Below are 57,671 nucleotides of genomic sequence, written 5' to 3'. Positions count from 1 at the left end.
TCTGTTTGGATTGGCACGTGTCAGCCGTCCGGTTCAGGTACGTATTCAGATGATGGTGTATCCTGCCTATGTACCGGTCGATCATATGCCGGAAGCTTATCGCAGCTGGCAGGGAGAAGTGGAGACACGCCGCTGGATTAATGAAGATCCTTTCCTGATTACCGGGGTACGCGAGTATCGTAACGGTGATCCAATGAACCAGGTACACTGGCGGGCGACAGCACGCACCGGACAGCTGCAGGTATTCCAGCATGGTTACAGCGCTGATCCCGAAGTCATGATTCTGCTCAATATTGAACTGAGTGAGCAGATGTGGAGCATTGTCACCGAACCTACAGTAGCCGAGTATGCGATTAGCTGCGCGGCAACAGCTGCAGCCGATTTGATCGGCAGGGGCATGAAGGCTGGATTTGGACACAATGCGATTATACCTTCCGAAAATGAAGCCGATGCCCGGATATGGCCGGCTTATGGCAGTGAGCAGCTGACTGCTATCCTGCAATCCATGGCAGAGCTGCAGCTGAGAGTACGGCAGCCTTTCCCGCAATTTTTGCGTTCTTTGCTGGTGGATGAAGAGAGACAGCAACTGGATATTCTAATCATCACTCCGCATTATTCGGAAGCGATGCGAATAGAAGTAGAGAAGCTGGAGCAGGCAGGCTCCAGAGTCAGTATCCTGCCTGTTCCGGTGTGGAGGAATTAAAGCATGCAGTCAGTTAATCTGCGATCATACAGGGAGGTAGCACAATGACTGTACAGTCGCGTATTTCAGTACCTGTTCGCCAGTCTATCTTAAAGAATATGGTGCAGATGCTTATTATTCTGGCAGCCATTTATCCGCTGATCATTCTATTGGATGCGTACTGGCTTGGAACCCGTTATGCTGCGGGTTGGCTGCTCATTATGCTGTCCATGGGTGGTTTGGGAACGATACTGCGTACTGCCGGGACAGCCAGAGAATCAGGCTGGAAATGGATAACGGGCCTTGTGTTCTATGTTGTCCTGGCTGGACTTGCGCTTGGGTGGCTTTATATCCAGACCAGCGGTATAGCACTGCTGGTTATGGCTCTGGTACTGGGTATGGCTGGTATGATCTATGGCATTGCCCTGGCGACAGGACAGTGGGAGAAGGTATTTCCTCTGAAATGGCAGCTAATCTTGCTGGGTATTACCTGGATTGCCTATCTGGCTGCAGGGCGCAACGAAGGAATGGATGAGATCCGTGGATCGATTTATGCTGCTGGCGCCATCAGCATTTTTGCGATTTTATTTCGATTGGGTTCCCAGCAGATTGACAGTATTGCATTTGAAGAAGGATTCTCGCTGGCAGCGCTGCGTGCTGTAGTTCGTCGCAGTCGCAGCTGGATCTGGCTTATTGTCGTATTGATCGCCATTATTGGCGGCAGCAGCCAGCTGTCTACTGCACTTCGCTGGCTCTGGCACCGATTGATGCAAATGCTGACGCCGCATGAACCGCCACGAATGTCTGAACCTGCCAACGTAGTGAATCCGCCCATGCTGCCGCCTATGGATCTGCCGAAGACGGATACCGATGGGATGAATCCGTTCATTCTGGAGAAAATCGCCCAGATTGCCATGCTGCTGGCAATCACTGCATTTGCCGGCTTGATCGGCTGGATGGTATATCGTCTTATCCGTAAGTATGCTCCACGCCTATATCGCTGGCTCACCAGCCTGTGGGGAGGTCCCCTATCGGAGGACTCGACTGAACCCAAGGGATATACCGATCATATGGAGAAAATGGAAAAATCACATCCAACTCGTTTGCGCTGGAACCGGCATGGTGAATCCATACCTCCCGATGCGCCGGGACGAGTGCGTTATCACTATCGCCAGCTGGTACGCCGCGCCCGGAAAAAAGGTATTGCAATCACTGCTGCCGATACGCCTGCAGATATTGCCTATAAGCTGTCGAATTCACCAAATTATGAACAGTCGGATCGGCAGCCTGAACGATCAGACCATATCGATCAGACAGGAAGAGTTGGTATACAGCGTCTGATTGGGTGGTATAACGATGTTCGCTATGGCAATCATTCAGTCAGCGAGGAAGACCTGGAACAGTGGGAGCAGCAGCAAAAAAAATCAAAATAGTTGATTTATTCAATTGATGCGTTAAAGCATGTGAGAATTTTTCTTTACTTTTCAATTCCGCGTACAGTATCATGGAGAGAATGAAACGGCTGAAAGGAGATTAACAATGAAACTCAACCACTGCAAAATTGTTGACTGCACGATTCGCGATGGAGGTCTGGTGAATAACTGGGATTTCAGCGTGGAATTTGTACAGGATTTGTATAATAACCTGAATAAAGCAGGCATCGACTATATGGAGATCGGCTACAAAAACTCTCCAAAACTGCTCAAAGGTGCTGAATCCGCAGGTCCATGGCGCTTCCTTGATGATGAATTCCTGCGTACCGTTATTCCTCACAAAGGTCACACCAAGCTGTCTGCACTCGTGGATATCGGCCGCGTGGATGAAGATGATATTCTGCCGCGTGATGAGAGTATGCTGGATCTGATCCGTGTAGCTTGTTATATCAAGGATGTTGACAAGGCACTGCAGCTTGTTCAGACCTTCCACGATCGCGGTTATGAGACAACGATCAATATTATGGCTCTGTCGAATGTGATGGAAAATGAACTAATCGAAGCGTTCGAGCTGATCAAAGAAAGCGTAGTCGATGTAGTCTACATCGTCGATAGCTATGGCAGCCTGGATTACAAGGATTTCATTTACCTGGTAGACAAGTTCAAGACACATCTGCCAAACAAACGTCTGGGTGTACATACCCATAACAATATGCAGCTGGCATTCTCCAATACGCTGATTGCTGCGGATAATGGTGTGGAATTGCTGGATGCTTCCGTATACGGAATGGGCCGTGCGGCAGGTAACTGCCCGACTGAACTGCTCGTTACTCATCTGAAAAACACCAAGTACACGCTTCGTCCGGTACTTGAAGTGATTGACAAGCATATGATTCCGCTGCGTGAAAAAGAAGAGTGGGGTTACCTGATCCCTTACATGATCACCGGAACACTGGATGAGCATCCACGCTCTGCAATGGCACTGCGCGCTTCCGAAGACAAAGATAACTCCGTAGATTTCTACGATAAATTGACTACACCGGAAGTGAGTTTCGAGAAGTCTCCCAAAGGTTGATTCCAGCTTTGAATAACAACTGGGTCCCGGTGGGAAATTGGATTTTATATCCTCTTTATCCGGTCCAATCGGTCTTTCCCAAATAGGGAAAGGCCGATTTTTTATGCAATTGGAGATAAAGGGCAGCGTAAATCCAAAGCAAAATGATGAGGCGATTTAACGGAAAGAAGTCTTTGTAAGAAAAGAAGTAGGATCAGGTCTGCCCTGTGTAAACGATGCTTGCCAAATAAATGAGGATATGGTACACTAGATCCTGTCGTTAAGAAAACCCTTTTCTTGATGACTGACTTCGGGATGTAGCTCAGCTTGGTAGAGCACCTGGTTTGGGACCAGGGGGTCGCATGTTCAAATCGTGTCATCCCGATACTGATATTATGCGGGTGTAGTTCAATGGTAGAACTTCAGCCTTCCAAGCTGATAGCGTGGGTTCGATTCCCATCACCCGCTTTAATGCAAAGGCCCTTGCTCTGCAGGGGCTTTTTTTTATATTATCCCTCCTGATTCATTACTCCTCACTGACTAAATAATTTTGAGAATGGCATTATTTAGCATACCTATGCCAACACCCATCCCGTATACTGATTGTAGATCTCCAGAATGTAATCTTTTTAGAAATTCAAAGAAAAAAAGGTGGACCATGATCCAGAAGCTGTTTTTTGATAATGTTGTGGATGCGGCAAGACATATCACAGATATGCTTAGCAGCATGTTGAATGTAAGCACGATATTTGTAGCCAGTAATGACGGTACAACTAATCATATATTAAAAGCATTTAACCGGGACGAGATTCTGGTTGAGGAGGGACTTCAGCTTCCACTGAAGGATACCTACTGCAGTATTGTATCCCGTAAAGTCGTTTATATCCCCCATACATTGACTCATCCGTATACTTGCGAGATGCCGGTAACAGCAAGTACAGGAGACCATTCATTTATTGGATTTCCGGTGCTGCTGCAGAGTGGAGAATCATTCGGGACAGTATGTGCACTGCATACGCCAGGATATATATTTTCCAAATCCGAAGTCAAAACGATGCACTCGATGGCGATATTTCTGTCCTATGTTGTAGAGCTGGAGAGCCGATTGGAGCAGCAGATAGAGATCCATGACGATCTGCTTCAGGACCATCAGCAGGTTACCGTGCAGCTGGATGATCTCCAGCAGCAAAAGGAAGAAGTCGATCTGCAGCTGCAGTACAAATCGGATACGATGGCGATTCTGAGCCATGAGATCCGTAATCCGCTCAATGGTATCATGAGTATGGTGGATATGCTGGAACCGACTTCACTGAACCCCGAGCAGCGTTCTCATCTGGATATTATCAGTAAAAGCAGTCATACCTTGATGGAACTGCTCGATAATGTACTGGATTTCAGCAAAATGGAAGCAGGGAAAATGCAGGTGGATATGGAGCTGTTTGATTTGCCTGCGCTGGTAGAGGAATCAACTTACCTGTTTGCAGCCAAAGCTATGGAACGCAATATCGAGATTGTTATGGAAATTGAAGAAAACATCCCGATTCTGTATGGAGATACCCGCAAGATCCGTCAGATTTTGATTAACCTGATCAGTAATGCAATCAAATTTACTCATGAAGGCGATGTACATGTTCAGGCACAGCTGCTGCCGGAAGAAAGCCCGGATAAAGTATCCGTGAAGTTCTCGGTTACAGATACAGGGATTGGTATCGATGATCAGCAGCTCGATCAACTATTTGAAAGATATACACGGGTGCATAAGAATGAAGGGCAGTATCAAGGTACTGGACTGGGTCTTCTAATTTGCAGACAGCTCGTAGAATTAATGGACGGTCAGATTGTTGTCTCCAGTATCAAAGGCCAGGGGTCCACATTTGCGTTTATTTTGACACTGCCTCGTCATGAATTCTCTGTTCCTACTTTTCGCCAGCCGATTCTGCAGGGCAGACGTATGCTTGTGGTGGATGATAACATCAAGTCTCTCCAGTGGATTGGTCGTCTCGCGGGAGACTGGGATATACAGCTTACGCCAACAGATAGTTTGGAAGATATGCTGCAGTGGCTGGATGAAGGTCAGAGATTTGATATGATTGTGCTGGATCATGAGTTAATCATTACAGAGAAATCAGCGGCAATACGTCAGCAGCTGGAGCAGCTTCAGCAAGCATACGGCATTCCGGTCATTTTGCTCACGTCTATTGGGATGACTATGAATACTTCCCTTCGTGCATGGTCCAAGAGTGTAGTCTCAAAGCCTGTACGCCGATCGTATCTGATGAATGCCTTGATTTTTGCATTAACCGATACCAAAAGCAGCACGGCCTTCTCATCTTGATGAAGCTAGACGTTGTTTAACAGGATATTGGAAGAGACGGCGATAATTCGTCGACGATTCAACCCATATAAAAAAGCCAGTCTATGCAGCATAGACTGGCTTTTTTATATGGATTGTAGAAATTAGTGCTGACGAGCAGGTGATGTCATAAGTTGCTGGAGAGGGATCGTCCCTGTCAAGGCAATATCCAGAATGAGTGGCCACGGCCCGTGACCTGATGCTGTATTAATATGTCCCATATTTGGAAGCAGCAGTACAGTAACTTCCAGCTGCTGATATACAAGGGCTTGTTCCGGCGAGCAGAACTCATCGCTGGAAGACATAATAATCACAGTGTCCTTGGCAGCAGCCGAGAGCTGTATATTTTGTGCCAATGGGAAAAAATTGCTGATTTCTTCCAGTCCGGTATCGGCAGACGGGGGACAGACCATTACAGTCTGGCGAACATGCCGGACCGGATGATCGGCTGCGTAATGAAGCCACAGGATACAACCAAGGCTATGCGTTAGTACGATCAATTCTTCATCCTGTGGAATACTGCTCATTAGTTCATCCAGTTCACGCAGCCATATCTCCCGGGAAGGCGCATCCTGATCGGAAAAGCGTGGATAATACACGCGGTGTCCGCGTTCAATCAGTTGCTGGCACAGCCAGGTCTGCCAGTGCTCCGAACCACTGCCACCCAGACCATGCAATAAAAGATAGCTTGTACTCAAATGATTCCACTCCTCTATATGTACTCTGTTATAGAAATAACCCTGTTAACAATATGGCTCATTATAATAAATTAGAGGGTGTCACGTCTAATTTAAACATTTAAGGTTGGCAGATGTACCTGAATTTGGTAAAATGACTTTGTCAGCTGCAACCCTTATGAGCTGAACAACTCCGCAGAAAAGAGAGGTAACCAATTGTCTAATGAAGTAACAATACGAATGTCCCTATTAACTGCAGACGACAAGTGCAGGCAGACAGCTATTGCGGCTGATGCAACGGGATTCGTATGTCTTTCTTCATATCACTATAACGACAATTGGGAAGTCTCTGCATGGAGGAATCCTATATCCGGTATTTATGATCCTGTGAGGGATCGGTGGGAAGCTGTTGTATCTATAAGCCCCCCATTCATATAAATGTACTACTCCTATCCATATTTTGTAGCGGACAGCCAGATATTTAATCAGTTCGGCAGTTTTATCCGCTTACTGCATCCTGTTTACCCTTTCCGGAAACAGATGGATACCAGAGTATAAGCTGGATTATTGTTATTATCCGATATGAATTCAAAGTACATCTTCTCCTGTATATCAACCGCGAGGCTTTTGCCATCGCGGTTTTTTTATTTGGTTCCGAATGAATATTCGGCATATGGAGAGGATGATGACAAATGACGACAATAGCACGTATACGCAATCTGGCCAAGGATTGGAAAGGCCATATGATTTTTGAACAGGTGAATCTGCAAATAGAGAGCGAAGAGAGACTGGCTCTGATCGGACTTAATGGGAGTGGCAAGACGACGCTGATCCGTATTCTGATGGGAGAGGAGTATCCGACGGAGGGAACGGTAGAGCGGATGCTGCCGCTGGAACACTGGGACTGGATGCGTCAGCAGGAGGATGAAGAAGATCTGCAACAGGAACGAACCGTGCTGGAGGTGGCTCGACAGGGCAAGCGTGAACTGTGGTCACTGCGTGCTGTGCTGGATCATTATGAGCAGCAGTTGAATGATCCCGATATTCTGCAATCGCCGGATCGGTATAACGAGATGCTGCAGCAGTATGGGATACGAATGGAGCAGTATGAACAGTTGGATGGATTCCAGTGGGAAGTGGACGTAGAAAAACAGCTGACCCAGATCGGTATTGGCGAAGAATTATGGGCTATGCCATACAGCAGTCTGAGTGGTGGTCAGAAAACCAGGGTACGTCTGGCAGCAGTTCTTACCCGGGATACCCGGCTGCTGATTCTGGATGAGCCGACCAACCATCTGGATATCGAGACGATGGAATGGCTGGAGCAGCGTCTGCGGGAATATACCGGTGCCCTGCTGTTCGTTTCCCATGACAGGGAATTTGTTGATCGTCTGGCTACTTCGGTCTGCGAGTTGACGTCTTCCGGTATGACTACCTATAAGGGAGGCTATCGTGAATATCGGCAGCATAAAGAGCAGGAGCTACGCACCCAGGAAGCTATGTACAAAAAGCAGGAGCAGCAGCGCAAAGCACTGGAGGAATCGATCCGGCGTTATCGTGACTGGTTCAACAAAGCTCATGATGCTGCCGGTGAACAGAATGAAGTCAAAATAACAGCCAGTTATTACAAAGCCAAAGCCAAGAAAAATATATCTCGTTATCATGCCAAGGAAAAAGCGCTGGAAAGGCTGGAAGCAGAGCGGGTAGACAAACCGCGTGCAGGTGACCAGCTGCACTTCGAACTGGAAGCGGGTGAATTCAAAGGTCGTACGCTGCTGGAGTTCAAAGGCGTTCATTTTGATTATGATTTAAATAGGAATGTGGCTGACTGCGAAATTCCTTCCAAGCCTATCGAACAGATGATGCTACCAAATGACAATCAGCATAGTCATTCGCCGCATAGTTCTGCTGGAGCCGAATTATTCGCAGGTATCAGCTTCCATCTGGAAAGGGGAGACCGGCTAGCGGTTACAGGAGCCAATGGTACGGGTAAAACAACGCTGCTGCGTCTGATGCTCGGCCAATTGGAACCGCGGCAAGGAGAGATCCATCGCCATCCTGCACTGCAGATCGGTTATTTTTCGCAGGAGCTGGAAAGCTTGCCGACAGAGCTTACCTTGCTGGATAGCCTGCTGCTCCTGCCCGGTATGACACGTACAGAAGCACAGACCATTCTAGGCTGTTTTCTGTTCCGGCGGGAAGATGTGCACAAGGTTATCGGTACACTCAGTATGGGTGAAAAGTGTCGCGCCGCTTTGATTCGTCTGTATTTTGGCGGAGCGAATCTGCTGGTATTGGATGAGCCGACCAATTATCTGGATATTGCTGCTCAGGAAGTGATTGAATCGGTACTGCAGAGTTATAGCGGGACGATCGTGCTGGTCTCCCATGACCGCATGCTCGTACGCAGGCTGGCTACTCGTCTGCTCATGCTGGATGGCAAAGGACAAGGTACTCTTTTCCATGGAAATATGGATGAATATGAGCAGTTTGTTCAGCGCAAACAGCAGGAGGAACGCTCTGGTGGCAAGCAGGCTGATGATGAACGTCTGCAGCTGGAGCTTCGACTGGCACAATTAATGGCTTCGGCAGAAAAGGACCCATCATTAACCGGATCTGCTGCCAGTAGACTTACTGCTGAACATTCGGATTCTCAAAGGGGTGCGAATACTGCAAATCAATCGCCCGGACAAGCTGAATATTGGTCTACAATAGATCCATCCCTGTCGCTGGTGCAGGAAATCAGGCAGCTGCGCCGTGAATTGGAACGCTTTAACCGTTGACGGGAGAGAGTGAAGTTTGTACAATAATGAGTATCTATTAGCATCTGTACATGTACATGCATGCAACCATAACAACTGCAACGATGGAGACAAGTAGACCGTACTTCCCTACAGGGAGAAAATGCCATGGATTGAGAGCATTTTCCGGGAACAAGGCTGTTGAAATTCACTCCGGAGCAGCTTCCTGAACAACTGGTGTAGAAACTAATTTCCTTTGTCCATGACAGAGAGAAGTTGAATCTACATGCAGGATACAGTAGGGATAGCCGGTCTAACGATCCGTTATTATCGTTTTGAGCGAGAAATTATAATCATGCCAGAGAGGCACAGATTCAGCTGAACGTTATTGATTTTGGCTGTATCCGATTTGCCGGCTGTATTATATTTCTAACAAGGGTGGTACCACGGTCTTTTCGTCCCTTACGGGAGAGAAGGCCTTTTTTTGTTGGTTACAGAGCATAGGATGGATATAACGAAAGGGGAAAATGGCAATGAGCGAAACGGTTCAAATGAAAGAGCATTTGCTGGCTTTGCAAAAGGAAGCGCTGGAGGTGCTGGAGCAGGTATCCACACCCAAAGAGCTGGACGAGCTGCGCGTTAAATATTCCGGTAAAAAAGGAGCACTGACCGAGGTTCTGCGCGGTATGGGTAAACTGAGTGCGGAAGAGCGTCCGGTCGTTGGTCAGATTGCCAACGAAGTTCGTGAGTCGATTGAAGAAGTAATCAACCGCAAACAAACAGAATTCGTCAGAGCAGAGACCAATCAGCGTCTGCAGGCGGAGAAAGTCGATGTTACCCTGCCTGGTCGTCCGATGACACAGGGAAGTATTCATCCGCTCAACAAAGTGATTGAAGAGCTGGAAGATATCTTTATCGGAATGGGTTATCGTGTAGCCGAAGGTCCTCAGGTTGAGACGGATTACTATAACTTTGAAGCATTGAATCTGCCGCAGAATCACCCGGCACGCGATATGCAGGATTCCTTTTACCTGACGGAAGATCTGCTCATGCGTACGCAGACTTCGCCGATTCAGATTCGCGCTATGGAAGCGGCCAAAGGACAGGCACCATTGAAGGTCATCTGCCCGGGTACGGTCTACCGCCGCGATGATGATGATGCTACTCACTCTTTCCAGTTCCATCAGATTGAAGGACTGGTCATTGATAAAGGCATCCGCATGAGTGATCTGAAAGGAACCCTGCTGCAGTTTGCCCGCGAAATGTTCGGTGAACAGACCGAGATTCGTCTGCGTCCAAGCTTTTTCCCTTTCACAGAGCCAAGCGTCGAGGTAGATGTAACCTTTACCAAGAAAAACGGCGAACGCATCTGGATCGAGATTCTCGGCTGCGGTATGGTGCACCCGAAAGTATTGGAAATGGGCGGATTTGATCCGGAAGTATACAGTGGATTTGCATTCGGTATGGGCGTAGAACGTATCGCTATTCTGAAATACGGTATCGATGATATCCGTCATTTCTACAGCAATGATATGCGTTTCCTGAGCCAGTTCTCCCATCTGTAATCTGGATGCTGCCAGAATAAAAGGACAGCCGAACAAGACTGTCTGCAACAAACCAATACAAATGAAATGAAGCATATAAACGTTAAAGGAGTGGACGGACTGTGAAAGTATCAACACAATGGCTGTCTCAGTATGTGTCTCTGGAAGGAGTACACGCAGAGGACCTCGCTGAGCAAATTACCCGTGCCGGGATCGAGATTGACAGTGTGGAACAGCGTAATCAGGGGATTACCGGCGTTGTCGTCGGTTATGTGAAAAGCAAGGAAAAGCATCCGGATGCGGATAAACTGAATGTATGTATCGTCGATGCCGGACAGGGTGAAGATCTGCAGATCGTTTGTGGCGCCAAAAACGTCGATGCCGGACAAAAAGTACCTGTAGCGCTAATCGGCGCAAAACTGCCGGGCGATTTTCATATCAAAAAAGCCAAGCTGCGCGGTGTACTCTCTCAGGGTATGATTTGTTCTGCCAAAGAGCTGGGTATCAATGACAAGCTGCTTGCCAAGGAACAGCAGGAAGGTATCCTTGTCCTGCCGGAACAAACCGAGATCGGTACGCCGGTCGTTGAACTGCTCGGACTGAATGATGAGGTACTGGACTTTGATCTGACACCGAACCGCTCCGATTGTCTGAGCATGATCGGTGCTGGTTATGAAGTGGCAGCGATCCTCGGACGTGAAGTGAAACTGCCGGAAGTGAATCTGGTTGAAGGCGGCGACGCGGCTAACAGCCATATCTCCGTAAGTATCGAAGCTCAGCAGGAGTGCAGTCATTTCTCTGCACGTTATATCAGCGGCATTCAGGTAGCACCTTCACCACTGTGGATGCAGAACCGTCTGATCGCTGCCGGTGTTCGTCCGATCAATAACGTGGTTGATATTACCAACTTTGTGATGTTGGAATACGGACAGCCGCTGCATGCTTATGATGCGGATACGCTGAACGGTGGCGCGATTGAAGTACGTATGGGCCGCGAAGGCGAAGTGCTCAAGACGCTGGATGATCAGGAGCGCAAGCTGGATGAGCGTATGCTGGTTATCGCAAGTGGTGGCAAGGCTGTAGGCCTGGCTGGCGTAATGGGTGGAGCCGATACCGAAGTAACACCGGGTACCGTAAATATTCTACTGGAATCTGCACGCTTTGATGGCGGAACCGTACGCAAAACGTCCCGTCGTCTGGGACTGCGTTCCGAAGCAAGCTTGCGTTTTGAAAAAGAAGTCGATCCTGCTGCAGTCGTGCCTGCACTGAATCGTGCGGCTGAACTGATCGCTCGTTATGCACACGGCATGATTCATGAAGGTGTTGTCGAGCAGATTGTACAGCAGCCGGAGGAAAAAGTGCTGATTCTGTCCCTGAGCAAGGTGAATCGTTATCTTGGTACTGAATTGTCCATGCTGGAAGTCAAAACGATCTTTGGTCGTCTGCATTTCGCTTGTGGCGATTATGCCCAGGATCAGCTGGAGATTCGCATTCCAACCCGCCGCGGTGATATCGAACGCGATGTGGATCTGATTGAAGAAGTAGCCCGTCTGTACGGTTATGATAATATCCCGACCACAGCGATTGAAGGGGCTACTACACCGGGCGCACTGACTCGTCCGCAGCGTCTGCGCCGTACGATTCGCCGTCTGCTGGTGCATGGTGGATATAACGAAGTAGTGAGTTATTCCTTTACCCATCCAGACAAAAACAAGCTATTCCCGCAGCTGCGCGGCAGCAACCATAATGTAGCGCTGGCTATGCCGATGAGTGAAGAGCGCAGTGTACTGCGTACTGGACTGGTCTCCAATATGCTGGAGATTGCTTCCTACAATCGCAACCGTAAGCAGGAGAATCTGGCATTGTTCGAAGTGGGCATGGCTTTCTTCACCGAAGAAGAGAAGCTGACTCGCCAGCCGCAGGAAGTGCCTCTGCTTGGACTTCTGCTCACTGGACGTCGTCAGCAGGCACAGTGGAATACAGCCAACGATCGCGTGGATTTCTTTGATATCAAGGGAGCACTGGATGGATTATTCGACTATCTGGGACTGCAGCAATCCGTATCTTATCGTGCCGATCAGCCGGAAGGCTATCATCCGGGACGTTCTGCATCGGTATATCTGCAATCCGGTACTCAGGAAGTACGTATCGGAACTATCGGTCAGATTCATCCGGATATCCAGCGTGAATCCGATCTGGAAGATACCTATGTCGCCGAGATCGAGCTGACTCCGCTATATGAACATGTGAACGAGCAGATCACGTATCATGAACTGCCGCGTTATCCTTCGGTACAGCGTGATATTGCTGTCGTCGTCAATGATGAAGTTCCGGCAGGAGATCTGCTGAAAGTGATTCGCGAGACGGCAGGAGAACTGCTGGAATCGGTACAGGTATTTGATATTTTCAAAGGCGAGCGTCTGGGCGAAGGCAAGAAGAGCGTAGCAATTGCACTTGTATATCGTCATCAGGAGCATACCCTGACCGATGAAGAGGTAACTGGTGTTCATCAGCAGGTTATTGCCCTGCTGTCGGAGCAATTCGGAGCAGAACTTCGCAAATAAGCGGATTATCCAGGTATTCATTTGTAAAATAAAGAATCCTACCTGTCATGAGGCAGCAGGAATATGGGAAAGCCACATCGAATTACAGTCGATGTGGCTTTTTTGTTCATACACCTCTAGAATATACACAGGAGCATTTTGCAAATGGATAGATACTGCTTGTACTCATGCGGCTGCAAAGCTAAAATGGATGTGCGCAGTAATCTGGTCTGCCGCATCATTCACGGCAGGAAGACGCACGCTGAGTATACGGCTGCAAAATGTTGACGAGAATGCTCCAGCATCGTCAGCCTTTTTGTGTTTAGACAAAATATCCTTATCCACTTATTCAATATCTTTTGATGATACAATTAACGCAAATACGTTAAAATAAATGATGAATGCAATGGACGATAATTGTCCGGCAAGCAAAGGAGGGCACGACTGTGACAACAAACGATCGAATCCGAGTCACCGTCAACATCTACGGGACTTCATATAAATTAGTTGGCAGCAGTGCCGACTACATGAAAAGTGTGGCTCAGTATGTGGATGAGCATATGCACAGTATATCGCAGGCCCATAGTCATCTGGATACGACCAAGCTGGCGATTCTGTCCGCTGTACATATGGCTGAGGAAGCGATTCAATCCAGCACCGAACGCGGGGAACTGGATAAGGCAATCGCAGAGCAGCAGCGTCTGACCAATGAGTTGGAGCGCCTGCAGGCTGTTCAGCAACAGCAGCAGGAAATGATCCAGAAGCTGCAGGCAGAAGCTGGCGAGCAGCAGAACCAGAAGCAGCAGCTAACTGCCCGTCTGACTACTGCCGAGAAGGAAGTATCACAAACCCGTGAACAACTGACCCAGGTGCAAAAGCAAAATCAGCAGCTGGGCGAACAGAACAAGCAGTATCAGCAATCGGCCCAGGAACTGCGTCAGCAGCTGGATAGTGTGCAGACGACAGCTGCAGCAGCGCAAGAGCAGTATCGCAGTCTGGAGCAAAGTACCAAAGAAAAGCTGGAACAACAGCAGCTGGATATCATGCAGTCCGCCGAGAACGAAGAGCAGCTGCGGCTGCGCAGCGGAGAACTGGAAGAGCAGTTATTTACCCTGCAGCAGGAGCATGATCAGGCACAACAGCGCAAAATGGAACTGGAGGAAGATAACGACTTTTTGCACGCCCAGCTGGAAGAAGTACGTTCCAAACACGGACAGCTTGAAAAAGGGATGGCTGAAGTTCGCGAAGAATCCGAAACCTGGCGAGAGCTATCCCAGCAGCAGGAAAATGAGCTCAATCGTGTTCAAAGCGAATATACAGATCTACAGCAGCAGCAGGAACAGACTGCTCATCAGCTGACCGAATTGACAGGACAGCTGGATACCGAACAGGAAGAGAAAGAACGCCTGAAGTTGGAAATAGAATCCGTACAGCAGCGCTATCAGGAACTGGAGCAGCGTGCAGAGCAGCTGCGTACCGAATTGTCCGGTCAATACGAAGATCAGCTAAGCGAACTCCGACTGCAGCTGACCGAAGCAGAGCAGCGCCGTCAGGAATTGGAAGATCAACTGGGAGCCTATATGCAGCAGCTGGAAGAAACCCGTACCCAGCTGACCAATACGCAAGAGGAAGCCGTTACCTGGGAACAGCTATCCAGCCAGCATGAACAGGACATGCAGCAATTGCAGCAGGAACTCTCTTCGATTCGTCAGCAGTATGCAGAGCTTCAAGATCAATTGAATGCCCGTGAGCAGCAGTTGGAGCAGCTAAATACAACAACAACCGAAGTCCGGGAAGAGGCTGCAGTATGGCAGCGTCTGTCCGAACAGCATGAAGATCAGCTGACCCAGCTGAAGCTGGAACTGGAATTGTCGCAACAGCAGAGGGATGAAGAGATTGGTCAGTTGGAAGATCAATTGTCCAAGCTAACCCTGCAGCGTGATGACCTTGCCGGTCAGATTGAACTTTTGGAGCTGCAGGTAGAGGAACTGACGACGTCTGCCACACAGTCGCGCGAAGAAGCCGATACTTGGCAGCAAAGTTCAGTAGAGCTGGAAGTGGAAGTTGACCGGCTGAACTCGCAGCGAGATGTTCTTGCCGGACAAATTGAGCTTCTGAAGCAGCAGGTAGAGGAGTTGACGACGTCTGCTACCCAATCTCGTGAAGAAGCAGATACTTGGCAGCAGAGTTCAGTAGAGCTAGAAGTGGAAGTTAACCGCCTGAACTTGAAGCGAGATGATTTTGCCGGACAGATTGAGGTTCTAAAGCAGCAGGTAGAGGAATTGACGACGTCTGCTGCGCAGTCGCGTGAAGAAGCCGATACTTGGCAGCAGAGTTCAGTGGATCTGGAAGTGGAAGTTAACCGTCTGAACTCGCAGCGAGATGATCTTGCCGGACAGATCGAGCTTCTGAAGCAGCAGGTAGAGGAATTGACGACGTATGCTAAACAGTCGCGTGAAGAAGCAGATACCTGGCAGCAGAACTCGGCCGAGCTGGAAAAAGAAATACAACGTCTGAACGAGCTGGAACAACAGCTGCAGCAGCAGTTTGCAGCGTCCGGGGAGCAGGTTCGCCTACTGGAAAATCAATTATCCGGATTACAGTCCGAGTCTGCCGTTTATCAGGAAGAAATGAATACATGGCGCGAGCTATCCACCCAGCAGGAGGAGGAAGTCCGCCATTATCAGCGTGAATTGTCCATGCAGCAGCAGCGGCATACGACGCTGTCCGGTCAATTGGCCGAACAGGAGAGTCAATTGCAGCAAGCACGTCAGGAAGCAGCAGATCAACTGAACGTTGCCCGTCAAGAAGCTGCCGATCAGTTGGCAGTTGTCCGGGAAGAGAGTGAGCAGTATAAGCAGGAACTGGATACCTGGCGTGAGCTGTCCAGACAGCAGGAACAGGAGACGCTCGAAATGCAGTCTCAGCTGGAGCAGCATCACCGGGAGTCGGAACAACGCATTGCTGCGTTGAACGGACAAATAGCCGAACTCCAGCAGCAGCAGCGTCAGCAGGCCGTGTTGCTGGATGAGACGCTTCAGGATGTGGACAGCTGGAACCAGCGTTACGTTCGTCTGGAGGAAGATTACCGGGCAGCGGTATTGAACGAACAAGGCTATATGGAAGAGATTGGACGTCTGGAGCAGCAGAGTCAGCAGCTGCGGACTGAACTGCAGGACTGGCAATCCCGTATGGAACAGATCCTGGAGCAGCAGCGTCAGCAGGAACAACAGCTGCAAGAGCTGGCTAGCAGTGAGCAGAGATGGCGTACAGAGTATGAACAGCTGCAGAATTCCCGGGAAGAGAAGAGTCAGGAGACCCAGGAAATAATGGATCAGTACGAAATGATGAGCCATCAGCTGCGTCTGATTCATGTGGAACGTGATGCACAGTTCGAAGAGAAAGAGCGTATTCAGCGCGAGCTGGATGCTCTGCGTGAGCAGCATTTGCAGCTGCAGGTAGAGCATAATGAATGGCTGGAACTGATCGAGCAGGATCAGAACTAGAACCGTAACGAAGATCATCCTAAGCATAATAAAACCCCTTGCCTGATTACCGAGCACAATGATTATTGTGCCGGATCAGACAAGGGGTTTTGGCATGACTACAGGGTTAGGATACCGACGTGATGGCTGCGGGTCAGCAAACCTCTGCCTTTTATCAGGCTTCGTCGACGATCAGCTTGGCGACCATGGTGCTATGGCCGGAACCACACATGATCGAGCAGGCCATATCGAATGTGCCGGCTTCCTGTGGTGTTACTGTAATAGAGGAATCACGTGCATTCAGATTCACATTCAGTGCAGGAATCATCAGGCCATGGTTGCCTTGTACATTATCGAATACGATAGTAACAGGTTTTCCTTTTTTGACGTGATATTCCGGTTGATCAAATTGATAGTTGGTTGCTTTGACAACAAGCTGTTCTCCACCCTCGGCAGCGCCGGATGTCTGATCGGATGAAGCTACTCCTGTATCGGTAACACCGCTTTGCTGGTGATTCGCATGTTCGGATGTCTCGCTTTGACCGCCGCAGGCGGATGTTAGCAGCATCATGGCAATGGTCATACTGGCAACGATGTATTTTTTCATAAAATAATCCCTCCTCATCCTTTCTATCATACTGTATTCTTCCATGATTTGTCATGCGATGATTTTGTGAAAATTACGTCACAGTGTATAATAGAATGGAAGCGAATTTTTCGGCAGTTTCTTGTAGAAAAGCGCTTTAATGGAGCTGCCGGCGTCTGCGGCCGCGAGGCAGTCTGGGACGCTAATGTCCCATCCCTGCGAGGAAAGTAATATCCTTCTCTGCGGTACCCGAGAGAGAAGATGGACTTACCGATTATGTTTGTTATAGAGGAGTGTCACCACGTTGAATAATAAAATATTCCATACCATGCAGTATGGTCAAATTTTAGATATGCTGGCCGGTTATGCGGCTACATCGATCGGTAAGCAGACGGCATTGTCGCTACAGCCGGATACCGATCTGGAATACGTCAAAAAACTGCTTCAAGCTACAGATGAAGCGGCTACCGTTGACCGTTTAAAAGGAACACCGCCTTTTGGTGGAATCGTGGATATCCGTCCGGCAGTCAGCCGTGCCCGGATCGCCGGAACGCTGAATCCTTCTGAGCTGCTGGGCATCGCGAATACGATTATGGGCGGACGTCGTGCCGCACGTCATGTAGAAATGGTGCATGAAGAGAATCCGGTACCCTGGCTGGCGGATCTGATCGAACTGTTATCCGATCAGCGTCCACTGGAAAAAGCGATTCGTGCCTGTATCGATGATTCGGCTCATGTCATGGATTCGGCGAGCAGCGAGCTGGCAGCGGTACGTCGTGAACTGCGTACCGGTGAAGTTCGTATCCGTGAGAAGCTTGACGGTATGATCCGTTCCCAGACAGTAGCGAAGATGCTGCAGGATCAGCTAGTTACGATCCGCGGCGATCGCTTCGTGATTCCGGTAAAAGCAGAATACCGTTCTTACTTTGGCGGTATTGTGCATGATCAGTCCGGTTCTGGCGCGACTCTGTTTATTGAACCGGAGGCAATCGTAGCCATGAACAACAAGCTGCGTGAAGCCCGTTTGCGCGAAGAACGCGAGATTGAAGTTATCTTGCAGAAGCTCACTGCGCAGGTAGCGGATCAAGCCGAACTGCTGGGCTATGATGTAGAGACGCTGGCTCAGCTGGATTTTGTATTTGCCAAAGCCAGACTGGCTCATGCGATGAAGTCCAGTCGTCCGATCATGAATGACCGCGGCTTCCTCAAGCTCAAAAAAGCCCGTCATCCGCTGATCCCGCTCGACTATGTAGTACCGACTGATCTGGAGCTGGGCAATACGTATTCCAGCATCATTGTGACCGGTCCGAATACGGGCGGTAAAACCGTTACACTCAAAACGGTTGGACTGCTGAGCCTGATGGCGATGTCCGGATTGTTTATCCCTGCCGATGAAGGCAGTCAGCTCTGCGTCTTTGATGCGATCTATGCGGATATTGGAGATGAACAGAGTATTGAGCAGAATCTCAGTACGTTCTCCAGCCATATGACCAATATTATCTCTATCCTGAAGCAGATGACGCCGAAGAGCCTGGTCCTGTTCGATGAGCTGGGTGCAGGTACCGACCCTGCAGAAGGATCGGCGCTTGCGATAGCTATTCTGGAGCATATTCATGCCCAGGGCTGCCGTATGATTGCAACTACCCACTACAGCGAGCTCAAGGCGTATGCTTATGATCGCAAAGGGGTAATCAATGCGAGCATGGAGTTTGATGTGAATACACTGAGTCCTACCTATCGCCTGCTGATAGGCGTACCGGGACGCAGTAATGCATTTGCGATTGCCGAGCGTCTTGGATTGCCGGGAGTAATCCTGGAGCGTGCGCGCGGCGAAGTCGGAGAAGAAGATCAACGCGTCGAGCAGATGATTGCATCACTTGAGACGAATCGTCTCAGTGCAGAGGCAGATCGCAACGAAGCCGCCAAACTGCGTCAGCAGATGGAAGAGCTACGTACTCGTTATGAACGCGATCTTGCCCGTCTGGAAGAGCAGCGTGACAAGCGTCTCGACAAGGCGGAGGAAGAAGCACGCGATATCCTGGCCAAAGCACGTGCCGAAGCGGACGAAGTCATCAGCTCCCTGCGCAAAATGGCACAGGAAGAAGGCGCTTCGGTCAAGGAGCACCGCTTGATCGCCGCTCGCAGACAGCTTGATGAAGCAGCACCGGCACAGCGGATCAAGAAAAAAGCTGTAGCCAAGCCGGATAAAAAGAACAAGCCGATTGGTCCTGGTGACGAAGTTATGGTACACAGCTTCAATCAGCGTGGACATGTTGTGGAATTATCCGGTTCCAAGGAAGCAACAGTACAGATGGGGATTATGAAAATGAAGGTAGCACTCAGCGACCTGGAATTGATCGAGTCTGCCAAACCTGCTGCGCCGCAGCGCAAACAGGTAACGACTGTTCAGCGTTCCCGGGATGACAATACCCATTCCGAACTGGATCTGCGAGGTGCCAATGTAGAAGAAGCGCTGATCGATGTGGATCGTTTCCTCGATGAAGCGTTCCTTGCCAATCTGGGTCAGGTCTATATTATTCACGGAAAAGGAACAGGGGTGCTGCGCACCGGGATTCAGGATTTCCTGCGTCGTCACAAGCATGTTAAAAGCTTCCGCACCGGTAACTATGGCGAAGGTGGCACAGGTGTCACGGTAGCCGAATTGAAATGATCCCGTATGAAACCATTCTGCAGGATATACGTATTGACTACGATGATCTGTGGATGATTTCATAAGCGGAAGGAGTTACGAAGTGACGTGAAGGATTATATTGATCCCCTGCTGGCGCATCCGGTCGGAATGATGATAGGTTATTTTTCTGTCGCCGTGCTTCAGCTAATCGTATTTTTATGGTGCTTTGAATTAGTGACCCGATATAGATGCTGGGATGAGATCAAGCGCGGCAATATGTCCGTGGCGATGGCGACCGGCGGCAAGATATTCGGGATTTGCAATATTATGCGATTCTCTATTGAAGCGCACAGTTCGGTATACGGAAGCCTGGGATGGTCACTGATCGGCTTTATGCTGCTGCTGGTCGCGTACTTTTTATTCGAATTCCTGACACCGGTATTTAATATCGACCGGGAGATTGCCTCCGATAACCGGGCCATCGGATTTATTTCCATGGTTATATCGATTTCATTATCGTATGTGATCGGAGCGGCTATTTTGTAGAAGATACGGAAATGAATACAAGGAAAATTGCAGCATTTTCCCTGGAGAATGACTAATTGGATAAACGAAAGGAATAATACAATGGATACAACAGTATGCCCATGGTGTCACAGTGAGATCGTATGGGACCCGGAATTTGGACCGGAAGAGCATTGTCCCCATTGCGGTAATGAATTGAACGGATACCGCACGCTTAATATTGATCTGAATGAGGAAGAAGAAGAGCAGTACGAAGCAGAGACTCGCTCACCGGAAACGACACATGCTTCCGAAAATAAAAACAACTCAATCGCTTCACGGGCAACGACTCTGCTCGACGAAGCAGAACTGTTCCATCAGCCGAATCTATCTTCCCTGAAAACAATCGAGAAGTATGGTGACGAGAATTTCAAGATGGTCGATTATGAGGAGAATGTAGAGCAGCTGCTGGATACGCAGGAAGAAATTCCGCAGTGTCCACATTGTCAGGAATACATGCTGCTGGCAGGTACCCAGGAACACGGAGCAACCGGCTTCGTACCCAATCAGTCTGCCGGCAAAGAACTGGCTTTCCTGAAAGCTCCATTCAAGGTGAATGTCTATGTATGCCCTAGCTGCTTCCATGTACACCAGAGTCTGGGCGAAGAAGAGCGTCTGCGTATGATAGATCATCTGACCCGCCATCAGGATAATAAGTAATGCGAGGATTCGAGTAAGTACTGAAATATGAACGAGAGATACAACAAGACGCACACAGCGACCGATCACTTTTGATCATCTGCTGTGTGCGTCTTGTTGTTTGTATTCTTGTATTTATACCAATATATCGGGTGATACAGACGGTGAAGGTTTGGAGGTGCGAGTCAGGCTGAACAATTCCAGCTCCGGACGGTGAATACCGACAAGTTCGTCTGCGAGCAGCATGGCTGCAATCGTACTATAAACTGTGCCGTTGCCCCCATAACCCTCCACAAAGTAACAATTCGGGTACTCCGGATGAGGTCCCATATAAGGCAGTCCATCACGACTGGAGCCAAAAGAAGCTGCCCATGCTGAATCAATAGATAATGGTCCCATATTCGGAAAGAGCTCGCGTACTGATTCCAGCAGTTGATTGGCCTGATGTACAAGCCGTGTATCCCGGTCTTCGACTGTAGTGACCGGTTCATCCAGACCCCCTACAATAATCCGGTTATCCACAGTAGTACGCATATATAGATAAGGACGTGCCGTTTCCCACAGCATGCTCTTTTCGTGCCAGCCTGTCAGATTCTGAACAGGTGTAGTAGCAATAGCGTACGTATTCATCAGGAAAGCACCGCGCTCTTTTTTCTCCTCCTGTGTCTCGTATCCGGTAGAGAAAACGACGCGGCGAGCACGGATTGACAAATCACCGGCATGGCAGATCACACCATCTTCAGTGAATTCCTGATTGGTAATAGTCGTTTGTTCAAAGATGCGTGCACCGTGATTCACAGCATCCATCATCAGTGCATGCACCAATCGATAAGGATTCACTTCTGCATCTCCATGTGTATATAGACCAGCAGGTTTGCGGAAAGAGAAATGCTCTGCAATCCGGTCTTCCTCCCAGTATTCGGCATCAAACCCGTGCCATTTCAAATTGTGATACTCTTCACGCAGTCCTTCTACATCCTGCTCACTGCTGGCAAAATAAAGACTGCTGCGTGGAATCAGCTGGGCATCCATCGGAAGTGTAGGCGCCGTATGCAGCAAATACTCCATCGCCTGCCGGCAAAGATCGTAGAACAGTACGCCATTTTTTTCACCAAACGTATGAATGCAAGCCGTTAAAGTCTTGTCGTTGGTATATTGCAGCAAACCGGTGTTGGCTATAGAGCTGCCCTGACCAATGTATCGTTTGTCTACAACGACTGTTTGCAGTCCACGGCGGGCAAATTCGCGTGCACATAGGGCTCCGCCCATGCCGCCTCCAATGACGAGTACGTCACATTCCAAATTTTCCTGCAGCTGCTCATAGCGTGGCGGATTGGTGAGGGTATGACCCCACATGGTATTACCGGTGTGTAAATCCATTGTATTCGCTCCTTGGATAGTTAAAATAAATTGCAAACCGCCTGTTCTGTAACATCTGCACCATGTTCCTAAATGAAATAAACAGCTAGTTACTACAATTAAGTAACCGGATTATCACAATAATGAAGCAGCTGTATTTCTTTTTACAACGAATAGAGGCTTATATATGAGGCTGGTAGCAGGTCCGGGGGTTGCACAAGTATACGTTTCGTGTAATATTTAATATTAATCTTTAGCACTTGGAGGCTATACATTTATGAAGGAACTGAGCGAGCTTAAGCTGCAGGTACTTGATCTGTTAAAAGAAGATGCACGGCGTACGCCGCAGTTGATTTCTACGCTGCTGGGTGTAGAGGAAGCCGAGATTAAACAGGCTATTCAGGAACTCGAAGATGATCATGTGATCGTCAAGTATGCGACTGTCGTAAACTGGAGCAAGGTGGATGAAGAGACGGTTACTGCCCTGATCGAAGTACAGATTACTCCTGAACGCGGACGTGGATTTGAAGGGATTGCAGAACGCATTTATCTGTACCCACAGGTGAAATCCGTCTATCTGATGTCCGGCGCCTACGATCTGTTGGTCGAAGTGGAAGGCCATAATCTCAAAGAGGTAGCCAGCTTCGTATCCGAACGTCTGTCTCCTATTGAATCCGTATTATCAACAAAAACCCATTTCATTCTCAAAAAATACAAACAGGATGGTATTATTTTCGAAGAACACGAAGATGACCAGCGCCTGATTATTTCCCCGTAAAGGAAGAGGCCTACTATGATTGTCAACCGAGAACAGCCAGCCGGAGAGCCGAAGTCGATGGATTCGTATCTGTCGCCGCTTGTACGCGGTATACAGCCTTCCGGCATCCGCAAGTTTTTTGATCTGGTGAGTGCCAGCAAGGATATTATTACACTTGGTGTCGGAGAGCCGGATTTTACGACGCCATGGCATGTACGTGAAGCATGCGTTTATTCCCTGGAGCGAGGATATACCCGTTATACTTCCAATGCGGGTATGCCTGAACTGCGCGAAGCCATTGCAGGTTATCTGGAAAATGAATTCAAAACTTCTTACGATCCCAAGGACGAGATTCTGGTTACTGTTGGAGGGAGCGAAGCGATCGATCTGGCACTGCGTGCACTGATTGCGCCGGGAGACGAGATTTTGATTCCCGAACCATGTTACATCTCCTATTCACCGATTACAGCTATTGGTGGCGGTGTGCCGGTCGGTATCGAGACATTTGCCAGTGATAACTTCAAACTGACTGCCGAAGCGCTGGAGAAAAGTATCACACCGCGTTCCAAAATTCTGATTCTCTGCTATCCAAGTAATCCGACCGGCGCCATTATGACCTATGAGGATTGGCTACCTATTGCCAAAGTAGTAGAAAAGCATGATCTGATCGTTATTTCCGATGAAATCTATGCGGAATTGACGTATGGAACCAAGCATGTGAGCTTTGCCTCTATACCTGGGATGAAAGACCGCACGATTCTGGTGAGTGGATTCTCCAAAGCATTTGCGATGACAGGCTGGCGTATGGGTTATGCCTGTGGGCATCCGGATCTGATCTCGGCGATGCTCAAAATTCACCAGTATACCGTGATGTGCGCACCAGTCATGGGACAGGTAGCTGCACTGGAAGCCCTGACTAATGGTCTTGGTGAAAAGGACAAAATGGTCGAATCCTATAACCGTCGCAGACGTCTGATTGTCGAAGGATTCCGTCAGATCGGGCTGGATTGTCATGAACCCCAGGGAGCATTTTATGCTTTCCCGAGTATTCAATCTACCGGCCTTAGCTCCGAAGAATTTGCCCAGCAACTGTTGGTTGAAGGACGGGTAGCGGCTGTGCCGGGTACTGTGTTTGGGCTGGGTGGCGAAGGATTTATTCGCTGTTCCTATGCTACCTCGGTCGCGCAGCTTAGCGAAGCGCTGGAGCGGATTGGTTCGTTCGTTGCCAAGATTAAATAATTTCCATTAATGTAAATTGTCACAAAAAAATCTTATTATCTCCTGTAAACCAAATTTCTGCTTCCATTTCAGATAACCTATGCTATAATAGGTCTTCGGAAGCAGGAATTTTATTTCGAAGGAGGTAATTATTTGTATTGTACGGAATATCCGGGTCCAATTTACCGCGGGCTGATGCTCTCGGAAAATCAGGCAACCTGGCCACAGCAGCCGGAGTCAATCAGATCCAGACAATTACTTTCCCTGGAAAATGAGATTCGTGTGCTCCGCAGCCAGATGGAACAGTTATTTATGGAACAACAATCCTTTATCGCTGATGATGTACTGGAAGTCAGCATGATGCTGGATCTCAAAATCAACGAATATATGCGACTTACCAATAAGAAACCACCACTATAGAATCATGTAGAAAGCATAGAAACTGTATATACCTAATCATTGCTTATACATACGCAGTCATATTCGACTATATGCCGAAGATCCTGATTCAGGGTCTTCTTTTTTTACGCCGGAAAGCTATGGTATGATGAATTGTAGCTAAGTTGAAGGGGGAACACCCGTGAAGGTATGGACAAAAGGAATAGTACTGATCATCAGTCTGCTCATGGTCGGTCTGCTGGCTGGATGCGGCGGACAACCATCCAAAGATCCAAATCAGGTAAAAGTGTTCATTATGGGTAGTGAAGGGTTTCCGCAGGAAATGGCGGATCAGATTCAACAGAAACTGCAGCAGAAGCTGGGCAGCAGCCTGACCGTAACCGTCAGCACAACTCCGGTCTATTCACCGGAAAAGATGGTGCTGGAATACGTCGACCGTATGGATGATATTATTATTCTGCCGGAAAATGATATGAAGTCCTATGCGACCAGCGGGGGGCATCTGGTATTGGATCAGGATTTTGATGCCAAAACCTATGCCAAGGGAGTTACCAAAGGCGCTGTGAATGAAGAAGACACCGATCCTGCCAAGCAGAAAGAACATTTATTTGCCATCCCTGTAAATCAGATGGCAGTGTTCAAGGAAATCGGTTATACCAAAGGAGATCTGTATGCGACCGTACCGATTTTTGCCAATCATGACAAGGCAGTTCAGGTACTCAAAGCGATGATTGAATAAAGTAACAGGAGGGAACTCTTTGGGCATTTATACACGAACAGGTGATGAAGGACAGACCTCGGTAATTGGCGGCAGAGTGAGCAAGGACGATATTCGTGTCGAAGCCTATGGTACGATCGACGAGCTGAACAGCTTTGTCGGACAGGCAGCCGCATTGGCAGAAGGAGAGACTTTCGAAGATCTGCGCGAAGATCTGCTGCTGATTCAGCAGGAGCTGTTCGATTGCGGTTCGGATCTGGCCTTCGTCAAACTAAGCGAAAGCAAATATAAGGTTCAAGAAGAAATGGCTGTGCGCCTGGAAGAATGGATCGACCGGTATGAAGTGGAGAATCCGCAGCTGGAACGCTTTATTTTGCCGGGAGGGCATGCACTGGCTGCTGCGCTGCATGTATGCCGTACTGTCTGTCGCCGGGCTGAACGACGTACGGTTACTCTGGGTGCAGCGGAAGAAATCAATCCGTCTGTACGCAAGTATTTGAACCGGTTATCCGATTATTTCTTTGTCGTGGCCCGTACTGCCAATGTGCGTAATGGTGTCGCCGATATTGAATATGTACGCAGCCAAAAAGTATTTCGCCGCAGCTGAGAGGAATGTGTCACAGGAATGAAGAGTGAAGAGGAAGTACAGAAAATGTATTATGAGCCGATCGTCTATCGGATCGAGCCTCAGGATGAGGGAATGCTGCTAAAGACGATTCTGAACCGGCGTATGGGTATCTCCCGCAAATTAACGTCCCGGATCAAATTGACAGAACACGGCGTCAAGCTGAATGGTGAGCGGGTCTATGTAGATTACAAGGTTAGGGCAGGCGATATCGTGGAAGTGCGTATGGAGCGGGAATCCTCGGACGATATTCTGCCACAGCCGCTGGATTTTGATATTATTTATGAGGATGAGCATCTGCTGATTATTAATAAAAAAGCAGGCATTATCGTACATCCAACCCATGGTCATTATACGGATACACTTGCTAATGGAGTTGTCTATTATTGGCAGCAAAAGGGAGAGCAGTTCCGCTTCCGTCCGGTCCATCGCCTGGATCAGGACACATCCGGTGTACTTGCTGTCGCTAAAAATCCATATGTGCATCAGCATATCTCCGAGCAGATGATTCAGGATCAGGTGTTCAAATCGTATCTGGCGTATGTGCATCATCTGCCGCAGCCTGCATCCGGGCGAATTGAAGGAGCGATTGACCGTGATCCCGATCAACCGCATCTGCGGATTGTGACGCCGAATGGCTATTATGCGGCTACCCGCTACAAGGTAGTAGAAGAATTCACCGGTCAGGATGCAGCACTGGTATCCCTGCAGCTGGAGACAGGACGTACTCACCAGATCCGTGTGCATATGAAGCATATTGGTTGTCCGCTGATCGGCGACAAGATGTATGGATATGCAGATCCAGTATCATCGCAAATAAAGGAGCCCGATGCACCATCCGAGGCTATTCGCAGACTGGACGAGCTTGCAGGTCGGCAGGCGCTGCATGCCTACGAGCTTGGCTTTGTTCATCCGGCTACCGGAGAGTATATGACATTCCAGGCTCCACTGCCGGAAGATCTGGCTCTGCTGGACGCTTCTCTGCGCGGCGATCAGCAATAACCTATGTACATGAAGCGTCCAAGCCGATTGGAATATTCATGTTACGATCAAAGGAGAATCAACAAATATGAGTAAATTAACGGTTTATCAATACCCGCAGTGCAGTACTTGCCGTAATGCGATCAAATGGCTGCGTGAACAGGGGCATGAACTGCATCTGGTGCATATCGTGGAATCGCCACCGAGCGCCGAGCATCTGCGTGAACTGGTCGAGCACAGTGAGCTGGAATTGAAGAAATTTTTTAATACAAGTGGTGAAGTGTACAAATCCATGAATCTAAAAGAAAAATTGCCTTCCATGAGTCCGGAAGAACAGCTGCAGCTGCTGTCCGAAAATGGAAAGCTGATCAAAAGACCGATCGTCACCGATGGCGACCGGGTTACGGTTGGATTCAAAGCCGATATGTATGAATCCGCCTGGAAAGCCTGATTGCTCATAAATCGATTAGTGATCTCATGCCAATATCCGTCTAAACGGTACGGCATGAGATTTTTCATTTACAGATATTCCCTTCTGACCGATAAATAAAGTAACTGAATAATACCTGTTTATAGTTATAGTGCTTCATTTATATAAATCATCGGTTTGTTCAGTGAAATTATCATTTGGAGGCGGAATCATGAACACGATATGGACGAAAGCATCGGCCATCGTACTACTGACCACATCATTGGTATTGGGTGGTACATATGTGCCGGCACAGGCAGCTTCATCAAGTTGTACGGTTACACTGACTAATGTAAAGATGATATCCAATGAGCATGTTGGCAATGAATGGTATACCGAAGCCAAAGCAGGCGGCAAACATTTGAGCGAAGGACAGAGCGTGACTGTACAGACTGGTTCCAATGGCAAAGTCTCTTTGTATGCTTATGTTGAAGAACAAGACAAAATTCCGGATCAGGGCAGTGCCACCAAATCGGTAAAAGTATCTTCGATTTCTACTCGGGGAACTTCTGTCACCATGCAGGTGACGGTAACAGAGAATCGTGGACGTTATTCAGGTAACGAGGCAGTCTGGGAATTTACGTACAAGCTCAAAAAGTAAAAGCATAATATAAAATGGAATAAACCAAGTGCATACAGAAGCTCCCTTTCTATCTATACAAAGGGAGCTTCTGGCGTATAAAGCGATGCGGACCGTCCGTTATCAGACATATGAGCATAAATTGCAGCATCAGGATGCCGACGGGTATGAGAATGCAGAGATGACATGGGTAAATTGGTTGCTGTGAACAGTTGTACAGTCAGCTGCATATTCGGTATGATATAGTCAAACTGGTTTCATATGTATAGGAGAGAAGACACAATTGACAGAACTTAATGAACGTAAAATGATGTTAGTCGACGGAATGGCTCTGCTGTTCCGTGCGTATTATGCCACTGCCCAGACTGGCTATATTCGCCGTACCAAGTCTGGTATTCCAACCAATGCCGTATATGGATTTGTACGTTATCTATGGGATGCGGTACGTCTGTACGAACCGACTCATATTGCCTGCTGCTGGGATCTGGGTACCCAGACTTTCCGCCGCGAGGAATTTGCTGCCTACAAAGGCAACCGAACCGCTGCACCGGATGATCTGATCCCGCAATTTGACCTGATTCTGGAAGTGACCGAGAGTATGGGTATTCCGAATCTGAGTGCGCCGGGATATGAGGCGGATGACTGTATTGGTACGATTTCCCGTGAACTGGAGCAGAACATGGAAGTGCTCATCCTGACGGGTGATCATGATATGCTGCAGCTGGTCGATCATCGCACCAGTGTGATTATTATGAAAAAAGGCTATGGCAATTACAGAGTCTATACGCCGGAGTCCCTGCTGGAAGAAAAAGAGCTTACTCCCGAACAGATCATCGATATGAAAGCACTGATGGGGGACGCCAGCGATAACTATCCGGGTGTAAAGGGAATCGGAGAAAAGACTGCTACAAAACTCGTCAAAGAATACGGCTCGGTCGAAGGGATTCTGGAGAATCTGGAGCACTTGACTCCATCGGTTCGCAAAAAAATTGAAGCAGATCTCGATATGCTGCATTTGTCACGTCGATTGGCAACGATTCATCGCCATGTGCCTGTCGTCTGCACCTTGGATGAATGCCTGCTGCTGCTCAATGATGAGGCGATAACGAGCAAATTTGAAGAGCTGGAGATCAAGAGTCTCTGTTCGATGCTGGGAGTGGGCGTGTTTTAAATGAAAAAGACTATCCTTCTCCTGGGTTCTGTACGCAATACAGCGCTGTTGCTCTGTATAATGCTTCTAATCTCTATTTGGCCTGCATCTTCTTCCCAAGCGATTGCAGCAGGTTCATCAACATTCAAGGTCTCCACGCAAAAAGTAAATGCAGCAGGTCGTACATTTAACGTGCAGACGGTACGTATCCCCAAAGGTACGGCTACTGCTGTCGGACTCGCAGACCGTCAGGTAGGGCATACCGCTTCTCTTGCTGCCATAGCCCGTTCGTATGGAGCAGGTGCAGCAATCAATGGTGCTTTTTTTGAAGCTTATGGCGGCCCGCCTGATCCGTACGGAACCTTGATCTCTGGAGGGCGTCTGCAGCATTTGGGCCGTTATGGTACGACGATTGGATTCACCAAGGATGGCACCGCCAAAATGGACAGTCTGCGTATCTCGGTTACCGGTACGGTTACTCCTGCAAAAGGTCGGGGATCAAGCTGGTATGCAACCTGGTTTAACCGTACACCAGGAACAGCTGCCGGTACGTCGATCGTCTACACGCCGGATCGTGGAGCATCTACCGGGTTCAGCGGAGGAATAGCTGTAACAGTTGTGCAGGGAAAAGTTATCCGTAAAGCGAATAATAAAAATACATCAATTCCTAAAAATGGATATGTAATTGTGTATACCGGCAGTGAAAAGTCGACAGCAGACCGTTTCGAACCGGGAGCACAGGTCAAGATGAATATCGACTACCAGGATATGCATGGCAAGGATATTGCATGGCAGGATGTGGTAACTGCTGTTGGTGCAGGTCCGCGGCTGGTAGATCATGGACAAGTGGCACTGGATGCCGCTGCCGAAGGGTTTCAGGACCCCAAAATCCTGAATGCTTCGGGCGCACGCAGCGGAATTGCCATTATGCCAGATGGTTCGGTCCTGATCGCTACCGTGCCTGGAGCGACGATGAAGCAGTGGGCTGCCGTCATGCAGAAACTCGGTGCCCGGGATGCGATGAATCTGGATGGTGGAGCCTCTTCCGGTATGTATGCGAACGGCAAAACGATTACTTCTGCCGGTCGTCCGCTCAGTAATACGCTTGTATTTGGAGGCAATCGTTCTTAAGCGATATAGCGGTGCAGATGGATACGAAGAGATCTATCGCTGCATCAATGCATAATCACCAGGCATTGTTCTGCATATCATACAGTAGTGATGTCTATCATTTGGCAAAGTTCCGTATCCCATTACAATGATAAATCGGATATACGAACAGGATCTGCGCAGTTTCTGAATCTTAGGACCTTTTATCAATGTCGACATCTGTCCGACACAGAAAAGGCGTAAGATCAGAGACTGATGCAATCCGAATTACCGATAATCCACAAGCATATTGCAAAGGAGACGCATAAATTCATGAAAAAACTCGGAGCAATCGAAGCAGGCGGTACCAAATTTGTATGCGGTATTGGAACAGAGGACGGACAAATTCTCGAACGTGCCAGCTTCCCTACAGAGACACCGGAGATCACAATGAAAAACGTGGTTTCATTTTTTGAAGGAAAAGGCATTGAAGCACTGGGAGTAGGCTCATTCGGACCTATTGACCCGATTCCGGGCAGCCCAACGTACGGATACATAACAACAACGCCCAAGCCTCATTGGGGACAATTTGATATTATCGGACACTTAAAACAGCATTTTGCTGTTCCTATGAGCTTTGATACCGATGTGAATGGTGCTGCTCTCGGAGAGTATACCTGGGGAGCAGCTAAAGGCCTGGATAGCTGCCTGTATATTACGGTAGGAACCGGTATCGGTGCTGGCGCTGTAGTCGATGGCAAAATGCTGCACGGACTGTCCCATCCGGAAATGGGCCATATCCTGGTTCGTCGTCATCCCGATGATACATTTGCAGGATTCTGCCCATATCACGGAGATTGCCTTGAAGGTATGGCAGCAGGTCCTGCTCTGGAGAAACGCTGGCAGGTGAAAGGTTCCGAATTGACGCCGGATCATCCAGCCTGGGAGATGGAAGCCTACTATCTGGCACAGGCACTGATGAGCTATGTACTGATCCTGTCGCCACAGAAGATCATTATGGGCGGCGGCGTGATGAAGCAGGAGCAGCTGTTCCCGCTGATCCGCGAGAAACTGCAGCAGCAGCTGAATGGCTATGTGCAGCACCCGAGTCTACAGGAAAATCTGGATCAGTATATTGTTTCCCCGGGTCTTGGCGACAATGCCGGACTATGCGGCGCAATTGCACTGGCGAAGCTGGCTCTTGAGGGAGAGGCAGGTGCAGACGTTGTCTAATTCCAAACCTGGCAAGAAAAAGATCAATCCGGAAATCAAACGCCAGAAAAATCAGGAACGTCTCGAAAAAGAACGCATACGTCAGCGGAAAACGATGCGCAATCTGATCATCGGTACCGTAGCAGTGATTGCAGTAGTTGTACTGCTGATTGTATTTATCCCGAATAATAACAACACAGCAGGTACCAGTAGTTCGGCACCGGCAACATTCGATTATGCCCAGCTTCCGTTCAAAGGCAAAACGGATGCACCAGTCAAAATTGTGGAGTTCGGCGATTTTAAATGTCCGATCTGCAAGCAGTATAACGAACAGATTGTTCCGCAGATCGAAAAAGATTATATCAATACCGGTACAGCTGCACTATATTTCTCCAACTTCCCGTTTATTGGTGAGGATTCCAAAACAGCTGCGCTGGCGGTAGAGTCGGTCTATCATCAGAAAAATGAAGCGTTCTGGCCTTATCTGGATAGCATCTATGCCAATCAAAAAGATGAGAATACAGAGTGGGCGACGACCGACTATCTGGTTCAGCTGGCGGAAAAAGCCAATCTCGGTATAGATACTGCCAAACTGCGCGAGGATATCGAGAACAAAACCTATGCCAAGCAGGTAGAAGCCCAGTATGACAAAGGCGAAGCCTTACAGATTCCGGGCACGCCGTCTATCTTTATTAATGGGGTACAGTATACCGGCGATCTGGGTGACTACAAAGCTCTCAAACAGGCGATTGAGCAGGCGAAGACCGCTGCCGGATCGGAGGGATAACTCCGATGCAGACAGGTGGCTTCAAGTCCTTTCTGGCGAAGTATTATCTCTTTCTGGCCTGGATTGTAGCAATCGTCGCGACAGGAGGAAGTCTTTACCTGAGCGATGTACTGAAGTTTGATCCGTGCAAGTTATGCTGGTTCCAGCGAATTTTCATGTATCCACAGGTCATTCTGCTCGGTATTGCCGCTTATCGGAGTGATCGCCGTATTGTAGGCTATGTACTGCCGCTCAGTATTATAGGTGGCCTCATTTCCCTGTATCATTATGCAGAGGAACATATTCCTGCACTTGCACGTGTAACGCCGTGTACCACAGGAGTGCCCTGTAATCAGGCGTATTTCGAATTGCTTGGTTTTATCACGATTCCGTTTATGGCATTTGTGGCATTCGCACTGATTGCCCTGCTGCTATGGCGCGGAAGCCGTGCATATGATGAAGTGGCTGATGCTGAATTCGCCTATGACGAAGAATAACAACAGAATCTTATCGCTTCATAAGCACCTGACAACAATGGAAGTGCCAATGTATGGAGTGTGATCTTATTCTGATGCTTGTAAACAGCAAGGTCCCTTTCTATAATCTTAAGTAGAAAGGGACCTTTGTTATATCCGGAATTGTAGTTTATTGCATTTTTGGTCACCGTTTTATTCGGGTTATTCAAATTTATTTTGCTTTAATTTTTTTGTAAGAGCTTTCATGGTTGAAATATGGTTAATTATTTCAAGGGTATGTTTATGCAATTGAATTAGGTACGCACCTGTAGACAGCAATGGCAGTTATGACATTACTATTAGAAGCAGCATAATCTGAAGCAGCATTTCAAATCAGAAAGGAGCCAGCGGAATGAGAGAAGGAACAACGATCTATGAAATAGAACCGTGGACGATTCGAGAAACTTTATATAATCCGCAGTATAACCGCCGCAGTGAGACAGTCTTTACCGTAGCCAACGGCTATATCGGGATGAGAGGCCACTTTGAGGAAGGTATGGATGTACCGGAAGTGGATGCACTAAATGGTACATATCTGAATGGATTTTATGATTCGGCAGATATCACGTATGGTGAGGAGGCCTATGGTTATGCGCGCAAGCGGCAGACGATGCTGAATGTGACAGACAGCAAGATTATCGAGCTCTGGATCGAGGGAGAACGCTTCAATCTGCTTGCCGGACGGTTGATTGATTATGAACGTACTCTGGACATGCAGACCGGTATACTTACCCGCCAGATCACTTGGGAAAGTGGTACAGGTAAATGTATTTCGATCCGGATCGAACGCTTGGTGTCTTTTGCCAACAAGCATGTAGCAATGATTCGCTACACGGTGAAGCCGCTTAATTTCTCGGGAGAAATCACTCTCGTCTCTGCACTGAACGGCGAAGTGCACAATGAAATCTCCGAAGGCGATCCACGTGCCGGAGCCGCTTTTAAAGGGCAGGTACTGAATACGATTGGCAAGCATGAGGAAGGTACCCGTATAGCACTGGAGCAGCAAACCTCCGAGACGGAATTCCACCTCTGGTGCGCTGCCGATCATCGGGCGAACCGCAAATACAAGCTAAAAAGCGAACAGCAGGAACAGCGCCTGGAGAAACATTTTACCTTTAATCTCAAGCAGGATACCGAGGCTGTACTGGAAAAGGGGATTGTCTATTACACCTCCAAAGACTACGAGATTGAACATCTGCCTATTCTGGCAGAATCCACGCTCAAGGATGTCATGAAAGATGGATTCAAAGCGCTGGCTGATCTGCAAAAGCAGCGTCTGGATGAATTCTGGGAAACCGCCGATATTCAGGTCGAAGGCGACGAAAAACTGCAACAGGGACTGCGTTTCAATGCCTTTCATCTGTTCCAGTCTGTAGGCCGTGATGGACGTACCAATATCGGTGCCAAAGGGATTACCGGGGAAGGTTATGAAGGTCACTATTTCTGGGATACCGAGACGTATATTATGCCGTTCTTCCTGTACACACAGCCGGATCTGGCACATCAGCTTCTGGAATTCCGTTATCATACTTTGCCCAAGGCGAGAGAGCGTGCTGTCGAGATGGCAGGATCGGGTGCCCTCTATCCATGGCGTACAATCGGCGGGGAAGAAGTATCTGCTTACTATCCGGGCGGAACTGCGCAGTATCATATTAATGCCGATGTAGCCCATGCGGTTATTCAGTATACAGAAGCGCTGGACGATCAGGAATTCCTGCGAACCAAGGGACTTGAGATGCTGGTAGAGACCTGCCGGTTCTTCATGTCTGCAGGGGACTGGATTCCGGGTAAAGGCTTCTGTATCAACGGAGTAACCGGACCGGATGAATATACCGCAATGGTCAATAACAATACCTATACGAACATGATGGTTAAGGATCAGCTGGAATTCACTGCCCGTGAACTTAAAAGATGGTATGATACCGATCCCAACTCCTATGAAGCGATGATCTTTAGCCCGATGGGACTTACCAATGAAGAGATCGATGTATGGGAACGAGCAGCAGATTCTATGTATATTCATCGTCAGAGTGGTCTGATCGGACAAGATGATTCCTTCCTGGATAAAGGGATCTGGGATTTTGAAAATACACCGGCAGAGAAATATCCGCTGCTGCTGCATTTTCACCCGCTCGTTATTTACCGCCATCAGGTACTCAAACAGGCCGATCTGATTCTGGCGATGTATATGCTGGGACATCGGTTTACCAAAATGGAAAAGGTACGGAACTATGCGTATTACGAGCCGCTGACCACACATGACTCTTCCCTGTCTGCTGCGATCCATGCGATTATGGCTGCAGAGCTTGGAACAATGGACCCTGCTTATGATTTCTTTATCCAGTCGGCGCGTATGGATCTGGATGATTTCCATAACAATGTCAAAGACGGTATTCACGCCGCTTCCATGGCAGGCAGCTGGCTGACCATTGTTGGCGGATTTGCAGGTATGCGTCAATATGCAGGCAAGCTTCATTTTGAACCGAAGCTGCCACCAGGCTGGACACGCTACAGCTTCCGCGTACAGTTCCAGAAGCGTCTGCTGGAGATTACAATTGAGGACAATCTGACCACGTATCGACTGGTACGCGGTGAACCTATAATCGTCACCCATTATGGACATGAACGACTGGTCGCTCTGACCCAGCCGCTGATCATGAAGAATCGCGCGCTGCAGGCTGTTATTTTCGGTCTGGAGGGTGTACTGATGCCGCTGCCGGAGAAGCAGGATATTTACTTTGGCGGTACACCTGCGCAGCTGCCTCCATTAACTTATGTACCAGAAGAGCCTCCTACAGTGGAAATGGATGAGAATGGAGTACTTGGCAGCGCAGGCAGCCCATCATCAGAAGGCAATGGCAAGCCGGACCATTCGGTTACAGAACCGTCAGCTCCATCTACGGTAGATGGCGAAGCGGATAGCAGCACAGGTACCGAAGCCGCAGGTACTTCGGCTGATACTGAGAAAGCATCGTCTGATGGACAAAACAACACATCCAAATCCAAAGACAGCACATCACCTGCCCAGTCGGAACCGGCTCAAGATGCATCAGCTGTTCAGAGCAATGATGGGGAAGATACTATCATGGATAACCAGCCGTCACCGGAATGGGATCCTTCGGTACTGAGTAATCCTTTGTCTCATGAATATATTTATCGTGAATATCTAATGCCCGGCTCCATTGAACTGCTGCAGCAGCTCAAAGAGCAGGATGTAACGGTACTGCTCGCGACAGATCGGCCGGATGCCAAGGAAATTATGGAACGTCTTGGTATTATTGATTATTTTGCATCGATTATTCAGGCGCAGGATATTGAACATCCGAAGCCCGATCCGGAAGTGTTCGTGCTTGCGGCAGAATCGGTCAATGTACACCCTTATCATTGTATGGTTATCGAGGATTCCGCAGATTGCCTGCGTTCTGTGCGTGAAGTCGGCATGAAGACGATTGGTGTCAATATCCAGCACGTTGTGGATCATGCGCACTTTACCGTAGCCAGCCTGACTCACCTGAATGCAGAGACTATGAAAAGATGGATGGAGATTCCTTGATCACTGGTCTATGTTAGAGTGTTCATAGTGAAAACATGCTAATAAAGTCTAGCAGGCTATCTAACCCATCTGGAACAGAATGGTAGCCGCCGTGAACAGATAATTTGCTTGAATCAGATGAACCGTAACCTATTGCAAGACACAAAAAAAGCTGTCCCGATCCCTGTTTACAAGCAGGGCAGGACAGCTTTATTCATTTCAGATCCAGTCTTTTTTGCGGAAAGTGAAGAACATGGTCAGACCGAGAATAATCATAATACCAATTACCATCGGATAACCAAAATGCCACTTCAATTCCGGCATATATTCAAAGTTCATTCCGTAGATACCGGTAATTACGGTCAGCGGCATAAATATAGTCGTAATCGCGGTAAATACGCGCATAATTTCATTCGCACGATTGGCGATACTGGACTGGTAGGCTTCACGTAAGTTACCCATCAGATCGCGGAATGTGTCAAACATCTCGGAGACTTTGACCGCATTCTCGTACACGTCACTGAAGTATTTTTGAAGCTGGTCATCGATCAGACGCAGATCTTTTTTATTCAGTGTATTGATAACTTCGCGCTGAGGACCAAGTACACGCTTAAGCCAGAGAATCTCGCCGCGCAGACCGATAATTTCGTTCAGATGCGACTTTTTGGTATTCATCAGGATATTTTCTTCCAGACGTTCAATCTGGTCTTCGATTCGGTCACCGACCGTAAAATAGTTATCCACTACCAGATCGACCAGCAAATACATGAATTTGTCGGGACGACTTACTTCCTCTTCCCACAGAATCGGCTTGAGCGTCCGTAGTTCACTTATTTTCTGACGGGTCACTGTGATGATAAAATGACGTCCCAGGAAAATATTCAATGCACGCAGGAAAATCTCTTCATCGTCAAAACGAATGCTGTTAACAACGATAAAATAATGGCTCTCGTAGATTTCAATTTTTGGACGCTGCTCTTCATCGCCCATCATATCCTCAACAGCCAGATCATGCAGCATAAACAGCGGTTGAAGCAGGATCAGGTCATCAAGACCAGCGTCAATCCAGTAAAATCCCTCTTCAGGAGCCACCAGCGCTTCATTAATATCTTCAATGAGTGTAAAGTTACCAGCATTCACGTGCCGAATTTTCATATTCCTCTACTCCTTTTTTGGTTAAAGTGAGCAGGAAAATACACGGCAATCATACATACTTATTTAAAGCTTCGCTTTATATGAAAAAAGTACCTTTTCAAACATGGCGCGCTCCTCTGGTATCGTATTGTCGTTCATTTCCTGCAGTTGTGACTTCCTGTACTGCCAGCTGGGCCTCGGGTCGCCTTCCATCTTGAAATTCACCTCTTTGGATTCAATTACTTTTATGAAAAACATGAAAATACGTCAAATACTTGTTAAGTATACCGTGGGGACAGCAGGCTTTCAAGCTTTAAAAACAATCATGCCTGATAACTTATTTATCGGCCCAACTTACCCTTGACGATAGGTGCAGAATTAGTATAAATTATGATATAAGTAATTCAGCGCTTGTCGAAATAAGCGCAGCTGGCTTTTCATAAAAAGCAGTTTATATGCAGCAACCATCTTATACTTATACCAATAATTGAATAAAGCGAATCTTATCAAGAGCAGGTGGAGGGACTAGCCCTATGAAGCCCGGCAACCGGCGGTCATATACCGTACGGTGCTAATTCTAGCAGAGATACAGGTACATCCTACGATGAAGTATCTGGTATCTGCTGACAGATGAGAGAGGCGCTTATAGACGTGGACTCCACGGATATGACCTTTCTCAGTATGCAAGACAGAGAAAGGTCTTTTTTGCATATATAGCGCTGTATTCTCCATCTTGCATGCACATCCATATCCATCCAACTTTCATTGACCCCAAGGAGTGAATTCACATGCCGATCAAAATCCCGGATAGCCTGCCCGCCAAAGAAGTACTGGCTGGAGAAAATATTTTCGTTATGGACGATTCCCATGCGTATCATCAGGATATTCGTCCACTCAAAATAGCACTACTTAATCTGATGCCGACCAAAGAAACGACCGAGACCCAGCTGCTGCGTCTGCTCGGTAACAGTCCGCTGCAAGTGGATATCTATCTGCTGCATACCGAATCGCATACGTCCAAAAATACATCTGCCGAATATCTGAACACCTTTTACAAAACGTTCCAGGAAGTACGTCATCTGCGCTTTGACGGTCTGATTGTAACCGGTGCACCGGTAGAAACACTGGACTTTGAAGATGTGAACTACTGGGAAGAAATCCAGGAAATCTTCAACTGGAGCAAAACGAATGTTACTTCGACCATGCATATCTGTTGGGCCTCGCAGGCGGGGCTTTATCATCATTTTGGCGTTCCCAAAGTGGATCTGCCAGAAAAATGCTTTGGCGTTTTCCCACATACGCTCAACAAAACCAATGTCAAACTGCTGCGCGGCTTTGACGAATTGTACTATGCACCGCATTCGCGCCATACCGAAGTGAGACATGAAGATATTGCCAAAGTGGAAGAGCTGGAGATTCTATCCGAATCCGAAGAAGCCGGTGTATACATCGTAGCTACCCGAGATGGCAAGCAGATCTTCGTCACGGGTCATTCCGAATACGATCCATTGTCCCTGAAATGGGAGTATGACCGTGATATCGCCAGAGGCATGGATATTGCTGTTCCCAAAAATTATTATCCAAATGACGACCCAACACGTACCCCGCCGTCCACCTGGCGTGCACATGCCAATTTGCTGTTTGCCAACTGGCTAAATTATTACGTATATCAGGAGACTCCATATGATCTGGGCAATGAGAAATCTGAAGTGGGGCAGTATTCCATTTAGATGCGAGCTTTTACCAGATTGGGAATGAAAAACGTACGATAGGTACCACTAAACTGGCAAATTATCATAACACTGTGCCCAGAAGTATAGCACTGTACCTGGCGCAACATTGATCATCCAAATCACCAACCTACAGCTCACATATCCCGGAGGAGGAAATTACGAATGACGGAACACAACGCAAAAAACGAATCCCTTAATATTGAAAGCCGGCTGGCACAGATTGGCTCTGTGCAGGAACCGGTAACCGGAGCGATTAACTTTCCGATCTATCAATCTACCGCTTTCCGTCATCCGGCACTGGGCAAGAGCACAGGCTTTGACTATATCCGTACGACGAATCCGACCAGAGCAGTATTGGAGCAGGCAGCCGCCGAACTGGAATCCGGTGATGCCGGCTTTGCCTGTAGCTCCGGTATGGCTGCGCTACAGACCATTTTCTCTCTGTTTGGACAGGGCGATCATCTGATCGTTTCCCTGGATCTGTATGGAGGAACTTACCGTCTGTTGGAGCGCATTTTGTCCAAGTTTGGCATTACTGCTTCTTATGTGGATACGAATGATCTGGAAGCGATGGAGCAGATTCGCCAGGAGAATACACGAGCGGTATTTATCGAGACGCCTACCAATCCGCTCATGATGATTACCGATATAGCTGCAGTAGCAGGCTGGGCCAAGCAACACAATCTGCTGACCGTCGTGGATAATACGCTGCTGTCTCCGTTTTTCCAGCGTCCGATCGAGCTGGGAGCGGATATCGTCATCCATAGTGCGACCAAATATCTGGGTGGTCATAATGATGTGCTGGCAGGCCTGATTATTACCAAAGGCAAGGAATTGTCCGAGGAAATGGCTTTTCTGCATAACTCGATCGGTGCCGTACTGTCACCAACCGATTCCTACCAGCTGATGCGCGGGATGAAGACACTCGCTCTGCGTATGGAGCGTCACGAGTATAATGCGACCGCGATAGCGACTCATTTGCAGCAGCATCCGCAGATTGCCCAGGTCTATTACCCTGCACTGCCGGATCATCCGGGTCATGAAGTACAGAATCGTCAATCCAGCGGTAATACCGGCATTTTCTCTTTTAAAGTAACTGATGCACGTTATGTAGAGCCGCTGCTGCGTCATATCAAGCTGATTGCTTTTGCCGAAAGTCTGGGCGGTGTGGAATCACTGATGACTTATCCGGCGATTCAGACACATGCTGATATTCCGCTGGAAATTCGTGATGCGATTGGTGTGGATGATCGTCTGCTGCGCTTCTCGGTAGGAATTGAGCATGTAGATGATCTGATTGCCGATCTGGATCATGCACTGGAAGCGGCACGACTTGAAGTAGAAGGGGCGTGAACAGATGACCAGCAATCAGGAACATAACAATCATCAGACCTCGGCTTCGGCGCGGCATACAGCTGTTCGAGGATCGCAGCAGGCGCGTGGACTGGATACCAAATTGATCCATTTTGGTGGCGAGATTGACCGGGCGACTGGAGCTTCCAGTGTGCCGATTTACCAGGCATCGACTTTTCATCAGGAAGATATACTGAATCCACCGCTGCATGATTACAGTCGTTCCGGCAATCCGACGCGTCAGGCGCTGGAAGATTATATTGCCCTGCTGGAAGGTGGAACCGATGGATTTGCTTTTGCTTCGGGGATGGCAGCGATCTCGACCGCATTTTTCCTGCTGTCGGCGGGTGAGCATGTCATTGTCACCGAAGATGTATATGGCGGTACGTATCGTCTGCTGACAACGATTCTGAACCGGATGAATATCGAGATTTCCTTTGTCGACATGACCAATCTGGAACAGGTCAAAGGAGCACTGCGTCCCAATACGCGTGCTGTGTATATGGAGACGCCTTCCAATCCGACATTGAAAATTACCGATATTCATGCAGTGACCGAATGGGCGAGAGAGCATCATCTGCTCACCCTGCTGGATAATACGTTTATGACTCCTTATTATCAGCGGCCGATCGAACTGGGTGTCGATATTGTACTGCACAGTGCGACCAAGTTCCTCGGCGGTCATAGTGATGTGCTCGCCGGTCTGGCAGTAACGCGTACCGAACAGCTGGGCAAGCAGCTTAAGCAGCTGCAGAACAGCTTTGGCAGCGTGCTGGGTCCGCAGGATTGCTGGCTGCTCATGCGCGGGATGAAGACACTGGGTGCGAGAATGAACCATTCGGAGAAAAGTACCGCCAAATTGGCAGAATGGCTGAGTGGACGCAGTGATATCCAGCGTATCTATTATCCAGGTCTGCCGGAACATCCGGGACATGAGATTCATGTGAGCCAATCAACAGGCTTTGGCTCGGTTATTTCTTTTGATGTGGGTTCGGGTGAACGTGCCAAGCAGGTGCTGGATCGTGTACAGCTGCCTCTGGTAGCGGTAAGTCTGGGAGCAGTAGAGAGTATTCTTTCCTATCCGCCGACGATGTCCCATGCAGCGATGGGTGCAGGTGTCCGGGCAGAGCGCGGTATTACCGATGGGCTGCTGCGTCTGTCCGTTGGACTTGAGGATGTAGAGGATCTGATCGCTGATCTGGAGCAGGCGCTGGGTAATTAGAATGCAGTATATAGCAGTATATAAATGAAGAAACGGATTAGAAAAAATGTATCAAAAGTGCTCTTGCCTGAGGGTAAGAGTGCTTTTTCATTTGCCTGACAGTACGGGGCCTCTTTTGGGACCAGATACATCCATTTTGTAAAGCCAAGTACGGTCTATGCTTCCTTTCACTAAATGTTCAAATTTCATGTATCCGTTCTCATCGTTTATATTCCATTTCAGCGGGTAATGACCCTACGTGAGAACGTCGAATTTATACACATCTGGAGGGAATGCATATGACACAGAACAAATATCCTTTTGACGGCTCGATTGTATTGATTACCGGTGCAAGCACAGGAATTGGACGTGCTGTAGCTACTGCCTTTTTGCAAAATGGAGCGAATGTCGTACTGGCGGCACGCAGTGAAGATAAAATGAAAGAAATTGTGGAAGGCTACGCTGATAATCGTTATCTCATCGTACCTACCGATGTGCGCAAACGTACTGAAGTGGATGCGCTGGTGCAGCAGACCGTAGATCGTTTTGGCAAGCTGGATGTGGTGATCAGCAACGCCGGTGTATCCGTAGCAGGTCCGATTGAAGAATTGACTGATGAAGACTGGGAAAATATGCGCACAACGAACGTAGACTCCCAGGTTTATCTGGCACGTGCAGTCGTACCTCATCTGGAAAAATCCAAAGGTTCGATTATTGCGACTTCTTCCGTATCGGGTCTTGCAGGTGACTGGCCGCACCCTGCATACAATGCCACCAAAGGAGCGATCAGCCTGTTCGTTCAGTCACTGGCATTGCAGCTCGGGGAAAAAGGAATACGCGTCAATGCGATTGCCCCTGCCTTTACCGTCACCGAGATGACCAAGCCAATGATGGAAGAAGGCGGACAAGAACTGGTTGAGAAATTCAAATCACGTGTACCGCTGCAGCGAATCGCTGATGCCGAAGATGTAGCACCTGCTTATCTGTTCCTGGCCAGCCCGGATGCCCAGTATATTACAGGTGTGATCCTGCCAGTTGATGGCGGTACGATTGCTTCGAACGGACAAGGCAACTCACCACGCGAGTTTGGCAATTAATGTTGGATTTGCGATAGGATAAATTGCAGTTAGCTTCCCGTTTGAATATATCACCTGTATAGAGGATGGATACGAGAAGGTGCTAATGAATCCATTGGTTCGGATGAATAATTGTTTTCTTATTTAAAAATGATCTGATTTGTTGATTATATACGTATCACAGGGAGACGCCTTGTATTATGCAGGCGTTTCCCTTTTTATATGATTGGATACAGCACAGGATACTAAAGTGAATAGTTGGCTTTTTATAAGGAAGAGGTAATGGAAAAGCTTCCGGTACACTTCCGTAATAGCATGCGGAAATTGTAACTTTATCGCAAAAAATCACCAGACTGTCATTTCCATCCCTGTTTTTCAAATGTGAAATATGTTACGATAATACATGTCGCTATTGAAATTATTTTAATTTTTAGATATGACAGATATATGACATTACTGGAATATGAATTAAACAACATCTAATTTACTTTTCGACATCATACCTTGATGCCTGAAATAGGTTATAGGAGGCTATAATATGAATACAGTAGATCGTATCCTGGAAAAAGCCCTGCAAGGTGGACGTCTGGACCTGGAAGATACTATTGCACTATATGAATCCGATCAGATTGAGAAAATGGGCCATGTGGCGAATCAGATGATGATCCGCAAAAATCCGGACCCTATTACCACTTTCGTTATCGGACGCAACGTCAATTACACCAATGTATGCGACGTATTTTGTCGTTTCTGTGCGTTTTACCGTCGTCCCGGTTCGGCAGAAGGTTATGTACTATCTGACGAAGTTATCCTGCAAAAAATTCAGGAAACCGAAGATGTAGGCGGAACAGAAATTCTGATGCAGGGCGGAGTAAACCCTGAATTGCCGTTCGAATATTATCTGGATATTCTGCGCAAAATCAAGCAGCACTTCCCGAATATTACAATGCATTCTTTCTCCCCGGCGGAGATTATGAAAATGCAGTTGCTGTCCGGTATGTCGATGGAAGACACCATTCGTGCGATTCATGAAGCAGGTCTGGATTCCCTGCCAGGTGGTGGCGGTGAGATTCTGGATGACCGCACACGCCGCAAAATCAGCCGTCTCAAAGGCTCTTGGCGCGACTGGATGGACGTGATGCAGACAGCACACAAAGTGGGTATGAATACGACAGCAACCATGGTTATCGGATTCGGTGAGTCGATGGAAGAGCGTGCGCTGCACTTGCTGCGTGTCCGCGAAGCCCAGGATGAATGTATCCAGAATGGCTATGATTCCGAAGGCTTCCTGGCATTTATCTCCTGGACATTCCAGCCGGATAATACCAATATGAAAGCAGAGAAACAAACGCCGGAGCAGTATCTCAAGAATGTAGCGATCAGCCGCATCGTGCTGGACAACATCAAGCATTTCCAATCTTCATGGGTAACCATGGGACCGGAAGTGGGCAAAATGTCCCTGCAATATGGCTGTGATGACTTCGGCAGCACGATGATGGAAGAGAACGTCGTATCTGCTGCAGGTACTACCCATAAGGTTAATATCGAGCAGACCCTGGATATTATCCGCGCCGCTGGCAAGATTCCGGCACAGCGCGATACCAAGTACAACATCCTCAAAGTATTTGATGATGAGAGCTACAAAATCCAGCGCGACTTTATTATGCAAAACTAATCATTTTGCAAATGGCATTTTCCTAAAGAAAAATGATCTGTAGTCCTATAGAGGATTACAGATCATTTTATTGTATATTCAATTTCCTGATTAAGTCTGTATGTTATCAATTTGATTATAAATAAAATAGAATTTGAGGTGTATGATGGTGAGTAATAAACGGCTAATTATTCTTCTTCTTATTTTTGCTTTTATTTTTATAATCGTACCTGTTGTAGTATATTATTCGATTCAAGGTCATGGTCAGCCATAAATGTGTATACAAAGATAAGTTTTTTATTAAGTATGCTTTTTAAAAAGACCGACTCTAAGCGAAAGACCTCATTATTCACAGCAAATAGGGAGTACTGTACATATTTCATCCTTGACGGTTACACGTCACACTTTTATAATAATTGAAGCAAGCAACACCTTACACGATTTACATTCAAATATCTATGCAATGATAAAGACATGAGTTATAGCACTGTCCAGTTCAGAGAGAGGGAAATCATCACGCTGCAATTCCCTTCATCGGCATCTATACACTTACCACTTTTGAGCAATGATGTTGAACCCGGCATTTCCTGATATTCAGGTGTATCGGCAGTAAGCATGATCGGTTCATCTCCGTTAACAGATGCTAATGAAGGATTCTGTTGATCAGAGTCAAATCAGGGTGGAACCACGTGTGTATACTAACGCTCGTCCCTTTATAGGGATGAGTGTTTTTTGTTGTTTATACAGATTAAAGTGAGAACATCTAAGGAGGACATTTATTATGGCTATTGAAATCAAATTGCCTGACGGCTCGGTCCGTCAGTATGAAAAAGGAAACAATATCGGAGATGTCGCATCTTCTATCAGCAAAAGTCTGTTCAAAAACGCAGTGGCAGGCAAGCTCGACGGTATCGTCGTTGACCTGAACACTCCACTGCACAACGGTGCATTGGTTGAGATCGTGACCGCTGACAGCGCAGACGGCCTGGAAGTGATTCGTCACAGTACCGCCCATCTGACTGCACAGGCAGTCAAACGGCTGTTTGGCGCCAAGGAAGTCAAGCTGGGCGTAGGTCCGGTCATCGAAGACGGATTCTATTACGATATGGATCTGGAACATTCTCTGAATCCGGAAGATCTGCAAAAGATCGAAAAAGAAATGGAACGTATCGTTAACGAAAACCTGCCGATTACACGCCGCGAAGTAAGCCGCGCAGAAGCACTGAAAATCTTTGGCGAGTTGGAAGATCCATATAAAATTGAACTGATCGAAGCACTGCCAGAAGACAGCATCATTACCATCTATGATCAAGGCGAATTCTTCGACCTGTGCCGTGGTCCTCACGTACCGTCCACAGGCAAACTGAAAGTATTCAAACTGTTGAGCGTAGCAGGTGCTTACTGGCGTGGAGATAGCAAAAACAAAATGCTGCAGCGTATCTACGGAACAGCATTTAACAAAAAGCCGGAACTGGAACAGCATCTGCATTTCCTGGAAGAAGCAAAAAAACGCGATCACCGCAAGCTGGGTAAAGAGCTGGAAATGTTCACATTCTCGCCTCTGGTAGGACAAGGACTGCCAATCTGGCTGCCAAATGGTGCCAAGCTGCGTCGTACATTGGAGCGCTATATCGTCGATCTGGAAGAAAAATTGGGCTACAGCCACGTTTATACACCGGTACTGGGTAATGTCGAGCTGTACAAAACATCCGGTCACTGGGAGCACTACCAGGAAGATATGTTCCCGGTTATGTCCATGGACAATGAAGAACTGGTACTGCGTCCGATGAACTGTCCGCATCATATGATGGTATACAAGAGCGATCTGCGCAGCTATCGTGATCTGCCGATCCGTATCGCCGAGCTGGGGATGATGCACCGTTATGAAATGTCCGGTGCCCTGACAGGTCTGCATCGCGTACGTGCAATGACACTGAATGATGCGCATCTGTTCGTACGTCCGGATCAGATCAAGGATGAGTTTGCACGTGTTATTCAGCTGATCCAGCAGGTATACAAAGACTTTGGTATCGAAGAATACCGCTTCCGTCTGTCTTACCGTGATCCACAGGATACCGAGAAATATTTCCCGAACGACGAAATGTGGGAAATGTCCCAGCGTATGCTGCGTGAAGTTGTGGAAGAACTGGATCTGCCATTCTTCGAAGCTGAAGGCGAAGCCGCATTCTATGGTCCGAAGCTGGATGTACAGATTCGTACAGCATTGGGTAAAGAAGAGACACTGTCTACTGTACAGCTGGACTTCCTGCTGCCAGAGCGCTTTGAACTGGAATATATCGGTGATGATGGACAAAAACATCGTCCGGTCGTTATCCACCGCGGCGTAATCAGTACAATGGAGCGCTTTACTGCCTTCCTGCTGGAGAACTTTATCGGTGCGCTTCCACTGTGGTTGTCGCCGGTACAGGCCAAAGTGATCCCGGTATCGACTGCTTTTGATGATTATGCACGCAAAGTCGAAGATCAGCTGCGTCTGAGCGGTATTACCGTTGAAGCCGATCTGCGCAACGAGAAGCTGGGTTACAAAATTCGTGAAGCCCAACTGGAGAAAATCCCGTACATGTTCGTTATCGGTGAGAATGAGATGAATGCCAACAGCGTCTCGGTCCGTAAACGTGGCGAAGGCGATATCGGTACAATGTCTCTGGAAGAAGCATCCAAGCTGCTGAGCCAGCAAATCGCTGACCGCACTATTTTCTAATTCACACAGAACGCTTGATTATTAACGGCCTAAGCTGTAGTTCATTAACAGCTTCGGCTGTGTAATACGATAGACTCAACCCCGATCCCTGCATAACAACAGGATCGGGGTTTTTCTGTATTTATCGGCACTCAGGTATCTTGCAGATGTATAATTTGCACAGTCACAGTCACAGTCACAGTCACAGTCACAGTCACAGTCACAGTCACAGTCACAGTCACAGTCACAGTCACAGTCACAGTCACAGTCACAGTCACAGTCACAGTCACAGTCACAGTCACAGTCACAGTCACAGTCACAGTCACAGTCACAGTCACAGTCACAGTCACAGTCACAGTCACAGTCACAGTCACAGTCACAGTCACAGTCACAGTCACAGTCACAGTCACAGTCACAGTCACAGTCACAGTCACAGTCACAGTCACAGTCACAGTCACAGTCACAGTCACAGTCACAGTCACAGTCACAGTCACAGTCACAGTCACAGTCACAGTCACAGTCACAGTCACAGTCTATATACAACAGTCATGTACAGCAATATATTCTGCCCAATAAACGGCGTCTCGGTCTCTAGACCGAGGACAGTTTCAGCCTGCTGCCGCTACGATGAAGATGGATTAGGCATTACACTACATATAAGATGTACAGATCGAGCTGAAATAGAGGAAAGTGAGGAATAGAGATGAACAGATATATGTTTCGCAAAACCTTCTGGGGATTGTCCCTGATAGGGGTCGGCCTGGTGTTCCTCCTGAACCGCATGAATATGATCGAATGGGGAATTGGGGATGTCCTGTTCCTGTTATGGCCATTAATCCTGCTGGAGATGGGTCTGAATGAACTTTTGTTCAAATGCAAAAAAGATATTGGTGGATGGATTATGACGATTCTGGGCGGCTATTTTCTGGGACGCAATCTGGGATGGTTTGATTATTCTATCGGCGATATGATTCGTCTGCTATTGCCGGTCATACTGGTAGTTGCCGGTGTGAACATATTGTTTGGCAAAAAGGAAAAACGCCGCCGGCGTCGGGATATGCATCAAACACCAGAAGCACCAGAGCCACCTTCATACGATGCACCACCGCCGCCACCTGTACCGTCTGCACTGGATGATCTGTTTAATGAAAAGCTTGGCAAACAGACACCACCGGAACCGGAAGCGCGCCAGGGATTTGGACAGCAATATGAGGAACCGTCCGAACGGGCATACCGTAATGACCCGGCATTTCAGGAAAAAGAACCTTATACATCCAGTACACCACCTCGTCATCCGCATTATGACTATCCGTCTTCAGGCAACTGGAAGCAGGATAAGCAGCAGTTCAAAAGACAGCTCAAAGAGCATATCAGACGCCAAAAAGATGGGAAATGTCAAAATAAGCAGTGGCATCGGGAGCAATGGAAGCAGTATTATAAAGGTAGAAACTACGGCTCCGCATACGGTCATGCAGAGCAACGATCCGGATTTATTGGCGATGTGCATATCGGCAAAGAGTATTTTGAGCTTAAGCCGATGAATATTTCCCATTTTATCGGAGATACGATGCTGGATCTGACACGCGCCCAGATTTCTTATGGGGTTACGCCAATTACGATTTCCGCTTTTATCGGTGATGTCAAAGTATTTATTCCAAGTGGTGTAGATGTAGCTTTCAGAGCAGAAGGCAATTCTTTTATTGGAGACATGAATATTCTCAGTGATACCAAAGAAGGATTCATGGGTCATATCAACTCTGAGACAGCAGACTTTGATTCGGTGGGTAAGCGTGTCGAGATTACAGTCAGTGTATTTATCGGAGATATTGCTATCAGTCGGGTGGGATGATAAACAATGGGAACAAAATGGTTTAAAAACCTGAAGTGGGAACTGATCGGATTTTTCGGAATGTTTGGTATCCTGATGACAAGCATGATTTATCTAACGCTTAACCAGGGTGCCAATATGAAGTATCCTTTCTATTATTTTGGCGGATTGATCGTTATCTCGCTGGTTGCCGGCTATGTGGCCGGTCAGCGGGTACAGCGTCGTATAGATTATATGCATCTCAAAATGACCCAGGTCGCCAAAGGCAATTTCAATACCCGTATGGCACCGACCGAAGATGAATCATTTAACCGTGTGCATCAGGAATTCAATGAAATGATGAGTACGGTAGAGCGCAAAATGCACATTTTGCAGCAGCTGGGTGAACAGGATGTTATGGAGCGTACCCGGGAGACCGAGACAGCCGTACTGGAAGAAAGGCGACGGATGGCACGTGACCTGCATGATTCGGTTAGTCAGCAGCTATTTGCTATTCATATGTCGGCTTCTTCCCTGCCCAAAGTGCTGGAGCGCAATGAGCAGCAGGCACGTGCTGTGATGGATCAGTTGATTCAGATGTCCCAGCTGGCGCAAAAGCAGATGCGTGCACTGATTACCCAATTGCGCCCGATGGAGCTGGAAGGGCGTTCGCTGCCCGAAGCACTGGATAGCTGGTTTCCCGATTATTGTCGTCATAACGGACTCAAGGGAATGCAGGATGTAGAGTTAAACGGAGAATTGACTGAGGCCAAGGAGCGTCAGCTTTTTCTTATTATTCAAGAGGCACTGGCCAATATTGTCAAACATGCGGATGCAACGATTGTCAGCCTATCCCTGCAGGAAGAGCCGCATCATATTGCCCTGCATATTAGCGACGATGGCAAAGGATTCGATCTGGGTATTCACAAACAGGGTTCTTACGGGCTGACGATCATGTCGGAGCGTGCCGAGAAGCTGGGCGGACAGGCGGAAGTGATTAGTACGCCCGGAGCAGGGACAACGATCCGTATCCATATTCCCAAGTTTGAACATAATTCAGGGGGAGTGAGCAAGCATGAACAAGATCAAAATATTGTTGGCTGATGATCATGATATGGTACGGATGGGTCTCAAAACATATCTGATGCTGGAAGAACAATTTGAAGTGATTGCCGAAGCAGCCAATGGACAACAGGTTATTGATTTGCTGGATCAAAGGGATATTGATGATATGCCCGATCTGATCCTGATGGATATGATGATGCCGGTCATGAACGGTGTAGAAGCGACACGTTGTATTCTTAAAGACTATCCCCATCTCAAAATCGTGATTCTGACCAGCTTCCTGGAAGACGATATGGTCGTGGAAGCGATTGAGGCAGGAGCCGTCAGTTATATTCTGAAAACCGTTTCTGCCGAAGAATTGATTTATGCTCTTCAGGGAGCCAGTCGTGGAATGCCGGTAATGACTGGAGATATCTCTCAGGCATTAACTCGTGGCATCCGTCAGCGCAGTTCGGCGCAAGAAGAATCTTCCGATCTGACCGGCCGTGAACGTGAAGTACTTATGCTGATTGCAGAAGGCCTCAGCAATAAAGAAATTGCAGAAGAATTACATATTAGCATCAAAACCGTCAAGACACATGTCAGCAATCTGCTGATGAAGTGCGAACTGGAAGATCGTACCCAGCTCGCGATCTTTGCCCATCGTAAAGGCTGGGTAACCCAATACTGAGTCTGGGCCTGCATCATAGAGCATAATGACCTCTGATAGAGCAAATCGCTGATATCTTCTTTTCCCATGGAATTTTAATTATTGACCTTGGATTTATTATCTTTTTAATTGTTTTTAATGTGCAATTAAGGTTAATAAGCGAATATAAGAATGTACCGAGTAAGACATACACACGGCATTCATATCATGGGAATTTGGGAGGTATCTTCATGGAAGACAAGAACAGAAATGAATTGAATAACGGCTCCGAGCTCAACGGCCAAAACCATAATACAACTAATTCTAACGAAGCAGGAACTGACAACGGACAATCGCATTATTATTCTTATGGTCCTTTCCAATCGTTTAACAAAGACAAAGAACAGCCTGCAGAATCTCATCAAGATGCAGTGCCGGAAGCCAAAGACGTAGAGGTTACTCCTCCTCAGCCGGTACGCCCGGTCTACAGTTCGGCCCCAGGAAATACGCAGCGCAATGACAATCCAGACCCACTGAATCATATTCACAACAACTACAATGGTAACGGTTATAACGGTAATGGTGGAGATGCCGGTAATCGCAAGCCAGCCCAATTTCAATATAGCAAACCGAAAAGTCCTGTCAAAACAGTAGTCGCTTCTGTCCTCGCAGGGATGATTGTCATGACTGCAGGGATGTATGGAGCCGATCGGGCGAATTTGTTCACTCCGGATGCACCTACGGTAAGCAGCAGTTCGACAACTGCAACAACGACGACTCCGCCAAGTAGCGGAATTACCCAAGCCGCTCTTCCAGCAGGTTCTGCCGATGTAGCCGATGTAGCCAAAAAAGCGAGTCCGGCTGTTGTCAAAATCGAGACCTATTCCAATTCGCGCTCAAGCAACAGCGGTAACGGCAGTAATCCGTACAGCGATCCAATGTTCCGTTTCTTCTTTGGTGATCAGGGAGACGGTCGCGGTGGTAGTGGTGGCTCCGGTGGTAGTGGAAACGGCGGCAGTGGCAGTGGTGGATCTTCGAGTTCGCTGACACCATTGGGTATTGGATCTGGCTTTATTTTCGATAAATCGGGTTATATCCTGACCAATGCTCACGTTGTTGGCGAAGCGGATGTGATTCAGGTAACGCTGGAAAATAACAAAACACCTTATGAAGCCAAACTGATGGGCAAAAGCGATGATCTCGATCTGGCTGTGTTGAAAATCGAGCCAACCGAAGGCGAGACTGATTTCCCGTATATCTCCCTTGGTAACTCGGACGATATGACAATTGGCAGCTGGGTAGTGGCGATCGGTAATCCTCAAGGATTCGATCATACCGTCACAGCAGGTGTACTGAGTGCGAGAGAACGTGAAATTACAGCTTCGGATGCGTCTAATGGTCAGTCGACAAACTATCAGCATTTGCTGCAGACAGACGCGTCTATCAACCCTGGTAACTCTGGTGGACCGCTGCTCAATATGAACGGTCAGGTGATCGGTATCAATACTGCGGTTAGTGAAGGCGCGCAGGGTATCGGTTTTGCAATTCCATCCAATGTAGTATCCCAGGTGGTAGACAAACTGAAAAATGGTAAAGAAATTCCGGCTACACCAGTTCCATTTATCGGTGCTTCACTGATGACACTGACTCCTGAGATTTCCCAGCAGCTGGGTATCGATACAACCAGTGGTTCAGTAGTGACCGAGGTGCTGTACAGATCTCCTGCGTATCAAGCAGATCTGCGCTCTTACGATGTAATTACCGGTATCAATGGTACCAATTATTCCAATAGCCAGGATCTGATTACAGCTATTCAGAAGCTGTCTGTAGGAGATACAGTGACATTGAATATTATTCGTGACGGTAAATCATCGCAGGTTAAAGTGAAAATCGGTGACCGTAATAACTATGAGAACACTATGAATAATTCCGGCTCCGGCAACGGACAATAACCACTTTGCTCTGTTCAGACGGGTACGGATGCAGGACAATAATATGCGTTTTATATGACATCTTACTCGGGTCAATAACGGTATCCGATAAATATAGATTGGAGGCGGAAGGGATATTCCTTTCCGCCTTTTGTGCGGCTATAGTGTATTTATCCATTCATTGATACAATAGAACTAACTATCTAATCACACAGGATATGCTGCTGCATTCCATAACCTGTCCGAAGGAGAACAAGCGATGAGACCGACTATTCTAATTATTGACGACGACGAGAAAATTATTTCCATGCTCCGCCGGGGGCTGGCTTTTGAAGGGTATGAGGTACTAACAGCATCCAACGGAGCCGAAGGATTAAATAAAATGCTGGAAAATGATCCTGCACTGATGGTATTGGATGTAATGATGCCGCAGGTAGATGGATTCGAAGTATGCCGCCGCGTACGGGAAGCCGGAAGTTCAGTGCCGATCCTGATGCTGACAGCCAAGGATGAAGTAGAGAACCGGGTTAAAGGTTTGGATGCCGGAGCTGATGATTATCTGGTCAAACCATTCGCACTGGAAGAATTGCTGGCACGGGTGCGTGCACTGCTGCGCCGTAAACCGGATACGAATAATTCCAGCAATAGCCGCTTAACCTATGAAGATCTGACCCTTGATCCCGATGCTCGTGAAGTTATGCGTGACGGACAGCGCCTGGAGCTGACTGCCAAGGAATTTGAATTGCTGCATCTGTTTATGCAGAATCCGAAGCGTGTATTGTCGCGTGATCTGATCATGGATAAAATATGGGGCTACGACTACAGCGGGGAATCCAATGTGCTGGAAGTCTATATTGCCATGCTCCGCCAGAAGACGGAAGAGTATGGCGGCAAACGGCTGATTCAGACCATTCGGGGTGCCGGTTATATTCTGAGAAGCAACAGCTGAAGAAAGGACTAACAACAGTATGTCAATACGCTTAAGACTGACAGTATGGTATTCCGGCATATTAGCGGTGACATTGATGCTGTTCAGTGTTGCTATATACACCTTTGTGTATTTCAATACGTATCAGGAACTGCGCAACCGGCTGAATGATCAGATCAGTCGTATTCAGGTAGCAGTGAGTATGCCTGACAGCGAGGGACATGTGGATATGGCACCTTCGCGCAAAGATTATAATCGTCTGCTGGAATCAGGCTTCCGGATCAAGCTGGGCAATTATACAGACAGCAGCAAGGACATTTCCTACAACGGCGGATTTTTGGAAATACCGGCAGCCAACAAAATTCCAGATGATCTGAGACAGATTGATTATAATGGACGGTCTTATCTGGTGGCCTATGCCGGTATTCCCGGAGTGGTCGATGATGACGGCACTGCCCAGTTGCTTGGGGTGCTTATTATTGCTGCGGATATGACAGATGCACACCAGCTGTTTGATGATTTGCGTGTGACGTTGATCGTGGGTTCACTGGCGACGCTGTTTATCGCTTTTACACTGGGCCTATTCCTCGCACGCAAATCGATGGCACCTATCGGTAAAGTTATCAAGGCTGCCAACCAGATCCAGAATGGTAGAGATTTGAGCGTCCGTATCGATTATGATGGCCCCAATGATGAGATCGGTCAGCTGATCAGTACGGTAAATGGTATGCTTAGCCGTACAGAGACCTTTTACCGGGATCTGGCAGAAGCGTATACAGCGCAGCGCAGATTCGTATCGGATGCGTCTCATGAACTGCGTACGCCATTGACTACTATTCGTGGCAACGTGGATTTATTGCAAAAAGCATGGAATAAAAAACCACATGAAGCCCCGCATCTGGATGAGGAGAGTCTCAAGCAGCTATCGATGGAAGCTATCAATGATATTGCGGATGAATCCAAACGGATGAGCCGGTTGATCAATGATATGCTGTCCCTTGCCCGTGCTGATGCTGGTCAGACCATTGTTAAGGAAAGCCTGCCTGCAGCAGAACTGGTCGAGGAGGTTGTACGGCGTGCACAGTTTATTCCCCATCGTGCAGACTGGCAACCTGCAGATACTTCCAGCCTGCAGGAATATTTTATTTATGGTAACAAAGACTATTTGCAGCAGATGCTGTTTATCTTTATTGAAAATGCGTTTAAATACACCCCTGAGGGTATTGTGTCACTGGATACTGTGTTATACGAAGATCAGATTGGTATTCGTATTACTGACTCGGGGATCGGAATGGATCAGGAAGAAGTTCCGCATATTTTTGAGCGGTTCTATCGCGCGGATGAGTCCCGTGGTGTCACACCGGGAACCGGCCTGGGATTATCGATAGCCAAGTGGATTATTGATGAACATGAAGGTTCTGTTGAAGTGATAACGGCCAAAGGCAAAGGAACAACGTTTGTCATCTGGCTCCCGCTCGCTGCCGTTCCCGTAGAATCTCATAGTGATCTATCTGCACAGATACCGGAAAAAGAAATACTGGAAATTCCGGAAATCGTCAAGGAAGAAAAGAAAGCTTTTATCAAGGACTTCAGACGCAAATCGGCCAAATCCGGTAAAACCGATAAACCGGAAAAGCCGGATTAAACATTACAGTTATTTAGAGGAAAGGGGCTTTCACTGAGCGCTTCGCCTTTCCTCGGGACCTTGTTATAGAGTATAATGGTGGTATTGCTTTGCTTAAGCAAACCCCAGAAAGCAGGTGTTAAGCTCATATGGAAATTGTGAAAATTGCGCCACGCGGATACTGTTATGGTGTCGTTGACGCTATGGTGATTGCACAGCAGGCCGCACAGAATCTTGATCTGCCGCGACCGATTTATATACTGGGCATGATTGTACACAACAGTCATGTGACCAAAGCATTTGAAGACCAGGGTATTATTACACTGGATGGACCGAATCGTGTAGACATTCTGGAGCAAGTGGAGAGTGGTACCGTTATATTTACTGCTCATGGTGTATCTCCGGAAGTACGCCGTCTGGCACGGGAAAAAGGACTGACCACGGTCGATGCAACTTGTCCTGATGTTACGCGTACCCATGATCTGATCCGTGATAAGACAGCTGAAGGTTATCAGGTGATCTATATCGGTAAAAAAGGCCATCCCGAGCCGGAAGGTGCGATTGGTGTAGCACCCGATGATGTCTTCCTGATCGAAAAGGAAGAAGAAATCGAACAGCTGAATATTTCCGGTGAACGTATTCTGATTACCAACCAGACTACGATGAGTCAGTGGGATATTCGTATTATTATGAAGAAACTGCTGGAGAAATTCCCGGGAGCCGAAGTTCATAACGAGATTTGTCTGGCGACGCAGGTTCGCCAGGAAGCTGTCGCCGAGCAGGCCGGACAGGCAGAGCTGGTTATTGTGGTAGGTGACCCGCGGAGTAATAACTCCAACCGTCTGGCTCAGGTATCGGAGCAGATCGCCGGTGTAACAGCCTACCGGATCTCGGATATTACCGAGTTGAATCTGGACTGGCTCAAGGGCAAATCCCGTGTAGCGGTAACAGCGGGAGCATCGACACCAACACCTATTACCAAGGAAGTTATCAGTTATCTCGAACAGTATGATAACAATGATCCATCGACATGGGAGATTACGCGTACAGTGAATCCGAATCGTCTGCTTCCACCGGTTCGTGAGAAAAAAGGCAGAACGACTAATCAGCCTGTTCGTCATTCCTGATCGATTAATCCATCATTACGTTCATAAAATTGTAAAAAAGAAGTGTCTGTTCTGCAAAAGAACAGGCACTTTTCTTTCATTTATAGATGAATTATGTTTAGATAATACGTATAAGTTTTTGCATTATATAACAAGATGCTTACACTATGCAGGAGGAGATAACGGCTTGACAGACTATACTATTTCTTGTATATTTGCTTTAGTGATTAAAAGCTAAAAAGCTTAAAAGCGAACAAGTGTTAAAGTTGAATGTATACTCTGGATTATTCACTTGGATAGTACAATAAACTGGCCTCCTCGGATGGGTGTTTATTGTACCTATCTTATGCAGTAGGTATTCATATAAATAACTTGTTGAAAAATTTTCGACTCTTTAGATAGCACGTTATTCAAGTTATTTAGATTATCAGGTCATATCGGATCATAAGGTGACCGGCTAACTGCTATAACCGGATTAGAATATCCGGGCAATCATTTATTTCAAATACGGAAGGAAGAATAAATATGATTACTATCGTATCCAAACAGGCTGCACGCGAGCAGCTCAATCACATTGTTGAGGTTATCGAGCAGGAGGGTGTACAGGCACATATTGCCCATGCGCCGGATCATACGGTCGTTGGCATGATTGGCAGTATCAAACCTTCTCTGGTAGAACGCCTGCAGCAGCTACCAGGTGTAGAAAAAGTAGAAAAAGTATCCAAATCATACAAACTGGCAAGCCGGGAGTTCCATCCGGAAAATACAGTTATTCAGATCGGTGATGTCAAAATTGGCGGCGGCGAGTTGGTCGTTATGGGCGGTCCATGTGCCGTAGAATCTGCCGAACAAATCGATGAAATTGCAAGACTCGTCAAAGCAGCAGGCGGTCAGGTACTGCGCGGCGGAGCATTCAAGCCGCGTACCGGTCCATACAGCTTTCAGGGGGTGGGCGTTGAAGGCTTGATCATGATGGCCGAAGCAGGAAAAAAACATGGACTGCTCACGATTACGGAAGTCATGACACCCGAATATGTGGATATTTGTGCCGAATACGCCGATATTCTGCAGGTAGGTACACGCAATATGCAGAATTTCGATTTGCTGCGCAAACTGGGAGAAGTACGCAAACCGGTTCTGCTCAAGCGTGGATTCAGTGCGACCTATGATGAATTGCTGAATGCGGCCGAATACATTCTGGCTGGCGGTAATCCAGATGTTATGCTGTGCGAACGCGGCATACGTACATTCGAGTCCTACACCCGTAATACGCTGGATCTATCGGCTATTCCGGTTCTGCAGCATCTCAGTCATTTGCCGGTTATCTCTGATCCAAGTCATGGTACAGGGCGACGCGAGTTGGTTGAGCCGATGACTCGTGCCTCGGTCGCAGCTGGTGCAGATGGACTGATTATCGAAATGCATAC

The 57,671-nt window shown here is 47.7% G+C and carries 45 protein-coding genes, 2 tRNA genes, 1 riboswitch and 1 other annotated feature (2 of these 49 cut by a window edge); of the genes, 41 read left to right on the top strand and 6 right to left on the bottom strand.

The genetic code is table 11. From position 1 onward, the window contains the following. From H065_RS0102175 to H065_RS26785, 6 genes are all read left to right on the top strand, one after another. Positions 1-703: the 3' portion of a DUF58 domain-containing protein gene (locus H065_RS0102175; RefSeq protein WP_017811367.1), read on the top strand. 386 nt of this gene lie to the left of the window's left edge; 703 of the gene's 1,089 nt are visible here — the last part of the coding sequence; its start codon lies beyond the left edge, outside the window; it ends in the stop codon at positions 701-703. 44 nt (positions 704-747) lie between these two features. Beyond that, a complete protein-coding gene (locus tag H065_RS0102170) occupies positions 748-2,115 on the top strand; it encodes a DUF4129 domain-containing protein (RefSeq protein ID WP_017811366.1) in 1,368 nt (455 codons plus the stop codon). Positions 2,116-2,221: 106 nt separating this feature from the next. Next, the gene (locus tag H065_RS0102165) at positions 2,222-3,190 is read left to right on the top strand and encodes an aldolase catalytic domain-containing protein (RefSeq protein ID WP_017811365.1); all 969 of its coding nucleotides are present in this window, start codon (positions 2,222-2,224) and stop codon (positions 3,188-3,190) included. 290 nt (positions 3,191-3,480) lie between these two features. After that, positions 3,481-3,554 (top strand) — tRNA-Pro (locus tag H065_RS0102160). Between the two features lie 12 nt (positions 3,555-3,566). Continuing rightward, a tRNA-Gly gene (locus tag H065_RS0102155) sits at positions 3,567-3,637 on the top strand. Between the two features lie 190 nt (positions 3,638-3,827). Beyond that, a complete protein-coding gene (locus H065_RS26785; protein WP_017811364.1) occupies positions 3,828-5,504 on the top strand; it encodes an ATP-binding protein in 1,677 nt (558 codons plus the stop codon). Positions 5,505-5,626: 122 nt separating this feature from the next. Here the strand turns inward: H065_RS26785 and H065_RS24995 are convergent, their stop codons facing one another. Beyond that, positions 5,627-6,220: an RBBP9/YdeN family alpha/beta hydrolase gene (locus tag H065_RS24995; RefSeq protein WP_017811363.1), complete on the bottom strand. Its 594-nt coding sequence runs from the start codon at positions 6,218-6,220 to the stop codon at positions 5,627-5,629. A 671-nt stretch (positions 6,221-6,891) separates the two neighbouring features. Here H065_RS24995 and H065_RS24990 point away from each other — a divergent pair. From H065_RS24990 to pheT, 3 genes are all read left to right on the top strand, one after another. Next, a complete protein-coding gene (locus H065_RS24990) occupies positions 6,892-8,982 on the top strand; it encodes an ABC-F family ATP-binding cassette domain-containing protein (RefSeq protein WP_017811362.1) in 2,091 nt (696 codons plus the stop codon). 71 nt (positions 8,983-9,053) lie between these two features. Further along, positions 9,054-9,406, top strand: a binding site (T-box leader). An 85-nt stretch (positions 9,407-9,491) separates the two neighbouring features. Further along, positions 9,492-10,505: a phenylalanine--tRNA ligase subunit alpha gene (gene pheS / locus H065_RS0102135; RefSeq protein ID WP_026135993.1), complete on the top strand. Its 1,014-nt coding sequence runs from the start codon at positions 9,492-9,494 to the stop codon at positions 10,503-10,505. Positions 10,506-10,606: 101 nt separating this feature from the next. Next, complete coding sequence (pheT, locus tag H065_RS0102130) at positions 10,607-13,048, top strand: phenylalanine--tRNA ligase subunit beta (RefSeq protein WP_017811360.1); 2,442 nt, start codon at positions 10,607-10,609, stop codon at positions 13,046-13,048. Between the two features lie 165 nt (positions 13,049-13,213). Here pheT and H065_RS28100 read toward each other — a convergent pair whose 3' ends face one another. Next, positions 13,214-13,357 (bottom strand): hypothetical protein, encoded by a 144-nt coding sequence (locus tag H065_RS28100; protein WP_238557862.1) that lies wholly within the window; start codon positions 13,355-13,357, stop codon positions 13,214-13,216. 116 nt (positions 13,358-13,473) lie between these two features. On the opposite strand from H065_RS28100, the gene zapA reads away from it, so the two are divergent. Then, on the top strand, positions 13,474-16,533 hold the full coding sequence (gene zapA / locus H065_RS0102125) for a cell division protein ZapA (RefSeq protein ID WP_017811359.1): 3,060 nt from the start codon (positions 13,474-13,476) through the stop codon (positions 16,531-16,533). Between the two features lie 154 nt (positions 16,534-16,687). Here zapA and H065_RS0102120 read toward each other — a convergent pair whose 3' ends face one another. Then, a complete protein-coding gene (locus H065_RS0102120; RefSeq protein ID WP_017811358.1) occupies positions 16,688-17,119 on the bottom strand; it encodes a cupredoxin domain-containing protein in 432 nt (143 codons plus the stop codon). A gap of 283 nt (positions 17,120-17,402) precedes the next feature. On the opposite strand from H065_RS0102120, the gene H065_RS0102115 reads away from it, so the two are divergent. The 3 genes from H065_RS0102115 (at position 17,403) to H065_RS0102105 (ending at position 20,954) form a co-directional block, all read left to right on the top strand. Beyond that, positions 17,403-19,769, top strand: a complete 2,367-nt coding sequence (locus H065_RS0102115) for an endonuclease MutS2 (RefSeq protein WP_017811357.1) — start codon at positions 17,403-17,405, stop codon at positions 19,767-19,769. An 87-nt stretch (positions 19,770-19,856) separates the two neighbouring features. After that, on the top strand, positions 19,857-20,276 hold the full coding sequence (locus tag H065_RS0102110) for a DUF350 domain-containing protein (RefSeq protein ID WP_017811356.1): 420 nt from the start codon (positions 19,857-19,859) through the stop codon (positions 20,274-20,276). 81 nt (positions 20,277-20,357) lie between these two features. Continuing rightward, a complete protein-coding gene (locus tag H065_RS0102105) occupies positions 20,358-20,954 on the top strand; it encodes a hypothetical protein (RefSeq protein WP_017811355.1) in 597 nt (198 codons plus the stop codon). Positions 20,955-21,068: 114 nt separating this feature from the next. Here the strand turns inward: H065_RS0102105 and H065_RS0102100 are convergent, their stop codons facing one another. After that, the gene (locus H065_RS0102100; RefSeq protein WP_017811354.1) at positions 21,069-22,313 is read right to left on the bottom strand and encodes an NAD(P)/FAD-dependent oxidoreductase; all 1,245 of its coding nucleotides are present in this window, start codon (positions 22,311-22,313) and stop codon (positions 21,069-21,071) included. A 256-nt stretch (positions 22,314-22,569) separates the two neighbouring features. Between H065_RS0102100 and H065_RS0102095 the strand changes: the two genes are divergently transcribed. From H065_RS0102095 to H065_RS24985, 14 genes are all read left to right on the top strand, one after another. Then, positions 22,570-23,070: an Lrp/AsnC family transcriptional regulator gene (locus H065_RS0102095; protein WP_017811353.1), complete on the top strand. Its 501-nt coding sequence runs from the start codon at positions 22,570-22,572 to the stop codon at positions 23,068-23,070. A gap of 15 nt (positions 23,071-23,085) precedes the next feature. After that, positions 23,086-24,288 (top strand): aminotransferase class I/II-fold pyridoxal phosphate-dependent enzyme, encoded by a 1,203-nt coding sequence (locus H065_RS0102090; protein WP_017811352.1) that lies wholly within the window; start codon positions 23,086-23,088, stop codon positions 24,286-24,288. Positions 24,289-24,420: 132 nt separating this feature from the next. Beyond that, positions 24,421-24,687, top strand: a complete 267-nt coding sequence (locus H065_RS0102085) for an aspartyl-phosphate phosphatase Spo0E family protein (RefSeq protein ID WP_017811351.1) — start codon at positions 24,421-24,423, stop codon at positions 24,685-24,687. 160 nt (positions 24,688-24,847) lie between these two features. Beyond that, positions 24,848-25,405, top strand: a complete 558-nt coding sequence (locus H065_RS0102080; protein WP_017811350.1) for a hypothetical protein — start codon at positions 24,848-24,850, stop codon at positions 25,403-25,405. 19 nt (positions 25,406-25,424) lie between these two features. Beyond that, on the top strand, positions 25,425-25,991 hold the full coding sequence (locus H065_RS0102075; protein ID WP_017811349.1) for a cob(I)yrinic acid a,c-diamide adenosyltransferase: 567 nt from the start codon (positions 25,425-25,427) through the stop codon (positions 25,989-25,991). A gap of 18 nt (positions 25,992-26,009) precedes the next feature. Next, the gene (locus H065_RS0102070) at positions 26,010-27,011 is read left to right on the top strand and encodes an RluA family pseudouridine synthase (protein ID WP_017811348.1); all 1,002 of its coding nucleotides are present in this window, start codon (positions 26,010-26,012) and stop codon (positions 27,009-27,011) included. 67 nt (positions 27,012-27,078) lie between these two features. Continuing rightward, positions 27,079-27,441: an arsenate reductase family protein gene (locus tag H065_RS0102065; RefSeq protein ID WP_017811347.1), complete on the top strand. Its 363-nt coding sequence runs from the start codon at positions 27,079-27,081 to the stop codon at positions 27,439-27,441. Between the two features lie 190 nt (positions 27,442-27,631). Further along, positions 27,632-28,060, top strand: coding sequence for a hypothetical protein (locus tag H065_RS0102060; RefSeq protein ID WP_017811346.1), 429 nt, complete (start codon positions 27,632-27,634; stop codon positions 28,058-28,060). 262 nt (positions 28,061-28,322) lie between these two features. Next, on the top strand, positions 28,323-29,210 hold the full coding sequence (locus H065_RS0102050; RefSeq protein WP_017811344.1) for a 5'-3' exonuclease: 888 nt from the start codon (positions 28,323-28,325) through the stop codon (positions 29,208-29,210). After that, positions 29,211-30,320 carry a phosphodiester glycosidase family protein gene (locus H065_RS0102045; protein WP_017811343.1) on the top strand — a complete coding sequence of 370 codons (1,110 nt, stop codon included), beginning with the start codon at positions 29,211-29,213 and terminating at the stop codon, positions 30,318-30,320. Between the two features lie 291 nt (positions 30,321-30,611). Then, a complete protein-coding gene (locus H065_RS0102040; RefSeq protein WP_017811342.1) occupies positions 30,612-31,511 on the top strand; it encodes an ROK family protein in 900 nt (299 codons plus the stop codon). Next, positions 31,495-32,277, top strand: coding sequence for a DsbA family protein (locus H065_RS0102035; protein WP_017811341.1), 783 nt, complete (start codon positions 31,495-31,497; stop codon positions 32,275-32,277). The genes H065_RS0102040 and H065_RS0102035 overlap by 17 nt, the downstream gene beginning before the upstream one ends. A gap of 5 nt (positions 32,278-32,282) precedes the next feature. After that, positions 32,283-32,753, top strand: a complete 471-nt coding sequence (locus H065_RS0102030) for a disulfide oxidoreductase (RefSeq protein ID WP_017811340.1) — start codon at positions 32,283-32,285, stop codon at positions 32,751-32,753. A 370-nt stretch (positions 32,754-33,123) separates the two neighbouring features. Next, complete coding sequence (locus H065_RS24985; RefSeq protein ID WP_017811339.1) at positions 33,124-36,324, top strand: HAD-IA family hydrolase; 3,201 nt, start codon at positions 33,124-33,126, stop codon at positions 36,322-36,324. 198 nt (positions 36,325-36,522) lie between these two features. On the opposite strand, the gene corA is transcribed toward H065_RS24985, so the two are convergent. After that, positions 36,523-37,458 carry a magnesium/cobalt transporter CorA gene (gene corA, locus H065_RS0102020; RefSeq protein ID WP_017811338.1) on the bottom strand — a complete coding sequence of 312 codons (936 nt, stop codon included), beginning with the start codon at positions 37,456-37,458 and terminating at the stop codon, positions 36,523-36,525. A 479-nt stretch (positions 37,459-37,937) separates the two neighbouring features. Then, positions 37,938-38,074, top strand: a riboswitch (SAM riboswitch). 151 nt (positions 38,075-38,225) lie between these two features. Here corA and metA point away from each other — a divergent pair. From metA to thrS, 6 genes are all read left to right on the top strand, one after another. After that, positions 38,226-39,167: a homoserine O-acetyltransferase MetA gene (gene metA, locus H065_RS0102010; RefSeq protein ID WP_017811336.1), complete on the top strand. Its 942-nt coding sequence runs from the start codon at positions 38,226-38,228 to the stop codon at positions 39,165-39,167. A gap of 165 nt (positions 39,168-39,332) precedes the next feature. Then, a complete protein-coding gene (locus H065_RS0102005; protein ID WP_017811335.1) occupies positions 39,333-40,523 on the top strand; it encodes a PLP-dependent transferase in 1,191 nt (396 codons plus the stop codon). A gap of 4 nt (positions 40,524-40,527) precedes the next feature. Continuing rightward, a complete protein-coding gene (locus H065_RS0102000) occupies positions 40,528-41,745 on the top strand; it encodes an aminotransferase class I/II-fold pyridoxal phosphate-dependent enzyme (RefSeq protein ID WP_017811334.1) in 1,218 nt (405 codons plus the stop codon). Between the two features lie 278 nt (positions 41,746-42,023). Continuing rightward, positions 42,024-42,821, top strand: coding sequence for a meso-2,3-butanediol dehydrogenase (gene budC / locus H065_RS0101995; RefSeq protein WP_017811333.1), 798 nt, complete (start codon positions 42,024-42,026; stop codon positions 42,819-42,821). A gap of 517 nt (positions 42,822-43,338) precedes the next feature. Beyond that, entirely contained in the window at positions 43,339-44,475 is a 1,137-nt protein-coding gene (gene mqnC / locus H065_RS0101990) for a cyclic dehypoxanthinyl futalosine synthase (protein ID WP_017811332.1), read from the top strand. 760 nt (positions 44,476-45,235) lie between these two features. Further along, a complete protein-coding gene (thrS, locus tag H065_RS0101985) occupies positions 45,236-47,176 on the top strand; it encodes a threonine--tRNA ligase (RefSeq protein WP_017811331.1) in 1,941 nt (646 codons plus the stop codon). Between the two features lie 131 nt (positions 47,177-47,307). On the opposite strand, the gene H065_RS27270 is transcribed toward thrS, so the two are convergent. Continuing rightward, positions 47,308-47,685: a hypothetical protein gene (locus H065_RS27270; RefSeq protein WP_238557861.1), complete on the bottom strand. Its 378-nt coding sequence runs from the start codon at positions 47,683-47,685 to the stop codon at positions 47,308-47,310. Between the two features lie 173 nt (positions 47,686-47,858). Between H065_RS27270 and liaF the strand changes: the two genes are divergently transcribed. The 8 genes from liaF to aroF all read left to right on the top strand — a co-directional run. Continuing rightward, entirely contained in the window at positions 47,859-49,004 is a 1,146-nt protein-coding gene (gene liaF / locus H065_RS26780; protein WP_017811330.1) for a cell wall-active antibiotics response protein LiaF, read from the top strand. 6 nt (positions 49,005-49,010) lie between these two features. Continuing rightward, positions 49,011-50,066: a sensor histidine kinase gene (locus H065_RS0101975; protein WP_017811329.1), complete on the top strand. Its 1,056-nt coding sequence runs from the start codon at positions 49,011-49,013 to the stop codon at positions 50,064-50,066. Then, positions 50,038-50,697 (top strand): response regulator, encoded by a 660-nt coding sequence (locus H065_RS0101970; RefSeq protein ID WP_017811328.1) that lies wholly within the window; start codon positions 50,038-50,040, stop codon positions 50,695-50,697. The genes H065_RS0101975 and H065_RS0101970 overlap by 29 nt, the downstream gene beginning before the upstream one ends. Positions 50,698-50,906: 209 nt before the next feature. Then, a complete protein-coding gene (locus tag H065_RS0101965; RefSeq protein WP_017811327.1) occupies positions 50,907-52,607 on the top strand; it encodes a S1C family serine protease in 1,701 nt (566 codons plus the stop codon). A 238-nt stretch (positions 52,608-52,845) separates the two neighbouring features. Then, positions 52,846-53,535, top strand: coding sequence for a response regulator transcription factor (locus H065_RS0101960; protein WP_017811326.1), 690 nt, complete (start codon positions 52,846-52,848; stop codon positions 53,533-53,535). Positions 53,536-53,554: 19 nt separating this feature from the next. After that, entirely contained in the window at positions 53,555-55,159 is a 1,605-nt protein-coding gene (locus tag H065_RS24975) for a sensor histidine kinase (protein ID WP_051058675.1), read from the top strand. Between the two features lie 128 nt (positions 55,160-55,287). Further along, on the top strand, positions 55,288-56,265 hold the full coding sequence (locus H065_RS0101950) for a 4-hydroxy-3-methylbut-2-enyl diphosphate reductase (RefSeq protein WP_017811324.1): 978 nt from the start codon (positions 55,288-55,290) through the stop codon (positions 56,263-56,265). 504 nt (positions 56,266-56,769) lie between these two features. After that, positions 56,770-57,671, top strand: partial view of a 3-deoxy-7-phosphoheptulonate synthase gene (gene aroF, locus H065_RS0101945; RefSeq protein WP_017811323.1) — the 5' portion only. It continues 163 nt past the right edge of the window; only the first 902 of its 1,065 coding nucleotides appear in the window; the start codon lies at positions 56,770-56,772; the stop codon falls past the right edge of the window.

This window comes from Paenibacillus shenyangensis, from assembly GCF_000346635.1.
GTDB classification, from domain to species: domain Bacteria; phylum Bacillota; class Bacilli; order Paenibacillales; family Paenibacillaceae; genus Saccharibacillus; species Saccharibacillus dauci.
The sequence above is the reverse complement of the archived record's forward strand: the minus strand, read 5'-3'. Positions and strand labels throughout refer to the sequence as shown.

Excerpts from the sequence above, each read along its gene's own strand:
- H065_RS0102040 (WP_017811342.1), top strand. The coding sequence starts at position 30,612 with ATGAAAAAACTCGGAGCAATCGAAGCAGGCGGTACCAAATTTGTATGC.
- H065_RS24975 (WP_051058675.1), top strand. The coding sequence starts at position 53,555 with ATGTCAATACGCTTAAGACTGACAGTATGGTATTCCGGCATATTAGCG.
- H065_RS0101950 (WP_017811324.1), top strand. The coding sequence starts at position 55,288 with ATGGAAATTGTGAAAATTGCGCCACGCGGATACTGTTATGGTGTCGTT.
- H065_RS0102170 (WP_017811366.1), top strand. The coding sequence starts at position 748 with ATGACTGTACAGTCGCGTATTTCAGTACCTGTTCGCCAGTCTATCTTA.
- corA (WP_017811338.1), bottom strand. The coding sequence starts at position 37,458 with ATGAAAATTCGGCACGTGAATGCTGGTAACTTTACACTCATTGAAGAT.
- budC (WP_017811333.1), top strand. The coding sequence starts at position 42,024 with ATGACACAGAACAAATATCCTTTTGACGGCTCGATTGTATTGATTACC.
- H065_RS0102030 (WP_017811340.1), top strand. The coding sequence starts at position 32,283 with ATGCAGACAGGTGGCTTCAAGTCCTTTCTGGCGAAGTATTATCTCTTT.
- liaF (WP_017811330.1), top strand. The coding sequence starts at position 47,859 with ATGAACAGATATATGTTTCGCAAAACCTTCTGGGGATTGTCCCTGATA.
- H065_RS0102045 (WP_017811343.1), top strand. The coding sequence starts at position 29,211 with ATGAAAAAGACTATCCTTCTCCTGGGTTCTGTACGCAATACAGCGCTG.
- H065_RS0102105 (WP_017811355.1), top strand. The coding sequence starts at position 20,358 with ATGGATACAACAGTATGCCCATGGTGTCACAGTGAGATCGTATGGGAC.
- H065_RS0102100 (WP_017811354.1), bottom strand. The coding sequence starts at position 22,313 with ATGGATTTACACACCGGTAATACCATGTGGGGTCATACCCTCACCAAT.
- thrS (WP_017811331.1), top strand. The coding sequence starts at position 45,236 with ATGGCTATTGAAATCAAATTGCCTGACGGCTCGGTCCGTCAGTATGAA.
- H065_RS0101970 (WP_017811328.1), top strand. The coding sequence starts at position 50,038 with ATGAACAAGATCAAAATATTGTTGGCTGATGATCATGATATGGTACGG.
- H065_RS0101975 (WP_017811329.1), top strand. The coding sequence starts at position 49,011 with ATGGGAACAAAATGGTTTAAAAACCTGAAGTGGGAACTGATCGGATTT.
- H065_RS0102070 (WP_017811348.1), top strand. The coding sequence starts at position 26,010 with ATGAAGAGTGAAGAGGAAGTACAGAAAATGTATTATGAGCCGATCGTC.
- H065_RS24990 (WP_017811362.1), top strand. The coding sequence starts at position 6,892 with ATGACGACAATAGCACGTATACGCAATCTGGCCAAGGATTGGAAAGGC.
- H065_RS0102090 (WP_017811352.1), top strand. The coding sequence starts at position 23,086 with ATGATTGTCAACCGAGAACAGCCAGCCGGAGAGCCGAAGTCGATGGAT.
- H065_RS0102165 (WP_017811365.1), top strand. The coding sequence starts at position 2,222 with ATGAAACTCAACCACTGCAAAATTGTTGACTGCACGATTCGCGATGGA.
- H065_RS0101965 (WP_017811327.1), top strand. The coding sequence starts at position 50,907 with ATGGAAGACAAGAACAGAAATGAATTGAATAACGGCTCCGAGCTCAAC.
- metA (WP_017811336.1), top strand. The coding sequence starts at position 38,226 with ATGCCGATCAAAATCCCGGATAGCCTGCCCGCCAAAGAAGTACTGGCT.
- H065_RS26785 (WP_017811364.1), top strand. The coding sequence starts at position 3,828 with ATGATCCAGAAGCTGTTTTTTGATAATGTTGTGGATGCGGCAAGACAT.
- H065_RS0102000 (WP_017811334.1), top strand. The coding sequence starts at position 40,528 with ATGACCAGCAATCAGGAACATAACAATCATCAGACCTCGGCTTCGGCG.
- H065_RS0102095 (WP_017811353.1), top strand. The coding sequence starts at position 22,570 with ATGAAGGAACTGAGCGAGCTTAAGCTGCAGGTACTTGATCTGTTAAAA.
- H065_RS0102065 (WP_017811347.1), top strand. The coding sequence starts at position 27,079 with ATGAGTAAATTAACGGTTTATCAATACCCGCAGTGCAGTACTTGCCGT.
- H065_RS24985 (WP_017811339.1), top strand. The coding sequence starts at position 33,124 with ATGAGAGAAGGAACAACGATCTATGAAATAGAACCGTGGACGATTCGA.
- H065_RS0102060 (WP_017811346.1), top strand. The coding sequence starts at position 27,632 with ATGAACACGATATGGACGAAAGCATCGGCCATCGTACTACTGACCACA.
- H065_RS0102005 (WP_017811335.1), top strand. The coding sequence starts at position 39,333 with ATGACGGAACACAACGCAAAAAACGAATCCCTTAATATTGAAAGCCGG.
- H065_RS0102120 (WP_017811358.1), bottom strand. The coding sequence starts at position 17,119 with ATGAAAAAATACATCGTTGCCAGTATGACCATTGCCATGATGCTGCTA.
- mqnC (WP_017811332.1), top strand. The coding sequence starts at position 43,339 with ATGAATACAGTAGATCGTATCCTGGAAAAAGCCCTGCAAGGTGGACGT.
- H065_RS0101960 (WP_017811326.1), top strand. The coding sequence starts at position 52,846 with ATGAGACCGACTATTCTAATTATTGACGACGACGAGAAAATTATTTCC.
- pheS (WP_026135993.1), top strand. The coding sequence starts at position 9,492 with ATGAAAGAGCATTTGCTGGCTTTGCAAAAGGAAGCGCTGGAGGTGCTG.